Here is a 57,671-nt window from a genome sequence, read left to right as displayed (position 1 = left end):
AAGATCGCCGACACCGTGCCCGAGCGCCTGCGTCCCTTCGTGCTGGAGCCCGCGAGCCGCGCGCGGCCGAGCTGGAACAGGGAACCGGACCGCCTGGACATGGTGCGCACGCGCACCCAGATCCACGAAGGCAAGAAGATCATGCTGCGCTATCGCGACGAGCAGGGTCGCCCGAGCGAGCGCATGATCTGGCCGATCTCGGTCGGCTATCTCGAAGCCGTGCGCCTGCTCGCGGCTTGGTGCGAGCTGCGCAGCGACTTCCGCAGCTTCCGCACCGACCGCGTGGTGGAAGCGACCTATCTCGACGAGAGATATCCAGAGCGGCGCGACGTGCTGCGTGCGAGATGGCGGCAGAGCCTGGTCTGGGGCCCGCCAAAGGATACGTGAGCGTGATGGAAGAGACCTCCCCCATCGATCTGTCGAGCTGTTGCCAGAGCTGCGGCGCCTGCTGTGGCTATTCGGAGAACTGGCCGCGCTTCTCGATCGAGAGCGACGAGGAGCTTGCTGCGATCCCGGAAACGCTCGTCAACGCGCGTCAATCCGGCATGCGCTGCGAGAACGATCGCTGTTCGGCGTTGCAGGGAGAGATCGGCAAGGCGACCGCGTGCGGCATCTATGCGGTGCGGCCGGAGGTGTGCCGCACATGCATGCCGGGCGACGCCGAATGCGCGATGGCACGGCGGAAGTTCGGGCTTCCGGCGATAGAGGCCGTTTAAGCCGGGACGGCTTCGCTGATCTCGTCGTCGACCTCGTCCTCAAGCGGTGCAAGCACCGAGAGCGGCTTGGTCGACAGTGTGATCGGCTTGCGTCCGCCGGACAGCGACGGTGACGACTTGACCGTGCCTTGGCGCGACAGCGCGTAGAGCGTCGAGCCGACGCGGCCACCGTTTTCGATCAGGTCACGCTCGTTGCAACTGGCTGCGATCGCGACCGCCAGCGAATGCAGATGGCTGCGGCGATAGCAGAACAGCGCCAACCTGGCGCGTGCGTCAGGGGAAACACTTTCAACCAGTCTCGGCAGGCCACTCTCGCTGGCGCGATACATCTCGCCAAGGAGTTCGTCGCGGACCGGGCAGAAATCGCTTTCATAGGTGGCGCGGCTTGAAAACATTGCAGTTCTCCCTCGACGCCGAAGATGCAGCGCAATTCTCTAATGAAAGGTTAACCACGCCGCCCGGTAGTCACCCGGGGTCCTTTGCGCCCTGGCCGCGAATCGGAGGGGACGGCAGGAGTCTCCCTGCGGTCATCCTTCGAGACGCCCGCCTTCGGCGGGCCCTCAGGATGAGGATCTGGTTCGCGGTGAAATCGCGGGGGTGACCTCATGGTGAGGAGCGCCGCCCTACGGCGCGTCTCGAACCATGAAGCCAAGCACGCGACCAGGCGCCTCAGTTCGCCGCCATGAAGATGGAAAGACCGAAGCCGGTCAAATGGTGCAGCGCCTGGTCGACGCCGATCAGGGTCCAGAACCAGGGATGCGCCAGGTCGACACCGAAATTGGCGGAGACGAGGCCCTTGGCCCGGTCGACCGTGATGTGGATCACGAAGTCGATGAACGCGACGAACCAGAATCGCGGCGCCACGATCAGGATCAGCGGCAGCGCAACCGCAAGGTGGATCAGGCAATGCACCAGAAGCGGCAAAGCCCAGCCATGCTTCTGGTCCTTGCCTTGCGCCATCCAGGCGGTCTGGAGAACGAAATCGGCGATGATGTGCTTGAAGGTGAGCAGCAGCATCCAGCCAATGAGCGCTTCGACCGGAATCGCCGATGACATGGGTGGAAACGACAAAGCTGACGCCCTCATTGACGTGACAGGAAAAATTGGAGCGTTCAGCGCAGCTTCTTCTTGGACCGGTCAAATCGCCGGAACGTGTGATTTATGACAGCTCCCGCGACGGAATGCAGCCGGGGGGAACTGGAAAATCGTCAACTGTGGCTAACTGGTGATAGGATGACCAATCGCCGCGGGCCGGATCGAGTAAGGTTACCTTCGGCTCGAAATTTGCATCCCGGTATCGGCGCGCTATCATTGAAGGTAGAAAATATCGTTCTTTTTTCAGACGTTTAGGCATTGCAGGACGCCCGCCGCGATCAGCTCGCGAGCCGTCCGCCACCCAAGAACAAGGCCAGCGTGCCGCCATGCGTACTGAAGGCCCGACCTCGTCACCGACCGAGCCACCGCCGCGGCGCCCCAAGGTGATCAAGACCAATCAGCAGCAGGTCTTTCTCTACGTCGTGCTGACCCTGCTCCTGTCGCTCGCCACCGTCTGGGGCGGCCGCACGCTGGTACACAGCTCGGAGACGCTGACCTTTGCCGTCGGCGCCCCCAACAGCGACGAAGCGCTGTTCGCGGCCAAGCTCGCCACTGTCCTGAAGAACAACGTCTCGCGATTCCGGATCAAGGTCGTCAACAACGCAGACAACGCCAAGGCGCTCGCACAGTTCGACCGCAAGCAGGCCGATCTCGCCATCCTGCGCACCGACGCCAAGGTGCCACTGCGGGCGCGTACGGTCGCGATCCTCGAGCACGACCTCGTGCTCCTGCTCGGTCCCGGCAACAAGAAGATCAAATCGCTTGCCGAACTGAAGAAGAAGAAGGTCGCGGTCGTGGCCGAGAACGAATCCGCGCTCGCCTTCGTGCGCAGCATTCTCGATATTCCCGACGGATCAGAAGCCGCAGCAAAGATCCAGATGGCGCCGCAGGGCGCAACGCTCGACAAGCTGTTTGCGCCGGCGAGCGGCTTTGGCGCGGTGATCGCCATCGTCCACGCATCCAGGGCTATCAGGGACAAGGCCTATGAGCAGCTCGCCAAACGCGGTGGCTTCACGCTGAACGCGATCGACGAGGCAAAGGCGCTGGCGCGCAGGATTCCCGGCATTTCCAGCGAGACCCTAACCGCAGGCATGCTGTCGGCATCGCCGGAAATTCCCGACGACGACCTCGACACGATCGGGCTCGAATGGCTGCTGGTTGCGCAATCCAGGATGTCGCCGACCACGGCGGGCGAACTCGCGCGTACAGTCTACGAGAACAAATCCGCGCTCGGGCTCGACAACGGCTTTGCCAGCAGAATCGAGCCCGCCTCCGTCGAGAAGGACGCCTACGTGATGGCGCACCAGGGGGCGGCCGACTACATCAACGACGACACCAAGTCGTTCATGGATAAGTACAGCGACCTGATGTATCTGGGCGCCGCCGCGCTCAGCGTCATCGGCTCGATCTTCGCCGCGATCTACGCCAAGATCACCCGGATCGCGCCGGAGAAGGCCAGCGAGCTCTCCACCGCAATCCTCGACGTCGGCGAGCGCATCGAGCACGCCCACTCGCTGGATCAGCTCGAATGTCTCCAGGACGAGCTCGAGGGCATCTTGCGCGGTGCCGTCATAGGACTCAGGGACGGTACGATCAGCACCGACGGGCTCGACACCTTCAAGCTCGGCTACGAGTTCGTCCGCGACGAGATCGGGATGCGCCGCGACTACCTCAAGCGCCACGCCGGCGAGGCCGAGAAAGCGGCTCGCGACGCCGGCCCTGCCCAGCAGGACGACAGCAATGTCGTGGTGGTGAAGACAGCCCAGAGTGCCTGACCCATCGATTTGATGGTCTTGCAATGTCGCGTTGCCGACATTTCCCGGGAATCCCTGGGCTGAATTCGGGAACCGTCCCGGTCCACAACCGTTGGCTCCCGGATACAACCGGAGAACGCGCCATGCGTACGCTCCTCATCATAGTCCTGCTGGGAATGCTGATTGCGGCCGGATATTTCGCCTATTCCGCAATAGCGGTCGAGGGCGAGCCGATCCCGACGGAAGGCTATGTGGCATTGGGGCTTGGGGCGGGATTTTCCATTCTTGTCGGCGTTGGTTTGATGGTGCTGCTGTTCTTCAGCAGTCGCCGCGGCTACGACGAGCCGCCACATTTCAGGTAGCAGCTCGCCCGTCGGCTGCTGCACCGGGGCTCTTTAGTCCCTCTTCCACGATATTTGCAGGCAGCCGCCCCCGTCGTTGACGACCTTGGCCCGGGCAGGCACTTTGGCACCAAGGTTCCAGCCGGGACCGTAAGCCAAAACCGAGCCGCCTTCCCGCATGTCCAAGCCGCTGATCCCCGCTCTGGCCCAGTTCGTGGCCGCCACGGCCGGCCGCAACATGACCAGGGCAGCTTATGTTGCTGTTGGCGTCGGCGTGCTCAGCATGGTGGTGCTGACGGTCAACCAAGCTTATGAGACGACGCACCGCTGGGTCGACGCCCTGCTGTGGGCCTGCCTCGTCTATTTCGTGTTCGAATGGGTGGTCCGGCTGCGCCACATGGCACGGGATGGGCGTCTTTCGCTCTACATGTCCTCCTCCGCCGGGCTGGTCGATGCGATCGGAGCGGCCGCCGTGCCGGTCGCGCTGATGCTCGGCGTCGAGCCGAAGACGGCATGGCTGCTTAGCGTGCTCTGGGTGTTGAAGGTGGTGCCGGGCATTCCGGGCCTGCGGCAGCTCCGCCGCGTGCTGGTGCTGGAATCGGGGCCGCTGGTGAGCGTGCTCGTGATCTTCCTGATGGTGGTCTTCCTGGCCTCGGTTGCCGAATATTTCCTGGAACGGGACGTGCAGCCCCAGACCTTCGGCAGCGTGCCGGCCGCGCTGTGGTGGGCGGTGGTGACCCTGACGACCACGGGCTATGGCGACGTCGTGCCGGTGACGCCGCTCGGGCGCGTGGTGGCGGCGATGGTGATGATCTCCGGCCTCGGCGTGTTCGGACTCTGGACCGGTATTTTGGCGACCGGCTTTGCCGCCGAGACCCGGCGCGACAATTTCCTCAAGACCTGGGAATCCGTCAGCAAGGTGCCGTTCTTCGCAGCTCTTGGGCCTTCGGCCATCGCCGACGTCACCCACATGCTGCGGACCATGGAGCTGCCGGCGCGCACCATGATCATCCGCAAGGGCGCGCAGGGCGACTGCATGTATTTCATCGCCGCCGGCGAGGTCGAGGTGGACCTGCCCGGCAAGAAGGTGCAGCTCGGCGAGGGCGCCTTCTTCGGCGAGATGGCGCTGCTCGGCAACAACAAGCGCGGCGCCAATGTCTCGACCACGAAGGTGTCGCGGCTGCTGGTGCTCGACCTCGTCGATTTCCGCGTGCTGATGGCGCGCCATCCCGATCTCGCCGAGACCATCGATGCCGAAGCAAAGCGGCGCACGCTCGAAAACAAGTAAATGGAGACAAGAATGTCGGACACAGCCGGCGCAGCCACTGGCCCCCTGCTCGAACTCGACGGCGCACGCGCCACCATCCGGCTCAACCGGCCAAAACATCTCAACCGGCTCCAGGCAGAGGATCTCGGCGAACTGATAAAACTGTTCGACCGGGTCGAGGCCGATCCTGATATCCGCGTGCTAGTGCTGACCGGCACCGGACGCGCCTTCTCCGCGGGCTATGACCTCAACTCGGTTGCCGAGCGCGCGGCGAGCGCGAGCGAGCAGCAAAGCGCCGGCTCGGCGTTCGAAGTGGTCGTCAACCGGTTGGAAGATTTGGGCGTGCCGACGATCTGCCGGCTCAACGGCGGCGTCTATGGCGGCTCGACCGACCTTGCGCTGGCCTGCGATTTCCGCATCGGCGTCGACACCGCCGAGATGTTCATGCCGGCGGCGCGGCTCGGGCTGCATTACTACAGGAGCGGCATCAAACGCTACGCGACACGGCTCGGCGTCGACAATGCGAAGAAGCTGTTTCTCACGGCACAGAAGATCATCGCGCCGGAAATGCTGCGGATCGGCTATCTCACCGCCATGGTGCCGGAGGAAGCTCTCGACGAGGAGGTCGACAAGCTTGCTGGCGTCCTCGCCGGCAACGCGCCGCAGGCAATGCGCGGCATGAAGCGCGCCATCAACGAGTTCGCCCGCGGCGAGCTCGACGAGCAAGCCGCCGACCAGCGCCACCGCGACAGCATGCGCGGCGACGAGATCAAGGAAGGCATCAAGGCATTCGCGGAAAAGCGGCCGCCGAGGTTTTGAGGGGGAGCGGCATCAGCCTCGCTGTCGTCCCGGACAAGCGCGCCTTAAGCGCGCGCAGATCCGGGACCCATAACCACAGGGAGTGGTTATGACAAAAGGCGGTAACCACGAGTCTTCGCAAAACTCTTCCCTGTGGTTATGGGTCCCGGGTCTGCGCTGACGCTTGCCCGGGACGACACGGAGTATGTGGCGACCGCTCACCCGCCAGCAGCCGCAGCATGCCGCGCCGCCATCTCATCATCCGCGGCATTGATGCGCTGGAACGCCGGCCGCGAGGTCATGCGTTCGGCATAACGGACGAAGACATCCTTCTTCGGCACGATGCCGAACATCATCGTCCAGCTGAACGCGACACCCCACAGGACATCCGCCGCCGTCATACGCTCGCCGAGCAGATACGGCCCCTTCGCCAATTGCGCCTCGAGCGCGCCCAGCATGGTGTCGTAATCGGCATAGGGCGACTGCGTGATCGGCGCCGGCTCGCGCTGCATGAACTTGTCAATCAGGGCCGGCTCGAAGGATGACCCGTAATAGGTGATCCAGCGCAAATAGGGGCCGCGCAGTGGATCGTTCAGCGCGGGCGTGAGGCCGGCCTGCGGGAAGAGATCGGCGAGATAGATGGTGATGGCGACCTGCTCGGTCACCAGCGCCTCGCCGTGGCGGATCGCCGGCACCTTGCCCAGCGGATTGATGGCGAGATAGGCCGGCTGGCGCTGCTCGCCGGCTTTCATGTTGAGAACGTGGAGATCGTAGGGCGCGCCAAGCTCCTCCAGCAGCACCCGCGTGCCGGTGGCGCGCGTCTGCGGCGAATAATACAGCGTGATGCGGTTCGGATCGGTCATGGCAGTCTCCATCTGGCGGCTGGCGATGGTGCGTCTAGTAGCAGACCATACCTGACATCTTGTGTCAGATATGGTCTAAGGGATCATGCGCGCGAGCCGGATGCTGTCCATCCTCACCACCCTCCAGGCCAGAGGGCAGGTCACCGCGCCTGAGCTCGCCGAGGCCTGCGAGGTGTCGGTGCGCACGATCTACCGCGACATCGACGCGCTCGCGGCCTCCGGCGTTCCCGTCTACGCCGACCGCGGGGCGGAGGGCGGATATCGCCTGCTCGATGGTTATCGCGTGCGTTTGAACGGCTTGTCGCAGAGCGAGGCGGGGGCGCTGTTCCTGACGGGATTGCCGGGCCCGGCGGCGGCGCTCGGACTCGATGCCGCGATGATCGCCGCGCAGAACAAGCTGATGGCGGCGCTGCCCGTCCACCTGCGCCAGGATGCCAGCCGGATGCAGGAGCGTTTCCACCTGGACGCACCAGGCTGGTTCGGCGAGGCGGAAGAACCAAAACATTTGCGCACAATTGCCGGCGCAGCCTTGCGCGGAACGCTGATCAAAATCCGTTACCGGAGCTGGCGCGCGGAGAAGCAGCGCCGCGTCGCACCGCTCGGACTCGTGCTGAAGGGCGGCAGCTGGTATCTCGCCGGCGAGGTCGACGGCAGTGTGCGCACCTATCGTGTCGCGCGCGTGCTGGATTGCACGGCGCTCGACGACCGCTTCGATCGTCCGTCGGAGTTCGATCTCGCCGCCTATTGGCAGGCTGCGACGCTTCGCCTCGAAGCCGAGATGCATCCCAATGTCGCGATCGTCAGGCTCTCGCCATTCGGCGTCAAGCTGCTCGAGGCACTGAGCCAGCCTTACGTCAGGGCGCGCACACAGCTTGACGAGACCGCCGATGAAGACGGCTGGCGCATCGCCAGAGTGCCGACCGGCAAGACGTCATGGCATGCTGCGGCCGAATTGTTGCGGCTTGGGCCCGAAGCCGAAGTGCTGGAGCCCGCCGACCTCCGCGAGAAGATGGCGGAGCTGACGCAGGCAACGGCTGCGCGCTACCGCACAGCGGCGCGGAAAGCCTGACAGCGGCGCGTCTTGCCGCGCCCCACGAAACAATCCTGAAACACGATTCCCGCCGCGCGCCGTGAACGCATTCGCGCCTCGGCCCGACCGAGAAGCAGGGACACAACAACGGCTTCGCGCCACACTGGAGAATGAAGATGTTTCGTAAGCTTGCACTTGGTCTGATCGCTGCCGGTTCGCTCGGCGCTGCCGCTCTCGCGCCCAGCGCAGCCTCGGCCCACGGCTTCCACCACCACTGGGGCCCGGGCTGGGGCTTTGGCGGCGTCTACGTCAACACCGGCGTCAACAACTGCTACCGAGAGCGCGTCATCCAGACCCGCCGCGGCCTGCGCGTGCGCGTGGTGAATGTCTGCGCCTACGGGATCTACTGATCTATGGGATCCACGACAAAGCCCCGGTCGCGCCGCGACCGGGGCTTTGCGTTCAGCTAGCCACCCTGCCGCTGCCGCCGAAACCAGGCCCAGGTCTCGCGCGTCGTCCTGATGTAGCCGCGGCCGCGATGGACGATCTCGCCGTCGACGATCCCGTTCAGCTTCGGCAGCGCGTGAAAGGGGATCGAGGGATAGGCGTGGTGCTCGACATGGTAGGGCATGTTCCACGCAAACCATTTGACGATCGCGCCGGTATAAGTGGTGCGGGTATTCTGGAAGGCGCTGCGGGTGCGCTCGCAGCCGGTGTGCTCGGCATAGAGATAGGGCCGCAGGAAGAATTGCCCGATCACAAGCGGGACGATCCAGGCCCAGAGCAGCAGTGCCGAGGAAAACCACAGCGAGACCGCGAGCAGCAGCACATAGAGCGCGACATAGGCGCGCGCTTCGGCCACGATGGTGGCGCGCTTGGTCTCGGGGATCCAGGGCACGACCACCTTGCCGGTGACGGCCTGGCCGAGCATCAGCCGGAGACGGCCGGCGACCTGGAGCAGGCCGCTATAGGCGATCGCAAGCTGCGTGTCGGATGTCGGCTTCATGCCGACAATCAGCTCCGGATCCTTTTCGGGATCCTGGGTGTAGCGATGGTGATCCCAGTGAAACAGGCAGTAATATTCGTAAGGCAATGCAATGATGAAGGCCGAGAGATAGCCGACCGCGAGGTTGAGGCCACGGCTTTTGAAAGCAGTCTTGTGCGCGGTCTCGTGCACCGCCATGAACAGGAAGGCGACGAGATAGCCCTGCACCGCCATCAGCGGCAACGCCCAGAGGACGCCATGGCGCGACGTAACCATCCAGATCAGCGCGCCGACCAGCACGATCACGCCGTAATGGCCGAGGCTCTGCGTCGCGCCTCTGATGTTTGAGCGCACCGACAATTCGCGCAGCATGGCCGGTGTCAGCGGCTTCAGGCGATGGTCGGGCTCTGAAACAGTCGCGTCAGTCATCGTCGGGGCCCTGTATTACTTGCTGAGAAGCTCTGCGATCTCGGCCCTGAGGAAGGCCTGGTCGGGCGGATTGTTGAGCGGATTGCCGGCGCGATGGCCGTGCAGCGAGGGGATCGGATGCAGCACGGCCGATTTTGCGTTGACTAGCCGGCCAAGCTCGTCCTCGTTGTCGCGGACATCGAAATAGCGGTCGGTGGCGCCCGGCATCAGCAGCATGTGCGCCTTGACCGCGGCGAGCGCGCGATCGAAATCGCCGCCGAACGCGCCGCACCGGCTGATGTCGCCGTTCTGCCAGATCCCGAGTTGCACCAGGAGATCGTTGGCGTCGCGCCGTGCAAAAGCCGCGTCCCAGGCACGGGCGAGATAATCCTCCAGCGAGCTGAAACCCGCCTCGCGCCAGAGCTCGTCGCGATAAAAGCCGTGCGACATCGCCCAGCCGGCATAGACCCGCCCCATGGCGCGATAGCCGGCAACCGGTTTTTCGGCGAAGCGGCCATCGCGGAAGGCAGGATCCGCGGTCAGCGCGGCCTTCACGCTTTCGAGAAAGACATGGTTATAGGGCGCACAGCGCGCGCTGCCGCAGACGACCGCGGCTCGCTCGACCATATCAGGGTGGAGCGCTGCCCAGTGATATGCCTGCATGCCGCCCATCGACCAGCCATAGACCAGCGCGAGTTTTGTAATGCCAAAACGTTCGGTGAGGAGCCTGTGCTGGATGGCGATGGCATCGTGATAGGTGATCTGCGGGAAAGGCGCGTCGCCGGAGTTCGACGGCGAGGACGACAGGCCATTGCCGAACAGGTTCGGGATGATGATGAAGTAACGCGTGGGATCGAGCACGCCGCCGGGTCCGATCAGCCATTCTGTATCGTGGTGCTGCGCGCTGAACGAGGTCGGGTAGAGGATGGCGTTGTCTTTGGTCGGGCTCAGCGTGCCGTAGGTCTTGTAGGCGAGCTTCAGCAAAGGGAAGACGGCGCCGGACTGAAGCGCAACCTCGCCAGCCTCGAAAATCTCGTAGTCGCGCTGCGCCGTCATGCGTCCAACTCCCGCTCACGCGGCTGCAGAACGCGCCGCTGGAACGACGATGCATCGTTCGTGCCGAACCAGCAACGCATCGTTGCGCCGCGCTAATTAACTGTACTTATAGTACAGTTATTAGATGAAGGCAACGGGGATTCCTGACCATCGCGGCTCAGGCGATGGCGGCGATATATCGCTGCACCGACGCGGAGAACGCGGTCTTGGCCCCGGTGGCGATATTGCGGCCCCACCATGCGCCGTAGATGCGGTCGAAGGCGAGCGGCTCGACCGCAGCCGCGATCCGCCGCACGGCGGCGGTGTTGAGCGGCATGTAATTCGGATAGGAATACATGAAGCTGACAAAACGGCGGTCCATCGTCACCTGCGCGATATCGCCGGTGAGCAGCGCGCCCTTGCCATCCGCACCGCGCGCATGGTGCAGCATGGTGGCGCCGGTGAAGTGACCGCCGGTGCGCAACAGCTGCAAATCATCGGAAATGCGATGATGATCGCCGTGCCAGTGCACGATTGACGGATGTGGACGCGTCACCCATTGGCGATCATCGGCATGCAGATAGACCGGCACACCGCCAAACGCGTCGCTCCAGTCGGCGAGCGCGCCATAATAATGCGGATGCGAGATCGCGATGGCCTTCAGCCCGCCGAGCGAGCGCACATGCGCGATCGCCTCCGGCGTTGCCAGCGGCACGCAGTCCCACATCGCGCAGCCGCCATCCAGCGGCACCAGCAGCGCGCGCTGGCCGATGGCAAAGCTCGGCTCGAGCGCAAGGCCGGTCAGGCCGAGATCGTTGCGCCACACCACGCGACAGCGCTGTGCCAGCGTCTCGGGCGCGAGAAATGTCTGTCCCTTCCAGTTCACGAACTGACGCTCGTCCTCGCAGATGGGACAGGACGCCGGCGGCTTCTCGCTTGCCGGAAATTGCGCGCCGCAGGTTTCGCAAGTCCAGAACGGCATGGCTCTCCTCCGTGACGAGACGCTTTAATAAAGACTGAGCGGCAGGGACTGCAAGGGTCGCCAAGTCGCAAGACGCTGGAACCAACGCGATCGGCGCCGGTTACACTTTCATCCACGCCAGAACGATTGGCTGAAAGGATCACAATAGGCCCGGCCCCCAATCTGATTGAGACCACGGTTGACATATCGATGACATCGCGGTCCCCCTCCTCGCCCCGTCTCTGGCCCCTGTTTGGACTGAACTTCTTCATGGCGGACATGCAGTCGGGCATCGGGCCGTTCGTCGGCGTCTTCCTTCAGGAGCGCGGCTGGGCGAGCGGTCTGATCGGCACCGCGATGACGATCGGAAATGTCTCGGGCATGCTCGTCACCACGCCAATCGGCGGCTTCATCGATGCCAGCCGTAACAAGCGCATGTGGGTCGTGATCCCCGGCGTCTGCGTAGTGCTCGCGTCCGCAATCATCCTGCTGTCGCAGAACTTCTGGGCAGTGACGTTCTCCCAGGTCGCGCAATCGCTGGCGAGCGCCGCGATCGTTCCGGCGGTGACCGGAATTACACTCGGAATCGCCAGGCAAAAGGGCTTCAATGCGCTGAACGGCCGCAACCAGGCGTTCAACCACGCCGGCAACATGGTCGGGGCGGCGCTGTCGGGCTATCTCGGCTATAGATACGGCTACGTCGCCGTGTTCCTGCTGGCGGCCGCATTCGGCGCCATCGCGATCGCCTGCGTGCTGCTGATCCCGGCCAAGGCGATCGACGATCGCGCCGCGCGCGGCAGCAAGGAGGATGATCCCGACAGCCCGCCGGACGCGCTCACAATGCTGCTCAAGCATAAGCCGCTGCTCGTGCTGGCGCTGGCCCTTGCCCTGTTTCATCTCGGCAATGCCGCGATCGTTCCCCTCTATGGTCTCGCTGCCGTCAGCGAAACCCAGGCCAACGGACCAAGCTTCGTCGCGACCACGGTGGTGATTGCGCAGGGCGTGATGGTCGTAACCTCGCTGATCGCGATGCGGGTCGCGAGCAAGCGCAATTACTGGCCGGTGATCCTAGCCTCCTTCCTGTTCTTACCCGTCCGCGGCGTGCTCGCCTTTTTCCTCACGGGGTGGTGGGGCGTCGTGCCCGTGCAAGTGCTCGACGGCATCGGCACGGGACTTCAGACGGTCGCCGTGCCCGGCATGGTCGCCCGCTCACTGAACGGCACCGGCCGCATCAACCTCGGGCAAGGCGCCGTCATCACCGTGCAGGGCGTCGGCGCCTCGCTCAGCCCCGCGCTCGGCGGTTGGATCGCGGAATGGATCGGCTATGGCCCAACCTTCCTGCTGCTTGGCGGTTTCGGGCTAGCGTCGATGGCGCTGTGGTTCGCATTCGGCCCGGCGGTGAAGAAGTATTGAGAGGCTCCGCGCGTCACGTCCCAAAGTTCTTCTGGATCGCCTTGTCGAGCGTCTCGCCGCCGACGAAGCGCTGGCGCAGCTCGCGCTTGAGCAGCTTGCCGCTCGGATTCTTCGGCAGGCTGTCGACGAAGATCACGCGCTTGGGCACCTTGAAATGCGCCATCTGGCCGGCACAATGCTTGATGACGGCATCCTCATCCAGCTTCTCTCCGGACTTGACTACGATGATCGCAGTCACCGCCTCGATCCAGCGCGAATCGGGCAGGCCGACCACGGCAACCTCGGAGACCGCGGGGATGCGGTAGACCATCTCCTCGACCTCGCGGCTCGCGACATTCTCGCCGCCGGTCTTGATCATGTCCTTGACGCGGTCGACCACGGTGATGTGGCCCTCGGCATCGACGACGGCGAGATCGCCGGAGTGAAACCAGCCGCCCGAGAACGCCGCCGCGGTTTTCACCGGATCGTTGTAATAGCCGGAGAGCAGATGCGGCGAGCGGTGCACGATCTCGCCGACCTCGCCCACCTTCACGTCTTCCATCGAAACGTTGACCACGCGCGTCTCGACGTTAAGCACGGGCTTGCCGGCCGAGCCGGCCTTGCGCAGCTGGTCCGCAGGACCCAGCACGGTCGCGAGCGGCGCGATCTCGGTCTGGCCGTAGAAATTCCAGAATTTCACGTTGGGCAGGCGGCGCTGGAGTTCGAGCAGCACCTCCACCGGCATGATCGAGGCGCCGTAATATCCCTTCTGAAGGGTCGACAGCTCGGTCTTGTCGAAATTCGGCGAGCGCAGCATCGCGATCCAGATCGTCGGCGGCGCGAAGAAGGAGGTGATCTTGTGTGCCTGGATCAGCGCCAGAATGTTGTCGGCGGTCGGCTTGCCCGTGATCACGCCGGAGGCGCCGAGATACACTTGCGGCCCCAGGAAGACGTCAAGCTGGGCGCAATGATAGAGCGGCAGCGCGTGCAGGAACTTGTCATCCGCGCTCATGCCGCCGTCGATGATGCAGCTGACATACTGCCACATCACGGCCTCATGGGTCAGCATCGCGCCCTTGGGCAGTGATTCCGTGCCGCTGGTATAGACGATCTGCGCGAGATCGCGGATGTCGACGGACGCCTCCAGGAACGAGCCGTCCGGGCTGAGGAGATCGTCGAAGGTGGTGAGGCCCGCGGGCGCCGTGGCGGGATCCTCACCCGGCAGCCAGATCATCTTTTCGACCGCGCAGTCCTTGGCCGAAGCGGCGCGCGCGGGCTCGACGAAATCGGGACCGGTCGCCAGCAGCTTTGCGCCGGAGCTCTTCAGGATGAAATTGATCTCGTCCGGATTGAGCATGAAGTTGATCGGCACCAGCACCGCGCCGATCCGCGCCACCGCGAACCGAAGCGCGGCAAAGGCATGCGAGTTGCGCGAGAGCACCGCGAGACGGTCGCCCTTGCTGACGCCGAGGTCTAGCAGGCCGCGGCCGAGCCGGTTGCAGATCGCGTCCATCTCGGCGAAGGTCCAGCTGATATTGCCGCAGCTCACTGCCGGCTTGTCCGGCTCGCGACGCGCCGAACGGCGCGGGAGATCGCCGATGGAGTGCTCGCGCGCTTTCGAGATGGTGGCTGCGATGTCGCCGGTCATGTGTCCCTCCGTGTGATGTCTTTATTTGCTAGTTTTATTGTCTGAAATCTTGCGTTATCTTCGCCGGGCCGCCTGCGCGTGCTCCATGTACATGTGCTCGACCGAGCGATCGAGTGACGCGATCTTCTCAAAACCGCGCCGCCAGTCCTGCAGATGCCGGCGAGTCCAGAGCACCCCGGCCTCGCGGTCGCGGCGCTGGATCGCCTCGATGAGATGGCGATGGGCGGCAACAAGACGCGGGCCGCCCTCGGCCACACCGGTCACGGTCATCTCGGTGGTCGGATAGAACAGCTGCGCCGCCGGCTCGCGCGCGAGCTGGAGCACGCGGTTCTGCGAAGCTTTTGCGACCAGCACGTGGAATTCGGCATCGCATTCGGCAAGCATCGCGGGATCGCCGATCACGGCTTCGCTGCGTGCGAGATTGTCGCTGAGTTCGGCGAGATTTTCCTCTGTCGCGCGCTCCACCGCGCCTTCGATGCTCGCCACCTCCAGCGTCATCGAGGCCTCGTAGAGCTCACGGAAGGTGACCTCGTGCAGCACGAGCGCCCGGCTCAGACGGCTTGCAAGCCTGGTGTAGCGCGGCAGGCAGGCGTGCAGGCGGCGCGAGGAATCGCGGCTGATCAGCCCGCCCTCCTCCAGCACGCGAATGCCTTCGCGAATGGTCGAGCGGTTGACACCGAACTGGCGCACCAGATCGTGCTCGGTGCCGATGGGATCGCCAGGCTTGATGCGGCCATTGACGATCTCGCGTTCGATGGCGTCGGCAACCTTCTGATAGGCCGGCGCGACATCGATCGGACGGAACAGCGGCGCGAGGGGCAAATTCGTCTCCAATGGCGATTGTCGGACAAACTATAGGGTCGAACCGGAAAGGTCGTCAAATTGCGCCATTCATGCGGCGCACGCAACAAATTGACTCCTGAGGAACCCCACTCTAACTTTGTCGGACAAAGGGACAGCATAGTCCCGCACAAGAGGAAACGTATCCATGAGACCTATCGCTGCACTCGTGTCTGCGGCCGGCTTGCTATCGGCTGCCCTGGTCGCCCCCGCGTCCGCCCAGCAGGCGCCGCTCAAAATCGGCGTACTCTCCGACTTCTCCTCGGTCTATTCCGACATCGGCGGCCAGGGCAATGTCGAGGCCACCAAGATGGCAATCGAGGACTTTGGCGGACAGATGTTCGGCAAGCCGATCGACATGGTCTCGGCCGACGTGCTCAACAAGCCCGACGTCGCCTCCACCATCGCCCGCAAATGGTGGGAGACCGAAGGCGTCGACATGATCATCGATCTTCCGACCTCGGCCACCGCGCTTGCCGTGATGGAGCTGTCGAAGCAGTACGAAAAGATCATGATCGTGACGGACGCGGCGAGCTCCGACATCACCGGAAAATCTTGCTCTCCCTATACCGCGCACTGGACCTACGACACCTATTCCAACGCCCACACCGTCGGCAGCGCCATCGTCAAGAACGGCGGCGACACCTGGTTCTTCCTCACCGCGGACTACGTGTTCGGTCATTCGATCGAGCGCGACACCGGCGACGTCGTGAGGGCGGCCGGTGGCAAGGTGCTCGGCAGCGTCAAGCATCCACTCAACACCGCGGACTTCTCCTCCTTCCTGCTCCAGGCCCAGGCCTCCAAGGCCAAGATCATCGGGCTTGCGAACGGCGGCGGCGACACCATCAACGCGATCAAGCAGGCCGGCGAGTTCGGCATCGTCGCCGGCGGCCAGAACCTGGCTGCGATCGTGATGTTCATCTCCGACGTGCACAGCCTCGGGCTGAAGCTCGCGCAGGGCCTGATCATCACCGAGGCCTATTACTGGGACCTCAACGACAAGACCCGTGCGTTCGGCATGCGCTTCATGGAGCGCATGAAGCGCATGCCGACGATGAACCAGGCCGCCACCTACAGCGCGACGCTGCATTACCTCAAGGCCGTGCAGACCGCCGGCACCAAGGACACCAAGACCGTGATGGCGAAGATGCGCGAGCTGCCGGTGAAGGATGCCTTCACCGACAACGGCGTGCTGCGCGAGGACGGCCGCATGGTGCACAGCATGTACCTGTTCCAGGTCAAGAAGCCCGAGGAGTCGAAGGGCCCGTGGGACTATTACAAGCTGCTCGCCGAAGTCCCCGCCGACCAGGCCTTCCGTCCGCTGAAGGACGGCGGCTGCCCGCTACTGAAATAACGCTTTCCGACGACGGACCTGCATCGCCTCGCGCGTTGCAGGTCCTCTAGCGGCGTCGCAAGTCGGATGGGCTGTGCCCGAACTTCTTGCGAAACACCGTACTGAAGTATGACGAGCTGCTGAATCCCAACTGATAAGCGACCTCGGTGATCGATAGGGAACGCAGCTCGGGACGCGTCAGGACATCGTAACAGCGCTGAAGCCGGCGATCCAAAATCCATTCGGACACCGAGACATCGGTCAACCGGAAGAGATAATGCAGATGCCTGAGCGAGACGCGATTGTTCTTCGCGATCTTCTCGAGCGACAGGTCCACGTCGGTGAGGTGCGCTTCGATCCACGCCTTGACCGAGCGCAGGCGGACCTGCTGCGCGCTCGCATCTTCCGAGAATTCGTCCCGGTCTCCCATGTCAAGCGCGAGCGCCAGCACGTCCATCAGCTCACCGCCCAGCCGCGCCCTTGCGGTCTCATCCAGGCAAGCGCCTTCCGCCGCCAGCGTCGCGCAGAACCCGGCGGCAATCCGTCCGAGGCCACGGCTCGTCGCCATCGTCGTGACGACGGGCAGGCGTCCGTCGCTGAAGCGCGCCGAGAATTCCTGGCGCGGGATCTCGAGATAGAGCGATCGCACCTTCCCGACGCATTCGAGATCATAGGCCTCGGAGGCCGAAAAGATCGCGGCCATGCCGGGATTCGACAGCAGGGTCCGGCCGGCCTGAAGAACGTTGATCCGGCCCTGCTGAACGAATTCGACGTAGTAGCAATCCTTGTCGAGTTTCGCGATATGCCGCTCGCGTCGCGATATCCGCTGTTCGGACAGCAGCACGTCCGTCATCGTGACTGGGCCGAACCGCGCCTCACGAATGAAGCCGTGATAGTCGGATCGCTCCTCGGCGTTCACGTCGACATGGACGTAGACATCGCAGATAGCGCCTTGCCACGCCGCGTAGCGCTTCGACGGCTCCAGATCGTCTGTCGAAAATACCAGGTTCATCGCCCGCCCATCCGTTGCGAGGCCAGGATGAACGTTTGTGCATCGCACAAGCCGGCCAGGCAACGAGATTCTAGATGGCCGCCGCCTACACGCAAGACCGGTTTGCGCGGAGAAGCAAAAGCTTTGCGCTCCGGAGCAAGCCGCCTCCGGCCATGTGGCCTATGAAGAACAAAAACGGTCAACGAAATAGGCGGGAAACGTTCGCTTGCACCAGGTCAGATCAGCCGCTGCACAATCTGCCGTGCCGCTCGAATGGCGGTGCCCGTGAGCAACGCCCTGTTTTCGCCGATCACGACGCGGTTCACGCAGCCGGTCAAAACCATCGCCGATATCGAGGCCCTGGAGCAGCGGCCTTACGATTCCCTCGTCCCTGCCCGCAATCTCCATCATCTCTTCGAAGCCACGGCGTGCCTGCATCCCGACCGGCCCGCGCTGACGGTTTTGACCAAGGGCTCGCGCGAGCTTGGCGACGTCACGCTGACGCATCGGCGATTGCTCGCGGAGATCAGTCGCGCCGCGAACCTGTTCCGATCGCATGGGATCGGACAGAGTGGCGGCACCGTCGCGTTTCTCTGTCCGATCCTTCCGCAGTTATTTCCGGCATTGCTCGGCGCCCAGGTCGCGGGTGTCGCAAGCTCGATCAATTATCTCTTGAACGAAGATGCAATCGCCGACTTGTTCGAGGCGCAGAACGCAACTGTGCTGGTCATTGCTTCCGAGGCGGCCGATCGCGCGATCTGGACCAAGGCGACCAACATCGCCAAGCGTGTGCCATCGCTCAAGACGATCCTTGTCATCGGCGCTAACGGTCCCCTGCCCGGCGGCTTCCTGAGCTTCGATCAGGCGATCGCAGGCGTGCGCGATACCCTGGACTTCGAGCCGTCGACGGATCGCCAGACGGTGTGCGCCCTCTTCCATACAGGCGGCACGACCGGGCGGCCCAAGCTCGTTCGCCTGACACATGGAAACCAGATCCATGCCGCGTGGAGCTTTGCGCAGGTTCACGGACTGGATGAGCTAGACGTCGCCGTGAACGGTTTCCCGCTGTTTCACGTCGGCGGCACGATGACGCTCGGACTGTCGATTCTCGCGGCCGGCGGCCATGTGATCATTCCCTCGCCCTACAGCCTCCGAAGTCCAGACGCGAGCCGCGATTATTGGCACACGGTCGAGCGGTTTCGCGCGACCATCGTCAGCGGCGTGCCGACCTCGATTGCCGCTCTTGCCGAGGTGCCGATCGGGTCCTCCGATATCAGCTCGGTTCGAATGGCCCTCACCGGCGGGGCCGTGGCTCCAAAGGCCGTCAGCGAGAGATTCCAGGCACGAACCGGGATCACCTTGTTCGAGACCTACGGGATGACGGAAACCGCAGCCGCAATCGCGTTCAATCCGGGCCGCGGAACACCGGTGCAAGGCAGCGTCGGCTTCAGGGCGCCGTTTGCAAAGACGAAAATCGTCGCGCTGGCCGATGCCGATTTGCGCGAGGAATGCCCGCCGCTCGCCAGCGGTCTCGTCCTCGCTCGGGGACCGCAGGTGTTTCCCGGATACCTCGATCCCCAGCACAACAAGGGCGTGCTCACGGACGACCACTGGATCGTCACCGGCGACGTCGGCTATCTCACCCCGGACCAGCGGCTGGTGCTGACGGGGCGCGAGAAGGACCTCATCGTGCGCAGCGGTCACAATATCGACCCTGCCGCGATCGAGGACGTCGCGAATGCCTTCCCCGGCGTTCAGATGAGCTCGGCCGTCGGCATGCCGGACGCCTACGCCGGGGAGGTTCCGATTCTTTTCGTGGTGCCGTCTCCCGGACAGAGCATCGACCTCGCGCAACTGCGCGAGCATCTCGAGCGCAACGTCAATAAACCTCCCGCGAAGCCGAAGCGCGTCGTCTTGCTTGAGGCCCTGCCCGTCACCGCGGTCGGCAAGATCTTCAAGCCCACGCTCCGCGATCTCGCCGTTCAGGAGAAGGTCAGGACCGAGATCGATCGCATCTTCGGCCCGAGCACCACGGCGGACATTCTCGTCGAGAAGGACGAGAGGCTGAACACGCTCGTCCGTGTCACGGTGGACTCCAACGATCAGGATCGAGCCAAGGCGCTCATCGAGAGCCTGACACCACTTCCGCAAACCTATCGCATCGAGACCCGATCGTCCTGACGGGCCCGCAGAGGCCGAGCAAGAGAGGCAAGACAGGGATGAAGCGCATTCGGTTCAATCAGCAGGAAATCGTCTTCGCCGTCTTCGCGCTGCTGTTCCTGCTGTTCTCGATTTTCCTGCGCGGCTTTCTCTCGTCGGACAACATGCTGACGCTGCTGCAGAACGTCTCCGTGCTCGGCATCCTCGGCCTTGCCATGGCGATCGTCGTGATCGGACGCGGCATCGACATCTCGCTGATCGCGGCGCTCGCGGTGCCGCCGGGCCTCGTCCTGCAGATGGTGCAGAACGGCCACTCGCTGCCGGCCTCGCTGCTGACCGCCGTGCTGCTGACGGTCGCCTTCGGCCTCGTCAATGGCTGGCTGATTGCCTATGCCGAGGTCCCTTCGCTGTTTGCGACGCTCGCGACGGGTCTGCTCCTTGCCGGTCTCGGGCAAGCCGCGCTGTTCCAGCTCGACGTGGTGCAATGGAGCCCCGGCATGGACGGCTTCGAGCGGCTCGGACAGGGTACCATTCTGGGCATTCCGACCTCGATCGTGATGTTCGCCATCGCCTGTATCGTTGTGGCCTTCCTGCTGCGCCAGACGCGCTGGGGCGCCTACATCTACGCGATCGGCGATAACCCTTACGCCGCGCGTGTGACCGGCATTCCCTCCCGCCCGATCATCGTCCTGCAATATGTGGTCGCCGCCCTGATCGGCTGCTTTGCCGGTCTCGTCATGGCTGCGTCCGTCAATTCGATGCCGACCCGCATCTTCAACTCGACACTGATCTATGACGTCATCCTGGTCGTGGTGCTCGGCGGCATCGGGCTGTCGGGCGGCCGTGGCGGCGTCCTGAACATCGTGATCGGCACACTCCTGATCGGCACGATGCTCAACGGCATGACCATCATGGACATCTCCTACGCCGGCCAAAATCTCATCAAGGGCGTGGTGCTGCTGCTCGCCGTCATCACGGACTCCTTCCTGAATCCGCGCAACGAAGAAACGGCACAGCAGGGCGACATCTGAACCAACGACAGACAACGACAATCACAACCGAGGAGGAAGCAATGAAACATATCGGCAGCCCGACAAAGGCGATCGTGGCCGCACTGGGTCTCGCGGCGATGACGGCACCCGCTCTCGCCCAGCAAGGCCTGGACGAGCCATTCCAGAAGCCGTTCAAGGAAGCACTGGCCGGCAAGACTGTAGCCTATGTTCCGGTCGCCATGAACTTCGACCTCACCGAGGGCTGGTATGCGGGATTGAAGAAGGAGCTCGAGCCGTTCGGCGTGAAGTTCGTGATCCGCGATGCCAACTGGAACACCAATGCCGGCGCGCAAGCCGTGACGTCGCTGATCTCCGAGAAGCCCGCCGTGATCGTGGTGCATAATCCCGACGTGCAGACCTACGCCAAACTGCTGCAGCGCGCCGAGAACGAAGGCATCTACGTCATCCAGATCAACATGGGCTCGGCCTATCGCAGCTCCGCCTTCGTCGGCGCCAACTGGGTCGAGATCGGCGAACGCCAGACCGAAGGCGTGGTCAAGGCCTGCGAAGGCAAGTCAAACAAGATCGCGATCATCCAGGGGGCGCTGTCGGCGGCCGCGAGCGCCTATACGCTCAAGGGCGTCGAGAACGTTCTGGCCAAGCATCCCGAGATCAAGGTGGTGTCCAGCCAGGCCGCCGATTGGGATGCCGCCAAGGCCAAGGCGATCACGCAGACGGTGCTGAAGCAGAACCCCGATCTCTGCGGCATCGTCGGCTTCTGGGACGGCATGGACATCGGCACGGCAGCGGCCGTCAAGGAAGCCGGCCTGACCGGCAAGGTGTTCGTCGCCACCTCGGGCGGCGGCGAGCGCAAGGGTGCCTGCGAGCTGGTGAAATCAGGCGCGTTCGATCTCAACATGAGTTACGACGTGCCGACCCAGGCCGCGCAGATGGCCGGCACGATCAAGTGGCTGCTGTCCTCGGGCGTCAAGCCGGGCTCCGTCAAGGGCTCGGAATACACGACGCTGATTCCGATCACCAAGGAGAACGCCGACAGCCAGATGGCCTGCTGGAATCTCAGCGACCTCAAGAAATAGCCGTCGCCCCGCAAGACCCAGGCGTTCCGGACGATCTGTCGTCCGGGACGCGGTCCCGAAACTTGCAAGGTCCCGGAATGCCGATGCGCGACACCCTGACAAGCCTGCGTTACCGCTACTGGCCTGATCATCTGCTCGGTGAAATCCTGTCCAAGCGATGGACCGAGACCGCCATTCCGGTGATCCTTCTCCTGATCATCGGCCTCGCGCTCAGCCGATCCATCGACAACTTCCTGTCGCCGGCGAGCCTCGCCGACACCGCGCGCCAGGCTGGAGAGATCGGCTTCATCGCGCTCGGGCTGGCGCTGGTCGTCATCGTCGGCGGCATCGATCTTTCCGTCGGTTCGATCTTCGCGCTGACTGATTTCTGCGCTCTTTATCTGCTCGACGTGCTGGGCTGGCCGGTCCCGGCGGTGGTCGCCGCCACGCTGCTCTGCGGTGCGCTGCTTGGCGCCGTCAACGGCGTGCTGATCGGCTATCTGCGGCTGCGTGCCTTCATCACCACGCTGATCACCCTCATCATCTACCGCTCGGCCTACGATCTCCTGATCCAGCGCTACTCCAACGCCATCGCGTCGGCCTTCCCTGACATCCCATCCTGGGATTTCATCGGCGGCGGCAGTGTCTTCGGCATTCCGACCGTGGCGCTGGTCTATATCGTCATCGCCATCTTCGGCCATATCTTCCTGACCCGGTTACGGCCGGGCTGGCACATCACGGCGATTGGCGGATCGCGCCGTTCGGCTTACAATTCGGGCATTCCCGTCCGCCGCACCATTGCACTCTGCTACGTCGCGAGCGGACTGTTGACCAGCGTCGCCGCGTTGTTCTTCGCGTCCCGGCTCGGAACGGTCGGCGGCGACATCGGCGTCGGACTTGAAGTCATCGTGCTGACGGCAACCGTGCTGGGCGGCATCACGCTCGGCGGCGGCAAGGGCTCGGTCGCCAAATCGGCGGTCGGGGTGCTGATCGTGCTGTTGATCACCAACGGCCTGACCACCATGAACGCGCGCGGCGGCGTCAATCGGATGGCGCTCGCCGGCATCCTGCTCGTCGCCGCAATGGTCGATATCCGCTGGCAGAAGAACCGGACCCGCATCATCAGCAAGGTCTACGTCGCGCCCACCTATCACGCGCTGCCGCCGCCGCCGCCCACCGAGATCGGACAAGGCGGACCGTTCGAGCAGAACGATAAGCTACGGCACGTCGAATCGATCGGCCTCGGCCGCATCGAGGCACCCGAGGACGTCATCCTCGATCGCCACGACAATCTCTATGCGGGATCGCGCCACGGCGACATCATGCGCTTTCTCGCACCCGACTATCAGAAGATGGAGGTGTTCGCCCATATCGGCGGGCAGCCGCTCGGCATGGCCTTCGACCGCGAAGACAATCTCTACGTCTGCATCGGCGGCATGGGGCTCTATCGGATCACACCTGACGGCACGGTGGAAAAGGCCACCGACGAGACCAACCGCAGCATGCGTTCGGTCAACGACGACAGCCGCCTGCGACTGGCGGACGATCTCGACATCACCGACGACGGCCTGATCTTCTTCTCGGAAGCGACCGTGCGCTACGAGATGGACGAGTGGCCGATCGACGGCCTCGAGGCGCGCGGCAACGGCCGCATCATCTCCTACGACACCAAGACCGGCGTTACGCGAACCGAGTTGCGCGGCCTCAAATTTCCCAACGGGATCTGCGTTGCCAGCGACGGCCAATCGATCCTGTTCGCCGAAACATTCGGCTGCTCGATCAAGCGCTATTGGTTCGCAGGGGCAAAGAAGGGCAGGGTCGAGGTCGTCATGGACAATCTGCCCGGCTACCCCGACAACATCAATCTCGCCTCCGACGGCAACTACTGGCTGGCGCTGGTCGGCATGCGCAGTCCCTCGCTCGACCTCGCCTGGAAGATGCCTGGCTTCCGGCGCCGCATGGGCAAGCGTGTGCCGGTGGACGAATGGCTGTTTCCCAACATCAACACCGGCTGCGTGGTGAAGTTCAACGAGCAGGGCAGGATCCTCGAATCGTTCTGGGACCTGCACGGCGAAAACCATCCGATGATCACCTCGATGCGAGAGCATCGCGGCTACCTCTATCTCGGCGGTATCCTCAACAACCGGATCGGCCGCTACAAGCTCGACAACGCCGACCCGAACTTCGTCCAGTATGACAAGCGATGGGGGAAGCTTTCGTGATCGTAGCCGTCAGGGACTTCGCCAACCGCTTTCTCGGGCGCGGCGACGCCACCATCACCGTGCCGTCCTTCGATGGCGCATTGAAACCCAACCAGAAGCTCGAATCCGCCGAGACCTTGCTGACATGCGAGACGCCCGAGGACCTCGCCACCGACGGCCGCAACCTCTTCATCGCGGACGGCCAGCGGCTGATGCGTCTGGATGGTGGCTCGACATCGGAGGTCCAGACCTTCGAGCGGCCGATCTCGGCCCTGTGTGCCCTTCCCGGCGGCGGCCTTGCGGTCGCGCTCGGGGGACGCGAGGTGCACCTCTACGCAAACGCCTCGGCCGAACAGCCAAGCCTGACGTTTGCCGATACGGCATTCAACGCCATCAACGCACTGGCGCTGGCGGACGACAACACGCTCATTGCGACAGACGGCTCAGCGACATGCGGCGTCGACGACTGGGCGCGCGACCTGATGGAGCTCAACCGGACCGGCCGCGTGTTCAGGTTGGATCCCGGCAACAAGGGCGTGACACTGTTGACCCAAGGGCTCGGCCATGCCTTCGGCGCGTGCGCGTACGGCAGTGGTGTGCTGGTCAGCGAAAGCTGGCGTCACCGCCTCGTTGCCATGACGCCGGGCGCGGCGCCGCGGACCGTGCTCGGTCATCTTCCCGTCTATCCGTCGCGGCTCACGAAGGCCGCAGGCGGCGGCTACTGGCTCACCGCATTCACCGCGCGCACCCAGCTCATCGAGTTCGTGTTGCGTGAACCGGCCTATCGGCGCCGCATGATGGCCGAGATCGATCCGGCTTACTGGGTTGCCCCGCGCCTGCGCTCCGGCGTCTCGTTCAAGGAGCCGATGCAGGGCGCGCACATCAAAACCATGGGTGTGATCAAGCCGTGGGCGCCGCCGCGCTCCTATGGCCTCGTCGTCCGGCTCAACGCCGATGGCCAGCCGCTTTATTCGCTGCACAGCCGGGCCGACGGCGCCAACCACGGAATCGTTGCGGCCATCGAGATGGGCGACGATCTCGTCCTGATCGCCAAGGGACCGGGCCGTGTCCTGCGGCTGCCCCTCGCCGGCCTTGCCGAGGAGTTTTGCTCATGAGCGACATCATGCTCTCGCTGCGCCAGGCCACAAAACTCTACGCCGGCGTACCCGCCATCGACGGGGTCGACTTCGACCTGCGCCGCGGCGAGATTCATGCACTGGTCGGCGAGAATGGCGCCGGCAAGTCGACCCTGACCAAGGTGATGGCAGGCGTGGTGACGCTGACCTCGGGCGCCATGATGGTCGATGGCACTGACGTCGCGCCGCGGACGCCGCTGGAAGCACGAAATCTCGGCATTGCCATGGTGTTCCAGGAGAACAGCCTGGTGCCGACCATGACTGTCGCGCAGAACCTGTTTCTCGGGCAGGAGAAGTTTTACAACCGCCTGCGCGGCATCTACATCTCCGCGCAGCAGTTTTTGCAATCGCTCAATTTCGACGTCACGCCGACGGCGACCGTGAGCGGCCTCGGCGCTGCCAAGAAGCAGATGGTGGAGATCGCGCGCGCGGTCCTGCACCGCGCCAAGGTCATCATCTTCGACGAGCCAACCGCGTCGTTGACGCCGGAGGAGAAGAAGTACTTCTTCGACCTCGTCCGCGATCTCAAGAAGCGCGGCGTCTCGATCGTCTTCATCTCGCACGCCCTGGAAGAGGCCCTGCTGCTGGCCGACCGCATCACCGTCCTGCGCGACGGCAAGCATGTCGTCACCGATGATGCCGCCAAATTCGACCGCGCGGCGATCATTCAGGCCATGGTCGGCCGCGATCTCTCCAACACACTCTATGGCACGCGGAAGAGCACCGTGCGGCCGGCCGGCGCCCGCGTGCTCACGGTGCAGAACCTGAAGATGGCGCCGATGGTGAAGAACAATTCGCTGTCGGTCTTCGCGGGGCAGATCACCGGCGTGTTCGGCCTCGTCGGCGCGGGCCGCACCGAAACCTTCAAGATCGTCTCAGGCGTGCTCAAGCGCGACTTCTTCCACGGCGGCGAGATTCTGCTGCACGACAAGCCGGTGCGCTACCGGGTGCCGGCTCCAGCGGTCAAGGCCGGCATCGCCTATGTCACCGAAGATCGCAAGGTCGAGGGCTTCTTCGAGACGTCCTCGATCGCGCGCAACATTTATCTCGGCCTGCTGTCGAAGTTTCCCAAGGGGCGCATGATGCTGTCGCGGCGAGAGACCGAGACGGTGGGCAAGACCTGGATCGAGAAGCTCAGGGTTCGCGCCATCGGCGACCACGGCAAGGTGGTCGAGCTCTCCGGCGGCAACCAGCAGAAGGTCGTGATCGCAAAATCGCTGGTGCAGGAGCCGGACCTGATCATTTTCGACGAGCCGACCCGCGGTGTGGATGTCGGCGCCATCGTCGAAATCCACGAGCTGGTCAACCAGCTCGCCGACGAGGGCAAGGCGGTCGTCGTCATCTCGTCCTATTTGCCCGAGATCATGGCGCTGTCCGACCGGATCCTGGTCTCACGCCAGGGCAAGGTCGTGGAGGAATTCTCCGCGCTGGACGCGACGGAGGAGAGGATCATGTACGCGGCGATCCACTAAGGATGCTGCCTAAAGCTTGTGTCCCTTCTTTTGCATTGCACAATAGTGCGCCATTCAAAATGGTCGAAAACAACCCCATGCACAGTAGCTAAAGCCTTGCGTCGCCTGCGGAATTACTTGAGGCGTCGGGCAGATATCGGCCGTGGCGGCGCCATCGCCGACCCGACAGGAGGCAGAGTCAGGTCAGCTCGTCGTCGCGGGCCAGCAGCTCGTTCAGCATCGCCTCGGCCTTGTGCTGGAGCGGCAGCGCGCCGCTCTCGGAAGCGATCGCGATCGTTCCGCGCAGGGCGGCGAGGACGGCCGTCTTGTTCTCGGCGCCAGAGGCCGGCGTCACCACGGCCTCGCCGAACAGAGCCTCGGCCTCGAGGCCGGCAAATCCCTGCTGGCGGGCGGTGTTGCGCGCCTCGCGCAGCATGTTCTGCGCGGCCCGGACATCGCCGAGGCGCCAGGTGGCGTGCGCAAGGTAGATCGAGCTGCGCAGCACCGCCGAGGTATAGCCGACCGCCTTCGCCTCCTCGCGGGCCTCGCCCAGCACGCCGCGCGCCCGGTCGAACAACCCCTGCTCCAGATAGGCCATGCCGAGATGGCAGCCGAGCACCGGCACGAATAGCCGGATGCCGTGCTTCTGCGCAAGAACGAAACCGTCTTCGAGTGTGGCGGCGGCCGCCGCCGGCTCGTTGCGGCCAAGCATCAGCCAGCCGCCGCTATAGGCGGCGGCGACGCGGTCATAGGGACGGTTCGTCTCTTCGGCGATCGCGGCGGCCTCGCGCTGGAGCTGTTCGGCGGCATCGAGCTCGCCCATCACGGTGCAGTTGATGCTGTTCATCATGCAGCAGAGCAACAACGCGTATTTTGGTGTCGAGCCGAAAGGAGCGCTCGCTTCCGGTCCCGACAGTTGGGCGCAAGCGCTTGCAAACAACTGGTCAGCTTCGCGATAGCGTCCAGCAAGAAAGTACACTTGGCCGAGACCATATTGCGCGGCATTGAGCCAACCCGAATTGCCCCATTCCTTCGCAAGGCGCACGACCTCCTCGCCGACGGTAACTGCTTCGATCGGCGTACCATAGAAATTCTGTGCTGCTGCCATGACCGTCATGGCAGCCACCTTGCGTCCGATGTCGTTGATCGCATCGGCGCGACGCTCGGCTTCCTTGCCGAGGTTCAACCATTCAGAAATCTGTCCGGACGCAATGAACGCAGCGCGTGCCTCGATACGGACATCTACGGCATCTGCTTCTCGTGAGGGATTCGCCGGAGTCATATCCAACGACCTCATCGCAATTTCAAAATAGTCAGCAGCATCGGTAAACGCAGATCGCGCCAGACATCTTCTCGCCGAAGCCCTGCCGTAACTGAACGACTTGTCCCAATCCTTCGCCCGCGTGGCATGATAGCAGAGCTCGTCGGGATCGTCGGCACCGCCTTCGCTATCCTCCAGAGCCGAAAGAACGCGCGCATGGATGTCTTCGCGCACCTTTTCGACCATGGAGTCGTAGGTGACCTGCCGGACCATCTCATGCCGGAATTCCAGTGAATTTTCCAGTTCGCTATCGATCCTGACAAGCAACTCGGCGCGATCAAGCGCGGCGAGGCCCCCCTGCAAAACAACATCAGACATGGCTGCGATCTTCCCCAGCATGGCTTCGTTCGATCTCGGCCCCAAAGTGGCGGCGATCTGCAAAATGGATCGTTCTTGCTTCGACACCCGATCGAGGCGCGCTGCAATCACGCCCTGGATGCTGCTGGGAATGCCGAGTTCGTCAATCGGACGCACGAGCGCAAGATCGCCCCATTGGCCGCGCAGTGTGCCGCTATCCTTCAATCCGCGGCAGACCTCCTCGATGAACAGGGGAACGTTGGCAGTATGAGAAATGATCCGGCTTTTCAAATCGGCGTTGGTCTCAGAGGAGCCAAGCATGTCCGCCAGCATCGCCAACCCCGAATCGTCGTCGAGGGGCCGCATTGCGACGATCTCGGCGTGACAGCGCGCGATCCAGACCGGCATGCCATTCGGCCGCGAGGTGAAGAGCACGAGAAGACCGGCCGCCTGTAGCGACGCAATGGCGGCTACGACGACATCGCTGGCCCGGTCCATCCAGTGCAGATCCTCGAGCAGAAGAACCGTGCGCTGGCGATTGGCCACGCTTTCGACGATCGCACAACTTGCATCGGAGATAGCTCGCCCTCGTGCGTGAGGTTCCAGCTCGTCCCAGTGCGGATTCGATATAGGCAGATCGAGCACTGCGTTGAGCGCGGCTTGCTGGATCGCCGACAGGTCTTTCCGAGGATCACCCGGACTGTCGGGATCCTTCGCCGCCGCATCCATTGCCGACAGCAAGATCCGCTTCAACGTGCTGAACGGCGCGCCTTGGAGGTTCGGGCTGGACTCGGCGTCGATCAATCGCCAGCCATCGGCCTTCAGTTCCTGAGCAAACTCATGCGCAAGCCGCGATTTGCCGATACCCGCATCGCCGAGCAGCAGAACCGTCTGCCGGCTTGCCCTTGCGTTTCCGGCGGTGCGCCCCAGCAGAGCCCGCTCAGCCGTGCGATCGACAAAGCGAGAGACGCTGCGCGCCCGTCGCACCCGCCAACTCGACAGGTCGTTCGCGCCCACGATTCGATAGACCGGCACGGGCTGGCTGAAGCCGCGCAGGGACTTGCCGCCTAACGATTCGAACCGGACATGTCCCTCGGCAAGCTTTTGACAGGCTTCCGAGACGTAGATCTGGTTCGCCTCGGCTGCCGCCTCCAGCCTTGCAGCCAGATGCTGGGCCGCACCACCGATCTCGTAAACCTTGGAGAACTCGCTGGCGACCATGTAGGCCACGACATGGCCGGAGTGGAGGCCGACCCGCACCTGTAGTCCGGGGTCGCCGAGGCTTGCGACGCGCCGGACGAGCTCGATCGCGGCGTGGCAGGCCATGGGGGCATGATTGTCGTCCGCGATCGGGGCGCCGAACACCGCGGCAAGCCCATCGCCCAGCTCCTTGCTGACGATGCCGCCGAACTGCCGAACCGCCCCTCTCATGGCCGCCAGGGCCGGCTCCAGTCGCGAGACCGCCTCCTCCGGATCGAGCTCGGCAACGAGCCCGGTGGAATCGATCACATCGGCCCGGAGAATTGTGACAAACCGTCGTTCGCTGTCGGGATCTGAGTGTCGCACGCCTGCACCGCAATTGGGGCACCGGCTGTCGCCTGGGTCGATCGTCGACTGACATGCCGCGCAGTGCATTCCCGTGCTTTCAAGACTTTGCAGCGGCATCGTCGGTCGGCCTCTGCGAGCGAAGCAATAAGATCGCTTATGGAAACCTGGTTAGCAACGGGGCATGCGGTTCATCTTGGGCAAACATCCTCGAACCGGTTGCTGATCTGGACGATTCGCAGTCCCAGGTGGTAGCTTGCCGAAAGTTGCGCGAAAAACAGGCTACGTATGACGAACCGCCAGGCTCGTGTTCTAGCCGTGAAGCTTCGCGGAGCTGCACATTTCCCGGGAAGCCAAGTACTCATTGAGGGGCAAAATACATGGGCATGAGAGTATATACGGGTAAGCCATTTAAGGATCTGATGAATGGCAATTACTACCCATTGGAGAACATGAAGAAGAGCGTAAAGAAGCTCAAGGCCTCGGAAAATATCCACCTCCCGACATTGGAATACGGCCAATATCACCTGATTTTGACGCCGAAGAGCAAGTGGCCGCAGGGAAGCGCAAAGCACTGGCAGAAGGAGAAGGGCCGCGCTCGCGTCGATCTCACGTCCCAACCGAATACCACGCCGCTGTCGAAGGACGAGCCGGACGTGATTCCCCTGACGCGATGCGCGTTGCTCGATGCCTGCGTCCGGAAGTGCTTCAACTCGGAGCCTCCGATTCCGATGAAGACCCACATCATCACGCATGTGCCGGCCGATCGCGACGCGGACCGGCATGAGATTCGTCTGGAGTGGGAATATCACAACGGCGACGACGAGCCGCCCACGCTGCTCAATCTGACGATGGTCTGTCCGCACAAGCCTCCCAAGTCCTGACCTCGGGTCAGATCTGACAGATCAACGGGGAAGGTCCGATGTCATCACCGCCTCGCCCAGCCGCGAATGCGTTGCTCGACGGACCGATCCTGCGCACGCTGCTCTCCCTCGCTTGGCCGAATGCGCTCGCGTTTTCGGCAGGCACCCTGGTTGCGATCGCGGAAACCTCGTACATCGGCAGTCTCGGGATCGAAGCGCTGGCTGCGATGGCGCTGGTGTTTCCCTGCGTGATGCTGACCATGAGCATGTCCGGCGCCGCGATGGGCGGCGGCGTCTCGTCGGCCATCGCCCCGCGCGCTCGGCGCGGGTGACCGCGATCGTGCCGAAAGCCTGGAGGGCTCGCCAAACAAAAATGGCCCGCTTGATGCGGGCCATTTTCTCATCGGGACCGGTGAAGTCCGAACTTGGTTGCGGGAGGGGCAACCACCGACGATGCCGGGACGACGGCCTTCAGCACCGTCGGCCCGCCAGAGCACGCGCCTCGTCAGCGAAGGCCGCCGGTGACGTGAAGCGTCTCGCCCGTGACGTAGGACGCCTCGTCCGAAGCGAAGAAGGCCACCGCGGCGGCGATCTCCTCAACCTTGCCGATGCGGCCGAGCGGGGTGACGGATTCGATCCAGTTGCGCATGTCGCCCTCATGCAGGCCGGCCGACACGACGCCTTCGGTTGCGACCATGCCGGGATTGACGGCGTTGACGCGGATCTTGCGCGGCGCAAGCTCCTTCGCCAGCACGGCGGAGATTGCATCCACCGATGCTTTCGTCGCGGTGTAGACGGCGGTGTTCGCCGGCGCGATGGTCGATACGCCGGAGCTGATGTTGATGATGCTTCCCCCATTGGGATTGAAGTGCTGCACCACTTCCCCTGAGATCAAGAGAAGACCGAGCACATTGAGATCGAAATGCTTGTGGAAATGCTCAGGCGTGATGGCCTCGAGCGGCGCGAACTCGTAGATGCCCGCATTGTTGACGAGGATGTCGATCGCACCGAACGCCTTCACGGTTTCCGCGACCACGCTTTTCACGTCCTTGGCATCGGCCAGGTTGCCGTGGACGGCGACGGCTTTGCCGCCCTTGGCGATGATAGCGGCGACCACGCGGTCGGCGGCCTGCTTGCTGGCGCTGTAGTTGACGGCGACCGCGGCACCCTCGGCCGCGAGCCGAGCGGAGATTTCAGCACCGATGCCTTTGGATGCGCCGGTCACGAGCGCAACTTTTCCTTCAAGTCTCTTGGTCGTCGCATGTCTCCGTTGTTCGGCGGGATACCGATATTCAATAGTTCAATACTAGTGAACTATTGAATGAGTTCAAGGGAGGTGCTATATTTTGGGTATGGTGCAGTTCGTTCACCCATCGCGGGACGAGATTACACTGGCCGGGGTGCTGGGAGCCCTCGCGGATCCGATGCGGCTGCGTATCGTCAAAGGCCTGGCCGCGCAGAACACTTGCATGTCCTGCACCGAGGCGGCGCCTTGCCCGGACATGGCGAAATCGACCCTGTCGAACCATTTTCGCATCCTGCGCGAGGCCGGCCTGATCCGGACCTCAAAGCAAGGCGTCCAGCACCGCAATGTCGTGCGCGAGGAGGACATCAACGCGCGGTTTCCGAAACTGTTGAAAATGATCCTGAGCTTTCCCGACTGAGAGCATTCGCTCACTGCAGCAGATTTGCGGCGTTGTGCAAGCTATCGCTGATGTTTCCACCCGGAGCGGTGGTCAAACAAAAATGGCCCGCGCGAGGCGGGCCATTTTCGTATTGGGACCGGTAAAGTCCGAACTTGGTTGCGGGGATAGGATCTGAATCTATGACCTTCAGGTTATGAGTATGAATTTCACAGTTTTCTGGAATTTGGCGCGAATGCTTCGTTGAAGGGATGGGCTATTCCTGGAAGTTACTAACCGAGGCCGATCCAGCGCGCTAAGGTCCATTTCATAGTTTCGCTTCGGCTCTTCGAGACTGGGTGTAAGCGCCCGCATTTCATGCTCAATGGTTCGAAACCCCAACTTTTTTCAGCAGATGCAACTTCTGCCCCGCGCCCAGCTCCAGTTCTTTCCAAATCTCAGCCTCGGACTTGATGCTCTCAAGACGACGCCTTTCTGCCATGAGCACTGCGGATCGGTAGGTCGCCTGGACGACCTGTATGCGATCGGTTGCTGGAAGCGCTGCTACGAATTCCATGGTCTCTTCAACGTGCGAGACTTCGCTTCCCAAGCTGCTGTGGCTCCTAAGAAATCGCGTAGCATCAACCCCACGCGGAAGGAGCGACTTCACCGCCTCGATTTCGGCCTTCGGCTTTACGGCTGCGATACGTTCCGAACAGTACGAAAATCCGATGGCGTCCATGGGATAATCTTGAAAGCAATAATCATCAAAGAGTTCGCACAGTGGCTTGACACTGGCCGGCTGACAATTTGCCACAATCTGCTGTGCGGGTAGTCCCAAGGCATAAAGATCCTTGAGCGCCAGCCGTTCGTGACCTGCTTCCTCCTGAGCACGAATTTCGAGATAACAGCTGACCTCCGCTCTCCCGATTTCTTTGAAGCGTTTGGCAGCCCGCAAGAGATTTCGAGGCGTATCTTTCGATGTATAGTATGCGCCTACCAAACTATAGATGTAACGAACTAGGCTAGGATCCGGTTTCGCCGGTTGGTCATCCGTCCTTTCAAACGCGAGCCTGATTGCGCCATCAAGCAATCCAACTGTGCTGTGCAATGTACCCTTGCAGGTCATGGGCTTGGCGAAGGGAAGAGCCGCCTCCTCCAGTCCGTGTGAGCCGTAAAACCAAACCTCTCCCGCGTCGCGGGCGATAATAACCGTATTGCCTGCAACTTCTGCCCATTCCGTTACTAGATGAGTCATGGCGTCCATCCAAAGGAAAGGCGCACCATCGCCACATCCCTACAGCAGGGGTGTGCGTGATGCTCTCAATTTTGCTTATCAGCCAAGTGCCGCCAACTGGTCGAGGTTGCCACGAGCACTTGACCCGACCCGGAGCCTCAAATTCCGCAGCACGTGAAGGCCATCTTCACGCGTGCCGTATCGATCAAATTGCCTTGTATGGCCGACTTGTCAAAATGCTTCTCTGAAGGCGCATCAGGCAGCACAAAGACCTTATCCTTGTCCTTGTCGAATTTCCGACTTTTGAATTCTGCCTCAGTCACCACAATCGGATCTTCCACGAAAATACCCGCCTGTTTAAAGACGTTGGCGGTGTCCTTCAGTAGTCGATCCCTGTACTCCGAACTGCTCCAAGCTTGGGCGATTATCTCGGCCAATTTGTCGTTGGGATGATAGACTATGCAGGTTTCAGTGCCGGCACCATCAAGTAGGGGCATAACGGCCTCCATATTGGTCAAGTGAGTGCGACAACCGGGGCAGCTTAGGGTTGCCCCACGTCAAAATCAAGAGTGAGTTAAGGTTCTCGCAATTGATGTCCTGCTTACTTCCAGAGAGTTGAGTGGCGTTGGGATAAGAGTGCCCAGCGTGGAAATCGGCTGCGCTGTTGCCTCACGCTCAGCATGCAGTCCCGAGCGCAAGCTTCATGCGTGCCATTCGCCCTCGAAACAAGAGACCGGCCTAAGCACAATCCGAGATTGCAGTGAGTTAGCATATACCGGAACGCGAGGTGAGGCGACATGCCTCGCGCTGAGGCGAAAATGACCATTTCAGGGCGTTCAGGGCTGGCAAAATGTGATAACCTAAAGATGCAAATCCCATCTCCCAGATCAGGATAGGGAGTTCGGCGGTGACGAGAACAACCACAGAATTGGCGGAGTGGTTGGGCAAATACGGGCTGGGCAGGTACACCCAAAAGTTCATCGAAAACCACGTCGACTACTCCGTTTTGCCGGATTTGAACGAGAATGATCTCGTAAACCTCGGAGTTTCTGTAGGTCATCGCAAGACGCTGCTGAGGGCGATCGAAGCACTGGCAGCAGCGCGCCAGGAGAGCGGCAGCGTTATCGTCCCCAATCTCCCGACAGAGGCAACTGCTCCCACGAAGCACGGCGCACCGGAACGACAGGACCATGAGACTGAAAGAAAGCATCGCGAGGCTGAACGTCGCCAAATAACGGTGGTGTTCTGTGACTTGGTCGGGTCGACACAGCTATCAGAGAAGCTAGACCCTGAGGATCTTCAGGTACTTATTGACGCCTATCGGGAAGCATGCATCACGGCTATCGAGCACTATCAAGGCCATGTGGCTAGATACTTCGGCGACGGTGTGATGGCCTTCTTCGGTTGGCCCTCCGCACATGAACACGACGCTATCCGCGCCGTGCACGCAGGCCTGGAGATTATTGCTGCAGTCCCGAAGATTACAGGAGAAGTCACTCTGGCTTCGAGGGCGGGCATCAGTTCGGGCCCTGTCGTCGTCGGCGAAATTGCGGGCAGTAGCAGCGCGATGTTAACCGATTGGATGGATGCAGTCGGCGAACCGCCAAATATTGCCGCGCGTTTGCAGACACTCGCAGCGCCCAATACCCTGGTCATCTCGGAATCGACGAAACGGCTTGTGTCGGCAGCGTTCGAACTTCATGACCTTGGGCTCCAAGAACTCAAAGGCGTAACTAAACTTCTTCACGTTTACCGGGTCATCGCTCCGACGCACGCGGGAAGCCGATTCGAAGCTGCGCATGGGGGGGCCCTCACTCCGCTCATCGGACGTTCGACCGAACTGAACCTGCTGCTTGACAGGTGGCAGAAAGCCAAAGAAGGGGACGGGCAGATCGTGTTGCTCTCGGGTATCCCGGGAGTCGGAAAGTCGCGCCTCATCCACGAATTGAAGTCGAACATCGAGCATGAACCGTGCTGTGTTTTGCAGTATCAATGCTCACCTTTTCACAGCCAGAGCGCGTTCTTTCCAATCATCGAACATATTGAGCAGGTAGCCAATCTGACAACTCGGGATTCCGATTCGGATAAATTCGCAAAAATAAAGGAGTACTTGCCTGACTCGACCGATGACTCGATCGAAACAACTCTCCTGATCGCCAACTTGCTGTCAGTTCCTAGCGCGAGTTATCATGACTTGGCGGTACTCACGCCACAACAGATAAAGAATCGGACCATAAGCAAGCTAGTCGACATAATCCTCGCCTTTTCCGCTCAACGCCCAACGCTATGCATCTTCGAAGATGTGCACTGGATAGATCCGTCCACGCTTGAGCTGCTTGAGCTTACCATAAATCGACTCAATCGCGCCGGCGTCCTGCTTATTGTCTCGCACCGACCTGAGTTCCGACCGGCATGGTTTACCGATGCGAACGTGACGGTTCACTCCCTCACTCGATTGTCGCGCAGCGAAGTGGCCGGAATGATCAGAGACCTCGTGATGGGTCAGAGCATTCCTCAAGGCATTCTCGACCAGATTATTGAAAAGGCTGATGGCATACCTCTGTTCATCGAAGAACTAACAAACAGTATCCTGAGAACGCTGACAGAAAATCGAGCTGAGGAGGATAGTCTCAAACAAACCGTACAACCGGTGACGAGTGTCCCGGACACCCTGCACGATGCATTGATGGAACGCCTCGATCGTGTCGACCAAGGTCGCAGATTGGCGCAAATCGCTGCGGTGATCGGCCGTGAGTTCTCTTATGATCTTTTGTCCGTTGCATTGCAAATCGACGAAAGCGACCTGCGTCGGTCGCTCGCGCGTCTCGAGCAGGCTGACATTATCTATCGCGTCGGCGTTTCGCCTTTTATACGTTTCGCGTTCAAACATGCCTTGCTACGAGATGCAATTTACAACTCCTTGCTCAGGAGCACGAGACGGCAGAGTCATGCGAATATCGCTGCGGTTCTGGTGAACCATTTTTGTGAGCTAGTCGAAAATCGACCAGAGATTCTGGCTTATCACTATTCTGAAGCCGGCAACTACGAGCTCGCTATGCGTTGCTGGTACAAGTCGGGACAGCGCGCGCTCGCACACTCCGCAAACGTCGAAGCGATAGCTCATTTTCGAAAGGCCTTGGAGGCCCTTAGCGGTTTGCCGGATACGACCGAGCGTTGCAAGCAAGAGATCGAGATTCAGCTGGCGCTGGGCATCCCGCTCATCGCCGTACGAGGGTATCCGGCCGAAGAAACGCGGGAGGCGTTTGCGCGGGCTCGTGCCCTGTGCCTGAAGCTTGACGGCCAGCCTGAATATTTCCAGGCTCTATTCGGAATGTGGGGACATTCTTGGATGGGAGGCAAACTCGATGATGCGCTAAACATGGCCAATGAGTTCCTAGCGCGAGCACGGACGTCCACCGACGCCGTTCCGTTGATGGTAGCGCATCGGGTCATGGGAAGCACACTGTTGTGCATCGGTGAATTTCAGACGTCGAGGCAACACTTTGAAGAGTCAATTGCGCTCTCAAAGCGCAAAGGGAAGCGATCACTGTACAACCTCTATATGGTGGACCCCCAGGCGGCCTCATTACTCCTCTTGTCTTGGGATTTGTGGTTCCTTGGTTATCAAGACCAGTCCTTATCCCGCGTTCTCGAAGCTCTACAGCTGGGGCAAGAACTCGCACACCCGTACACGATAGCATTCGCCCACTACATGACGTCCGCCGTGCACCTTCTTCGCGGAGAGCCTGACCGATCCCTTGCGCACGCCGACAAAAGCCTCGAGGTATCAAGAGAACAGAGGTTCTCGCTGTATGCCCTTCTGTCCCAGATTTCGCGGGGCTGCGCACTTGGCCGCCTCGGAAAAGTCGAGGAAGCTAAAACCGATATCGGGCTGGGACTCGCCGAAGCCCGCGAACAAGGCGTCGGCTACATGCTCCCAATGATGAATAGCTGGTTGGCCGAGATGCATGCTCGAGCTGGCGAGCATGCCGCGGCGCTGACTATTGTCGAGCAACTATTGGCAGAGTCGAGCGATGCGAGAGGCAGAGCGTGGGATGCCGAATTGCATCGTCAAAAGGCGGACATACTTTTAGCACTTGACGCGTTAAACGTCAGCGGTGCTGAGTCACATTTAAGGCAGGCAGTTGAGGTGGCGCGGCGTCAAAGCGCAAAGTCTCTCGAACTGCGAGCGGCTATTGACCTAGCGGAGCTCTGGCGGGCGCAAGGTCGGCTTGAAGAGGCACGGCACCTGATAGAACCCATCTACCAATGGTTCGATGAAGGCACGAATACGGAAGACATGAGGCGTGCCCACAATATTCAGTTTGGTCTCTCTTGATCTCATATGGCGGAAGTAGAGCTGCGATTCGCGTATGCGTCGTAGCGCCGACTGACTTCTCGCACGCCGTTGAGGGGTTATGGGCAACCCCAAAAGCATGCCTCAGTGTGCGCCGTGACGCTGCTTGTGAGCTCGATGTTCTTCCGGTGGCGACTCTCAGAAGCAAAAAGCCGCTCCTATCGGAGCGGCTTTTCATATTCATGCTGAAAAATCAGCACCTTGTCTTGGTTGCGGGGATAGGATTTGAACCTATGACCTTCAGGTTATGAGCCTGACGAGCTACCGGGCTGCTCCACCCCGCGTTAACCGTTGCTTTGCCTTCGCGAAAATGCCGGGGACGGTGGATGGAGGGCCGACGCTGTTCGCGTGGCTTGCTTCTTCCGTCCCAAAGGCTTCCTTGGAAGGCGACCCCGGGGCCAAAGCCCGTCGGGTGCGAGGCGTATGTATCAAGGCGGGCTGCCTTTGGAAAGGGCTGCGGGAACGTTTTTTTCGATCGTATGACAGGCAGATGGCCCAGTTCCGGCCCGTTTAGTGCGCGCTTGCCAGAAGTTCCACAAAAGGTCAGCTTGCGGGCAACAAACTAAGCGGAAACGTCACTTAAAGGGAGAACGCCATGGACCACGCCTTGGACCGATCCCTGGACCGATCCCTGGACCGCTCCCCGACGAGCCCCCCGCTGCGGGTCCTCGAAGACGCCTTCCATGCCATGGTCGCGCGGTCGCGAGCCGAGCCTGCGCCTGACCTGGCCGAGCGGCTCGACCGGCTGGCGCGGCTGCGCACTGTCGTCGCCGACAACGAGGAACGTTTCAGGCAGGCGATCTCGGCCGATTTCGGCCACCGCTCGGCAGTCGAGACCACCATCGCCGAGACGATGCTGGTGTTCTCCGAGATCCGGCACGCCACAAAACACCTCAAGAGCTGGATGGCGCCGCAGCGCGTCGCCACCGCGCTGCAATTTTTGCCTGCGCGCAACCGGCTGATCCCGCAGCCGCTCGGCGTGGTCGGCATCATCGCGCCCTGGAATTATCCGCTCCAGCTGACGCTCGCACCCGCAATCGGCGCGCTCGCCGCCGGCAACCTTGTCATCATCAAGCCGAGCGAGCTCGCGCCGCACTTCGCAGGCCTGCTGAAGGAGACGATCGCAAAGCGTTTCGATGTGACCGAGGTGCTCGTCACCGGCGTCGAGGACGAGATCGCAAAAGCCTTCGCACACCTGCCGTTCGACCATCTGGTGTTCACCGGCTCGACCCGGGTCGGGCGGTTGATCGCGGAGGCTGCGGGGCGCAACCTCACGCCCGTCACGCTCGAGCTCGGCGGCAAGTCGCCGGCGATCATCGATGCCTCCGCCGATCTCGAAGAGGCGGCCGAGCGCATCGCCTACGGAAAGCTGCTCAATGCCGGGCAGACCTGCATCGCGCCGGATTATGTGCTGGTGCTCGAGCGGTCGGTGCAGGCCTTCGCCGAAAAAGTGCGCGCGCAGATGCGGCGCATGTTCGGCACCGATCCCGCCAACAAGGACTACACCTCTGTCATCTCCGACCGGCACTATGTGCGGCTGGAAAATCTGGTTGCGGACGCCGCACAGCGCGGCGCAAAAATCCTGCAACCGGCGAAGGCGGACGATCCGAACTGGAAGGCGCATCGCAAATTCCCGCCGACGCTGATCCTCAGTGCGACCGAAGCGATGGCGGTGATGCAGGAGGAGATCTTTGGTCCCGTGCTGCCGGTGCTGGGCTATCGCGAGCCGGCGGAGGCGATCGCCTTCGTCAACGCCCGCGACCGGCCGCTGGCGCTGTACTGGTTCGGCAAGGATCGCGCCGCGCGCGACGAGGTGCTGGCGCGCACGATCTCCGGCGGCGTCACCGTCAACGACTGCCTGTTTCATTTCACGCAAATCAACCAGCCGATGGGCGGCGTCGGCGCATCCGGCACCGGCGCCTATCACGGCGAATGGGGTTTTCGCACGTTCAGCAAACTGAAGCCGGTGTTCTACCGCTCGAGGTTCAACCGCCTCGCCGACCTCTATCCGCCCTATGGCGGCAAGATCGCGCGGCTGGAGAAGTTGATGCGGTTCATGTCGTAGACCGGCTCACCATCGTCATTCCGGGGCGCGCGTAGCGCGAGCCCGGAATCCATTCCTCGGCATCAGCCGTGGCGAAATGGATTCCGGGCTCGCGACTTCGTCGCGCCCCGGAATGACGAGAAGAAAATGACGAGAAGAAAAATGCAGGGGGAAATGTCAGTGACGGACACAGTCGATTTCGTCGTCGTGGGCGCGGGCTCGGGCGGCTGCGCGATGGCGGGGCGACTGTCGGAGAATGCGGCGACGTCCGTGGCGCTGCTCGACGCGGGCGGGGCCTGCGACAACTGGGTCGTGACCACGCCGGGCGCGCTGGTGCTGATGGTCGCCGGCAACGTCAACAACTGGGCCTTCAACACCGTGCCGCAGAAGGGGCTCAACGGCCGCATCGGCTATCAGCCACGCGGCAAGGGTCTCGGCGGCTCCTCGGCGATCAACGCCATGGTCTATACCCGCGGTCACCGCGCCGATTACGACCATTGGGCTTCGCTCGGCAACACCGGCTGGGCCTATTCCGACGTGCTGCCCTATTTCAAACGATCGGAGAACAATGCCGATTTCGACGGCGAGTATCACGGCAAGGGCGGGCCGCTCGCCGTGAACAAACTGCGCTCCGGCAATCCGGTGCAACAGATCTTTTTGCAGGCGGCACAGGAAGGGCAATTCCGCATCCGCGAGGATTTCAACGCCGAGGATCATGAAGGCCTCGGCATCTACCAGGTGACGCAGAAGAACGGCGAACGCTGGAGCGCGGCGCGCGCCTATGTCCATCCGCACATCGGCAGGCGGGCAAACTTGCGCGTCGAAACGCAGGCGCATGCGACGCGCATCCTGTTCAAGGGCAAGCGCGCAATCGGCGTCGAATACCGGCAGGGCAAGGCGTTGAAGCAGCTCCGCGCGCGGCGCGAGGTGATCCTCGCGGCCGGTGCGTTTCAATCGCCGCAGCTGCTGATGCTGTCAGGCATCGGCGATGCCGATGCGCTTCGCGCGCACGGGATCGCAAGCGTGCACCATCTGCCGGGTGTCGGACAGAACCTGCAGGACCATCCCGACTTCATCTTCGGCTACATGTCCGACAATCCAAATTTCGCGGGCATCTCGCTCAAGGGCACGCCGCGGCTGATCCGTGCCATCCTGCAATATCGGCGCGAGCGCCGCGGCCCTCTCACCTCCAACTTCGCCGAATGCGGCGGCTTCCTGAAGACGCGGCCGGAGCTCGACATTCCCGACATCCAGCTGCATTTCGGCATGGCGATGGTGGACGACCACGGCCGCAAGAGGCACAAGGGGACCGGCTTCTCCTGCCATGTCTGCCTGCTCAGACCGAAGAGCCGCGGCAGCGTCGCGCTCGCAAGCAGCGATGCGATGCAGGCGCCGCTGATCGACCCGAACTTTCTCGGCGAGGACGACGATCTCGAGACGATGGTCGCGGGCTTCAAGACCACGCGCCGCCTGATGGAGACGCCATCGCTGCGCGCGCTCCAGACCAGGGACATGTTCACCGCCAATGTCCGCACCGACGACGACATCCGCGCGCTGCTGCGCCAGCGCGTCGACACCGTCTATCACCCCGTCGGCACCTGCAGGATGGGCACGGATGCGATGGCCGTGGTGGATCCGGCATTGAAGGTGCACGGCCTGGAAGGCTTGCGCGTCGTCGATGCCTCGATCATGCCGACGCTGATCGGCGGCAACACCAACGCGCCGACCATCATGATCGGGGAGAAGGCGGCCGATATGATCAAGGCGGAGATGCGATGACTCTTTTCCCTCTCCCCGTTCTTACGGGGAGAGGGTTGGGGTGAGGGGCAGCTTCCGCGGAAACGGTGTGAGACGGACTCGCGGAGCGTCCCCCTCACCCGGAATTTGCTACGCAAATTCCGGCCTCTCCCCGCGTGCGGGGAGAGGCGAAGAAAGTCAATTCAGCAAGAACCCGCCATCCACCGTCACCACGCTCCCCGTCATATAGCGCGACGCCTGTGACGCCAGCAGCAGAATCGCGCCGTCGAGATCTGACTCGGCACCGACGCGGCGCTGGGGGATGCGTTTTGCCAATCGCTCCCCCGCCGGCGTCGACCAGAAGGCATGGTTCATCTCGGTGTCGATATAGCCGGGCGCCAGCGCGTTGATGCGGATGTTCTGGCCGGCGAGCTCCAGCGCCATCGCCTTGGTCGCCTGGAGTATGCCGGCTTTGGAGATCGCGTAGGGCGACACCGCTTTCAGCACGCCGGTGCCGAGCACAGAGGCGATGTTGACGATGTTGCCTGACTGCTTGCGTGCGATCATGCGGCGCGCGACTTCGGTCGCGAGAAAATAAGCGCCCTTCAGGTTGGCGCCGATCACGGCGTCCCAATCGGACTCGGTCTGCTCGGTCGCGAGCTTCTCGATGGCGATGCCGGCATTGTTGATCAGCACCGTGATTGGACCGAGCGCGGCTTCCGTGGCATCCACCGCCGCCGCGATCGAAGCGATGTCGGTGACGTCGAGCGCGACCGCGGCAGCGCGGCCGCCTTTGCCGCGGATCTCCTCCTCCAGACCTTTCAGTTTGTCGGTCTGCCGCGCAGCGAGCGCGACGGCCGCGCCATTTGCCGCCAGAACCCGGGCAAATTGCCGCCCCAGCCCCTGACTCGCGCCTGTCACGAGGATGGTTTCTTTACTGACGTCGAATAGGTCTGACATGACGGTTTCCTTGGGCGCAACCCCTGAGCTTTTGGAGACCATCAATACAGACGATTTTAGCGATCTGAAACCGGAATGATCGGTTCGTCGTTCATTCGTTCCATCGACGCAACCGTTCCATCGAGGCAGGGGTCAACGCTCATGAACAGTTTCGATCTTGTGGTCTATGCGGCGTTCGCCATTGCGATCGGCTTCGGTTTCAAGACCGGCCTGCTCGGCAGCGCCATGACGATCCTCGCCTATCTTCTCGCCGCCCCCATCGCCGTCGCGCTGATGCCGCTGATCGTCCCGCAGATCGCCGGCAACCCGAATTCGCCGCTGCTTCAGAACTGGATCTGGTTCTTCGGCATCTTCATCGTTGTCGGCATGCTGTTTGGATATATCGGCCGCCTCGCGCTGAGCGACACGATACGCGAGGCCGGCATCGGCGACCGGCTCGGCGGCGCCGCGCTCGGCGCGATCAGGGTCTACCTCGTCGCCACCACGCTGGTGCTGGTATTCGACCAGATCGTGCCGGCCAACCGCCAGCCGCCGTTCCTGGCCGGCTCGCATCTGCGGCCGCTGTTCTCCGCGGCCGGCCAGATGGGCTTCAAGTCGCTGCCGCCGGAGGCCGCCTCTGCCATCGACCGCCTCAAGCAGGAGCGGCGAATCTAGTCCACATTTGCATCGCCGCGCCGTGCGCCATGCATTTTGGCGCGGGCCCGTCCCTTATCAGCGGCGCCGGGGTTGGCTAGAGTGACGGCCTCTAAAACCTGCCTGACATTACGGGAGTGAAACAGTGGATCTTGGGATCAAAGGTCGCCGCGCCATCGTCTGCGCATCCAGCAAAGGCCTCGGACGCGCCTGCGCCATCTCGCTGGCCGAAGCCGGCGTTCACGTCACGCTGACCGCGCGCGGCGCCGAGGCCCTTAAGAGGACGGCCGACGACATTCGCAAAGCCTATCCTGATGTGACTGTCATCGAGATCGTCGGCGACATCACGACGCCGGCGGGCCGCGAGGCGGTGCTGAAGGCCTGCCCCGAGCCGGACATCCTGATCAACAATGCCGGCGGCCCGCCGCCCGGCGATTTCCGCAACTGGACCCGCGACGACTGGATCAAGGCGATCGACGCCAACATGCTCACCCCGATCGAGCTGATCAAGTCGACCGTCGACGGCATGATGGCGCGCAAGTTCGGCCGCATCGTCAACATCACCTCGGCCGCGGTGAAGGCGCCGATCGACATCCTCGGCCTCTCCAACGGCGCGCGCGCCGGCCTCACCGGCTTCATCGCCGGCCTGTCGCGCAAGACCGTGATCAACAACGTCACCATCAACGGCCTGCTGCCGGGCCCGTTCGAGACCGACCGTCTGACCGGCACCGCCAAGGCCGAAGCCGACAAGCGCGGCGTCACGCCGGACCAGATCCTCGCCGAGCGCGCCAAGCTCAACCCCGCCGGCCGCTTCGGCCAGCCCGACGAGTTCGGCTACGCCTGCGCTTTCCTCTGCGGCGCCAAGGCCGGCTTCATCACCGGCCAGAATATCCTGCTCGACGGCGGCGCTTTCCCGGGGACGCTGTAAGACTTCTTCTCCCTCTCCCCGTTCTTACGGGGAGAGGGCTGGGGTGAGGGGCCGCATCCGCGGACAAGGTGAGAGACGGACTCGCGGAGAGTCCCCCTCACCCGGATCGCATCTGACGATGCGACCCGACCTCTCCCCGCAAGCGGGGCGAGGTAAGGTCACTCACCGCTGCTTCGTGATCTCGTCTTCATCCCGCTGGCTCGGAGCAGATGAATCGGCAGTGAGGCCTCCTTCGGTCCAGTCGATGCCGAAGGCATCGAGTCCGTCCGCAAGCAGATCGCCCAGCATCGGATCGCCGAGCAGATATCGGACCGTTTCGCGCCCGGGAGCGCGATAGGCGGCACGCGCCTCCACCGCCCGCGTGCGCAGGTCATCCCAATCGTCGATGGTGCCTTCGCCGCGCCCGAGCCAGGTCAGCGCGACGAGATCGAGTTGCTCGTCTTCGTTCAAGGCGCCGATGAAGCCGCTCAGCTCGCGACCGGCCGGATCGGAGCCGTTGTCTTCCAGGACGCCGGTCATATCGTCGTCGGCAGCGTTCGAGCCGGAATCCGGATCGGAGGCTGCTTCCTTGACGTCGAATTCGCGGGCCTTCTCGATGATGAAGGCGACCTTCTCGGCGGAAATGGCAAGCTCTGGCATGGGCCCACTCTGTTTGGCTGTCTTTTTACAATCGTCTTGGGTTCCCCCGATAACGCGGCATCGCACCAGATGATCCATTGCGCTTACCGGCGCAAACCCGCATCTTTCGCCGCCAAAGCAAGAAAATGGGGAACACCCGATGCAGTGGAAGGTCGGCAGGGTCAAAATCACCAGGGTGGTGGAATTGGAGACGGTCGGCTCGACCCGCTTCATCCTGCCTTTGGCGGGCAAAGACGAGATCCAGAAGCTGCCCTGGCTGATCCCGCATTTCGCCACCGAAGACGGCCGGCTGAAAATGTCGATCCATTCGCTCGTGGTGGAAACACCCTCGCACCGCATCGTGGTCGACACCGGCCTCGGCAATGACAAGCAGGGCCGCAACGTCCCGACCTGGAATAACCGCAGCACGCCATTCCTGGAGACGATGACGGCCACAGGCTTTGCCCCTGACAGCATCGACACCGTGCTGTGCACGCATCTTCATGTCGACCATGTCGGCTGGAATACGAAGCTCGTGGGCGGCAAATGGGTGCCGACATTTCCGAAGGCGCGCTATGTCTTCGGCAGGACCGAATACGAGCACTGGCTGGAACATTCGACCGAGCCGGACAAGCAGGCGGTGTTTGGCGATTCCGTGAAGCCGATCGTCGATGCCGATCGGGCCGATTTGATCCCGAGCGATCATCGGCTCTGCGAGGAGATCAGCATGATCCCGACCCCGGGTCACAGCCCCGGCCATATGAGCATGTTGATCAAATCGGACGGCGAGCAGGGACTGCTCACCGGCGACGTCGCCCACCACCCCTGCCAGATGGCGCATCTCGGTTGGTCCTCGACCGCGGATTCCGACCAGACACAATCGGCCGCGACGCGGCGCGACTTGTTCGGCCGGTTTGCCGATACGCCGACGCTGGTGATCGGCGGGCATTTTTCCGCCGGTCATATCAAGCGGGACGGGGACGGGTTCAGGTTTGTGGCGCTGCAATCGTAGGGTGGCGTCAGCCGAGCGTTGGTGGGCACGGCGCTCCGCGCCTTTGCCCACCCTTGTACAAAGGAAGGGCTGCAATGCGCGCTCTTTGAGCGGTTGAATTTCCCGCTGGCCTGTTCCATGAAGCTATTTAACCGATCGGTCCATCTCCAGGGAGAAACGAGAATGAAGCTTGTTCGTTATGGCGAAAAGGGTGCGGAAAAGCCCGGCCTGATCGACAAATCCGGCCAATTGCGCGACCTGTCGGCGCATCTGAAGGACCTGACCGGCGAGGCCTATTCGCCTGAGTCCCTCAAGAAGCTGGCGGCGCTCGATCCCGCCTCGCTGCCCGCCGTCTCCGGCAAGCCGCGCTTCGGCGCGCCCGTCACCGGGATCTCGAAATTCGTCGCTATCGGTCTCAACTACAGCGACCACGCCAAGGAAACGGGCGCGGCGATCCCGTCCGAGCCGATCATTTTCATGAAGGCCAACACCTCGCTCTCCGGCCCGAACGACGCGGTCGAGAAGCCGCGCGGCTCGACCAAGCTCGACTGGGAGGTCGAGATCGCCGCCATCATCGGCACCCGCGCCAAGTATGTCTCGGAAGCCGACGCGCTGAACTACGTCGCCGGCTATTGCGTCTGCAACGACGTCTCCGAGCGCGCCTTCCAGATCGAGCGCCTGGGTCAGTGGACCAAAGGCAAGTCGCACGACACCTTCGGTCCGCTCGGACCGTGGCTCGCCACCAAGGACGAGATCAAGGACGTGCAGAACCTGTCGATGTGGCTCGACGTCAACGGCCAGCGCCGCCAGACCGGCTCGACCCAGACCATGATCTTCTCCATGGCCAAGTGCATCTCCTATGTCTCGCAGTTCATGACGCTGCTGCCGGGCGATATCATCACCACGGGCACCCCGCCCGGCGTCGGCCTCGGCATGAAGCCGCCGACCTTCCTCAATGTCGGCGACGTCGTCACGCTCGGCATCGAAGGCCTCGGCGAGCAGCGCCAGGAGATCGTGGCGGCGTAGGCGATCACCACCGCCGCCACACCGTCATTGCGAGCGAAGCGAAGCAATCCAGAATCCCTCCGCGGCGACAGTCTGGGTTGCTTCGTCGCTTCGGCGCAAAATTGCTTCGCAATTTTGTCGCCAGCTCCTCGCAATGACGAGACAAATCGGTTCATTGACGGATACTCGAAATGAAGCTCACCTTCTCCCCCGCCTCGCCCTTTGCCCGCAAGGTGCGTATCGCCGCGATCGAGCTCGAGCTGATCGACAAGATCGAATTCGTCCCCGCAACGGTCGCGCCCGGCCAGGCCAATGAGGACTATTCGCGCATCACGCCGCTGAAGAAGCTGCCGGTGCTGATCACCAATGACGGCGACGTGATTCTCGACTCCTACGTCATCGTCGAATATCTCAATGAGATCGCCGGCGGCAGCCTGATCCCCGATTACGGCCCGCGACGCTGGAAGGCGAAGACCAACCACTCCCTGATCAACGGCATGCTCGATTCCATGCTGCTGTGCCGCTACGAGAAGATGGTGCGGCCGCAGGGTCTGCAATGGCAGGCATGGTCGGACGACCATTGGAACCGGGCCTGGACCGGCATGGCGCGTTTCGAGAACATGCCTGACGTCCTCACCGGCCCGTTCGACATCTCGCAGATCGGCCTGGTTTGCGTGCTCGGCTATGCCGACTTCCGCTTCGCCGATTGCGGCTGGCGCAAGGCCTATCCGAAGCTCGATGCGTTCCACCAAAAGATGCTGGAGCGGCCCTCGGTGAAAATCTCGGTACCGCCGGCAGCGTAAATCGCGGGAGTTCTCATGAGCCTGAAATACTCGGTCGGCGATCTCAGCATCCATCGCGTCATCGAGCAGGAAACCTCGTTCGTCCCGGCGCTGGAGATGCTGCCGGGATTGACGGCCGAGGCGCTGACCGAGAACCGGGCTTGGATGCGCGAGGCCAGGGCGCTGGATGATCAGGATGTGTTGCTGCTGTGCTTCCAGTCCTATGTGGTGAAGACGCCGCATCACACTATCCTGATCGACAGCTGCATCGGCAACGACAAGCCGCGGCCGCGGCCGAAATGGAACATGAAGACCGATGACGCCTACATGCGCGGACTCGCCGCCGCGGGGTTCTCGGTCGGCGACATCGACTTCGTGATGTGCACGCATCTGCACGTCGATCACGTCGGCTGGAACACGCGGCTGGAGAACGGCCGCTGGGTGCCGACTTTCCCCAAGGCGCGCTACGTCTTCGCCAAGCAGGAATTCGATCACTGGTCCGAGCAGAACGCGAAGGCGGAGGTGCCGCCTTTCGCAGATAGCGTGCTGCCGGTGGTCGAGGCCAAACGCCACGAGATCGTCGGCAACGATCATCAGATCGGCGATCACGTCCGCATCCTGCCGACGCCCGGCCACACGCCGGGCCACATCGCCATCACGATGGGCCGCGGCAAGGACGACGCCGTGTTCTCCGGCGACTTGATGCATTCGCCGCTCCAGACGCTCTATCCGGAGCTGTCGGTCAAGTTCGACCTCGATCAGGCGCAGGCGGCAACCACGCGCCGCAGCTTTCTGGAGCGCTATTGCGACACCGACACGCTGTGCTGCACCGCGCATTTTCCGTCACCGTCGGTGGGGAAGATCAGGCGCAAGGGCAGCGGGTTTGTCTGCGCGGCGGTGTGAGCGCCGGGATTTCCCGTCTCTTCACGTCATGCCCGGGCTTGTCCCGGGCATTCACGTTCTTACAATCCGACGGCAACGAAGAACATGGATGGCCGGGACAAGCCCGGCCATGACGAGGAAACACCATGGCCGATCTCCCCGACATCCCCCTGCCCGCCGGAATCCGCTCGCGTTACGTCGAGGGCATCAACGGCTTGCGGATGCATGTGCTCGAAGCCGGCTTCGAGACCAAGGGGCGGCGCTGCATCCTGCTGCTGCACGGTTTTCCGGAGCTCGCCTTCTCCTGGCGCAAGGTGATGCCGGCTCTGGCTGCGGCCGGCTATCACGTGATCGCACCAGACCAGCGCGGCTATGGCCGCACGACGGGCTGGAGCGCCGATTACGACGGCGACCTCGCGCCCTTCTCTCTGCTCAACCTGGTGCGCGATGCGCTCGGACTGGTGTCGGCGTTCGGCTACAGGCAGGTCGATCTGGCCGGGCATGATTTCGGAAGCCCGGTCGCGGCCTGGTGCGCTCTGATCCGGCCCGACGTGTTTTGCTCGGTGACGATGATGAGCACGCCGTTCGGCGGGCCGCCGCCGTTGCCGTTCAACACGGCCGATGCGCCAGCGAAGCCGCCGGTGGAAGATCCCGTTCATCGCGAGTTCGCCGCGCTGCCGCGGCCGCGCAAGCATTATCAGTGGTACTATTCGATACGTGAGGCCAACGCCGACATGCAGCACGCGCCACAAGGCGTGCATGATTTCCTGCGCGCCTATTACCATCACAAGAGCGCGGACTGGACCGACAACAAGCCCACTCCGCTGAAGTCTTGGTCGGCGCATGAGCTGGCCAAGCTGCCGACCTATTATGTGATGGACGCTGGCGAGACCATGGCCGAGACGGTCGCAAAGGAAATGCCCCCGCCCGCCGCGATCGCCGCCAATCGATGGCTGCCGGACAGCGAGCTTGCGTATTACAGCGCCGAATACGGTCGCACCGGATTTCAGGGCGGGCTGCAATGGTACCGCTACGGCACGTCGGGTGCCCTCAATAACGAGTTGCAACTGTTCGCCGGCCGCAGCATCGACGTTCCCTCCTGCTTCATCGCGGGCAAGCAGGATTGGGGCACCTATCAGCGCCCCGGCGTGTTCGAGGCGATGCAGGGGCGCGCCTGCACGAAGATGCTCGGCTGTCACCTCGTCGATGGCGCCGGCCATTGGGTGCAGCAGGAACAGCCGGCCGAGATGAGTCGGCTGCTGCTCGATTTTCTGGAGAAAGCCGGCGCGGCCTGATTTGACCCGGGAACCGCGGCGCCCTATAGTTTAGAATAATTCTAAACTGTCGAGGCAGGGCCGCGCCGTGAAGAACTTTGCCGATCTGACCGAGCGCGAGGTGCTGGCGGTCGCGATCTCTTCCGAGGAGGAGGACAGCCGCATCTACATGAGCTTCGCCGAGGATCTGAAGGACCGCTACCCGGACTCGGCCAAGATCTTCGAGCAGATGGCCGAGGAGGAGCGCGGCCACCGTCACATGCTGCTGAAGATGTACGAGCAGCGCTTCGGTCCGCATTTGCCTCCGATCCGTCGCGAGGACGTCAAGGGCTTCCTGCGCCGCCGCCCGGTCTGGCTCACCAAGAACCTGTCGCTCGACACCATCCGCAGGGAGGTCGAGACCATGGAAATGCAGGCCGAGCGCTTTTACGTGAAGGCGGCAGAGCAGGCGCAGGATGTCGGCGTGCGCCGCCTGCTCGGCGATCTCGCCGAAGCCGAGAAGGGCCACGAAGAGACCGCCGCGAAGCTGACGGACCAGATCCTGAGTTCCGACGTGCGCGCGGAGGAAGACCGCACCAACCGCCGCATGTTCGTACTGCAATATGTGCAGCCGGGCCTCGCCGGCCTGATGGACGGATCGGTCTCGACGCTGGCGCCGCTGTTTGCGGCCGCCTTCGCCACGCACCTGAACTGGCAGGCGTTCCTGGTCGGCCTTGCCGCTTCGATCGGCGCGGGCATCAGCATGGGATTCGCGGAAGCGCTGTCCGATGACGGCTCGCTCACGGGGCGCGGTTCGCCCTGGCTGCGCGGTCTCACCTGCGGCTTGATGACGACGCTCGGCGGGCTCGGGCACACCTTGCCCTATCTCGTGCCCGATAGCTGGGCCAACGCGTTCTGGATCGCAACGGGAATCGCCGGCATCGTCGTGTTCTTCGAATTGTGGGCGATCGCCTTCATCCGCGCGCGCTACATGGACACGCCGTTCCTCCAGGCGGTATTCCAGATCGTGCTCGGCGGCGCGATCGTGCTGGCGGTGGGGATATTGATCGGAGCGGCGTAGGCCATCCATCCCTTCGCATGGCAATCGCGATCAAACGGCGGTTGCAGCATTTGGCCAAACTGCGCATCATCCCTTCAACGAAACGCAGGAGCATGTCGTGGCCAAATCGGAATGGAGTTTCAAGAGCGCGCTCGAGTTGTCGGCGGCGTTGGCCGCGAAGAAGGTCTCCGCGGTCGAGCTTGCGCAGGATGCGATCGATCGCATCGAGCGTCACGACGGCAAGGTCAACGCGATCTGCGTCAGGGACTTTGACCGCGCGCTCGGCGCGGCGCGCGAAGCGGATGCGGCGCTGGCACGCGGAGAGAGGAAGCCGCTGCTCGGCCTGCCGGTGACGATCAAGGAATCCTACAACGTCGCCGGCCTGCCGACGACCTGGGGCTGGACGCCGCAGAAGGATTTCAAGCCGACGGAGGACGCGCTGTCCATCACCCGGGTGAAGAACGCCGGCGGCGTCATCCTCGGCAAGACCAACGTTCCCGTTGGGCTCGGGGATTGGCAGAGCTACAACGAGATCTACGGCACGACGAACAATCCGTTCGATCTCGGCCGCACGCCCGGCGGCTCGTCGGGCGGCTCGTCTGCGGCCCTCGCGGCAGGCTACGGACCGCTCTCGCTCGGATCCGATATTGGCGGCTCGCTGCGCGTGCCCGCCTTCCATTGCGGCGTCTATGCTCACAAGCCAACCTACGGTCTCTGTCCAACGCGTGGCCATACGCCGCCACCATTTCCAGCCATCCCGATGGAGCGCGATATGGCGGTGATCGGTCCGATGGCGCGGAGTGCGGCCGATCTGACCCTGCTGCTGGACGTGATGGCAGGCCCGGATCCGCTGGACCTCGGCGTCGGTTACAAGCTCGCGCTGCCGGATGCGCGACACCAGGAGCTGAGGGATTTCCGCGTGCTGGTGATCGACAGTCACCCGTTGCTGCCTGCGAATGCAGACATTCGCGGCGCGATCGAGAAGCTGGCGGACCGATTGTCGCGCGCAGGTGCGAGCATCGCGCGCGAAAGTCCGCTGTTTCCCGACTTCACGGATGCCTCTCGCCTCTACATGCGCATGCTGATGAGCTTTCTGGGCGCCTTCTTTCCGCCGGACATTCTCGCCGGCGCGCGTGCCGGGGCGGCGCAGCTCTCACCCGAGGACAAGAGCCTTTCTGCCGAGCGGCTGCGCGGCATGACCAGCACACATCAGGCCTGGGTGTTCGACGAGGGCGCTCGCGCCGGCCTGCGCGCGCAATGGCGGCAATTGTTCAGGACGTTCGATGCGGTGATCTGCCCGATCATGCCCACCCCGGCCTATCCCCATGATCATTCGCCGGAGCAGGAGAAGCGCCGGATCGACATCGACGGCAAGGACCATGTTTATCCGGACCAGCTGGCCTGGCCCGGCATCGCCACGCTGACGGGCCTGCCTGCAACGGCTATTCCGCTCGGTCTGTCGAAGGACGGCTTGCCAGTCGGCGTGCAGATCATCGGGCCCTTCCTCGAGGACAGGACACCCCTGAAACTCGCCGAACTGATCGAGCGCGAGTTCGGCGGGTTCGTGCCGCCGAAGCTGTTCGATGATTAGTGTTCTCTCGTCATTGCGAGCGAAACGACGCAATCCAGACCGCCGCCGCGGAAAAAATCTGGATTTGCTTCGTCGCAAGGGCGCCTCGCAATGACGGAGCAAACCAATTCCGGGGGCGCCGCATGTAGCCCGGATGGAGCGCAGCGAAATCCGGGACAGCCTGTCCGCGAAAGATCCCGGATTGCGCTGCGCTCCATCCGGGCTACGAGGAATGCCCTCGATCAGCTATCAAACATGATCACGCTGCGCAGCGTCTTGCCGGCTTTCATGTTGGCAAAGCCCTCGTTGATCTCGGACAGCTTCAGCTTGGCCGAAATCCAGTCCTCCAGATGCAACCGGCCTCGCAGGTAGAAATCAACCAGCCGCGGCATATCCACGCGAAAATGGTTCGAGCCCATCGAGGAGCCCTGGATCCTGCGCTCGCGCAGGAAGTCGAAGCCGTGCAGCTCGATCTTCTGACCGAACGGGATCATGCCGACGATGGTGGCGGTGCCGCCCGAGGCCAGCATGCCAAAAGCCTGCTCCGCGGTCTCCTTGCGGCCGAGCACCTCGAAGGAATGATGCACGCCGCCATTGGTGAGGTCGCGCACTTGCTTCACCACGTCGCCATCGGCGGGATTGATGATGTCGGTGGCGCCGAGCTTGGTCGCAAGCTGAAGCTTGGCCGGATTGGTGTCGATGGCGATGATGCGGCCGGCACCGGCGATCTGCGCGCCATTGATCGCGGCCATGCCGACGCCGCCGCAGCCGATCACCGCCACGGTCTCGCCGGCCGTCACCTTCGCCGTGTTCACCACCGCGCCGTAGCCGGTGATGACGCCGCAGCCGATCAGCGCGGCGAGATCGAGCGGCATCTCCTTCTTGATTTTGACGATCGCATTCTCGTGCACCAGCATCTGTTCGGCAAAGGACGAGAGATTGAGAAACTGGTGCAGCTTCTCGGGTTTCGACCACTGCATGCGGTTGGAGGCACCCGGCAGCAGTTTTACGGTGGTGTCGGTGCAGAGCACGGTGCGGCCCGTGGTGCAGTTGTCGCAGGTGCCGCAAAACACCGACAGGCAAGTCACGACATGATCGCCGGGCTTCACGTAGGTCACGTCGGAGCCAACCTGCTCGACCACGCCGGCGGATTCATGGCCGAGCACCGCGGGCAGCGGATGCGGATAGAGGCCTTCCATGAAGTGCAGATCAGAATGGCAGAGGCCGGCGACCGCCGTGCGGATCAGAACCTCGCGCGGGCCCGGCTTCGGCAGGCTGACATCCTCGATGACCAGCGGCTGGTTGACTTCATAGAGGACGGCGGCCTTCATCGGTGTTTCCTCGTTTGTTGTTGTTTCGTCCGGCGTATCTACACCTCTCCCGAAGGGAGAGGTCGGAAGCGCATCGAAGATGCGATTCCGGGTGAGGGGTTCAGGTATCTCGCTCAAGCGTAACCCCTCACCCGGATCGCTGACGCGATCCGACCTCTCCCTATGGGCTAAGGCATGCACACATCTCAAAAACGGAATCTAATACAGGGACTTAGATGACCCCAGGTTTCGGAACCGCCCAAAGAGCGGTCGGTCAGCTATCATTGAAAAGACTTGCGCTTTCTATTGATGCTGACCAACGGCCGAAAGATGTGTGCACGCCTTAGCCCTATGGGAGAGGTGAAGTGAGCCTACGCTGCCAGAACCAGTTCGCCAACCTCGCTCATGCCGGCCGTGCGCTCGCCGAGCAGCAGCGCGGCGATCGTCGCTTGCGCGGCATTTTTCGTGAGCCGGAACGGATCGCTCGGCAACACCCGATGGTCGATCACGAGCCGCGACAGCAGTAACCGCCGCGCATCGCCGCGCATGTCGTGGATACGGTGCGCTTCCCAGGCGAGCGCCACCGCGCTTGCCACGTGATAAAGCAGGCTGGTGGCGCGGCGCGCATCAGCTTCGTTGTCGGCCTTGCTCGCGACCTCACGCGCAAAGCCGACCGCGCGATCGGTGAGGCCGCGCAGATTGTCGCGCCAGGCCTGCGGCACGGAGGCGCTGTCATCAAGCCGGGCGTGCAGATCGGCGGCGAGCGCGGATTCGGCGCCGTGGCGGCCGACCGCGCGCCTCAGCGCATCGATCGCGACGATGTTTCCGGTACCTTCCCAGACCGATCCGAGATGCGCATCGCGCAGCAGCCGCGCGGTGGCGAATTCCTCGATATAGCCGATGCCGCCGCGCATCTCGAGCGCATCGCCGCAGACTTTTCGCGCGTCGCGCGTGGCGCGGAATTTCAGCGTCGGGGTGAGGATGCGAAGAAGTGCCGCCGCATCCTGGCTGCCGGCCTCGGCGCGGTCGAGCGCGTCCGCGGTGAGAAAACTCATCGACAGCGCCTGCTCGACCGGCAGCATGATCTTCAGCATCTGCCTGCGGCCGAGCGGCAGGTCGATGATGCGGTTGCCGAACACCACGCGGTTCTTGGCCACCGTCATCGCGTCGTGATAGGCCCGGCGCATCAGCGCAGTGGATTTCACACCGTTGGAGAGCCGCGACGAATTCACCATCTCGGCCATCTGCACAAAACCGCGGTCGAGCTTGCCGACTGCGTAGGCGATCGCGCCCTCCAGCTTGATTTCCCCTGACGCCATCGAGCGCGTGCCGAGCTTGTCCTTGAGACGCACGATCCGGTAGTGGTTCTGCGAACCGTCATCGAGGAAGCGCGGCATCAGAAACAGGCCGACGCCGCGCGTGCCGGGGCCGGCCCCTTCGGGGCGTGCGAGCAGCATCACCACCTTGGCGTCCGCATTCGAGCAGAACCATTTCTCGCCATAAAGGCGCCAATGGTCGCCTTCCTGCACCGCCGTCGTCGTGAGCATGCCGACGTCGGAGCCACCTTCCTTCTCGGTCATGAACTGGCCGCCCTGGGTCAGCTTGCTCATGTCGGTCGAGGTCAGGCCGTCCAGATACTTTGCCTTCAGCGCCTCGCTGCCGAAATTCGCCAGCAGTTTTGCGCAGCCGTCGGTGACGTTGATCGGGCAGCCCATGCCGAATTCGGTCTGGTTGAACAGAAAGGTAAAGGCGTGCTTGGCCACGACCGGATATCTGTCCGGCCAGCCCATGATGCCCTTGCGGATCGAGAGCGCGTGAATGCCGAACTCGCCGAACGCGGCCTTCTCCAGTTCGCGATAGGCCGGGTGATATTCGATCCATTGCACGTCGCGGCCGAATTTGTCGCGCTGGTGCAGCACCGGCGTGTGACGGTCGGCCAGCCGCGCACAGTCGTCGAGACGGCCGCCGGCGAGTTCACCGAGGCGATCGAGATGCGGCTCGATGTGGCGGAACAGCATCTCCGGCAGATGGATCCGCAACAGATCGGTGAGCGCCTGATCGGCGCGGTAGAAATTCATGCCTGATGTATCGGGCGCCAGCAGGCCGGACTGCTCGGCCGCGACATTTTTCGGCTGCGCTGTGGCCGGCTTTTGCATGATCGTCCTCTTCGTTTCCGCCCTGCGGTCAGTTGCGCTGCTTTAGCGCTTGCCGCCTTGGATGATGTCGATCATGCTCCAGCCGAGAGAGTGGATAAAGCCGCAAATTGTCAGGGAGGCATGATCGCCGCGCCGGAGCAATTCGCTCTGCGGAATTGTGATCAAGCGCCTCGGTGCCGTCGCTGGCCGTTCTCGCACGCGATGCATAGATCAGCCGCTCCTTATCGTCGAGGGACCACACCATGGAACACCCAAAGTACAAGATCGCGCTCATTGTCGGCGCGGGCGAAGGCTTGAGCGCCTCGCTGGCGCGGCTGCTATCTGCGCAAGGCATCCGCGTCGCACTCGCCGCGCGAAAAATCGAGAAGCTCGGCGCGCTCTGCAGCGAGACCGGCGCCAAGGCCTATGCCTGCAACGCCACCGAGCCTGATGAAGTCGAGCGCCTGTTCGGCCTGGTCGAGCGCGAGATCGGCACGCCAGATGTCGTCGTCTACAACGCCAGCGGCCGGGCGCGCGGGCCGTTCGTCGATCTGGTCCCGGCCGATGTCGCGCAAGCCATCGCGGTCAGCGCCTATGGCGGCTTCCTGGTGGCGCAGCAGGCGGCAAAGCGCATGCTGGCGCACAAGCACGGCGCGATCCTGTTCACCGGCGCCTCCGCCAGCGTCAAGGGCTATGCGCAATCAGCGTCGTTTGCGATGGGCAAGTTCGCGCTGCGCGGGCTCGCACAGAGCATGGCGCGCGAGCTCTCGCCGCAGGGTATCCATGTCGCGCATTTCGTCATCGACGGCGGCATCAAGAGCGCGGCGCGGACGGAAGTCGCGGACAAGCCGGATTCGATGCTCGATCCCGATGCGATCGCGCAGAGCTATTGGAACGTGTTGCAGCAGCCGCGCAGCGCCTGGAGCTGGGAGCTGGAGCTGCGGCCGTGGGTGGAGAAGTTTTGAGGCGAGCTGCTTGTGGTGGGCAAAGGCGCATTGCGCCGTGCCCACCACAAGCGGCGAGGAAACAAATGGTGGGCACGCTTCGCTTTGCCCACTCTACAAGGGCGGGTAAAACAATGACCACCGAAACCACCATCGACACCGGCACCAATGAACTCCTCTGCGTCATCCGCGACCGCGTCGCCGTGATCACGCTGAACCGGCCGGAGGCGCGCAACTCGCTATCGGACACGCTGACGCCGGCGCTGCGCACGATGATCCGGACCTGCGGCGAGAACCCGAGCGTCGGCGCGCTGCTGATCACCGGCGCGGGCGAAGCCTTCTGTGCCGGCGGCAACGTCAAGGGCATGGGCGCGCATCGCGACAAAGCCAAGCTCGAAATGTCCTTTGACGACAAGGTCGCCGATCTCCAGGAGCGACAGCGGCTACTCACCGGCGCGCTGGTGTCGGTGCGCAAGCCGACCATCGCAGCGCTGCCCGGCCCCGCGGTCGGCGCGGGTCTTGCCATCGCCATGGCCTGCGACATCCGCATCGCCGCGCAATCGGCCTTCGTCGCCACCGGCTACGCCCGCATCGCGCTGAGCGGCGATTACGGCATCGCCTGGCTGTTGACCCGGCTCGTCGGCACCGCGCGGGCGCGCGAGCTGCTGTTCACCGGCGATCGCGTTGACGCAGCGCGCTGCGAAGCCATCGGCCTCGTCAACCGCGTCGTGCCCGACGACAGACTGCAAGCCGAGGCCTTTGCGCTGGCAAAGTCGCTCGCCGAAGGCCCGCGTCTGGCGCTGCGCTACATGAAGGACAATCTCGACGAGGCCCTGTTGTTCGATTTCGAGACCGCTCGCGACCACGAAGCCGAACGGCTGATCCGCCTGACCACGACCGCCGATCACAAGGAAGCCGTGCAAGCGTTCATCGAGAAGCGGAAGGCGGTTTTCACGGGGAAGTAGGGCGGCCGCCATCGTGCGCTGGTAGCCCGGATGGAGCGCAGAGACTGGGCAATTATTTGTTTTGTCGCCGGCTTACGCGGTCGTGTCGGAATGTTTGACGGATTTAGGCTCGGAGTGGCGCTGGGGCGGCCCGTAGCCG

Annotated in this window: 49 protein-coding genes, 1 tRNA gene and 1 pseudogene (1 of these 51 running past the window's edge); 33 read left to right on the top strand and 18 right to left on the bottom strand. The window is 62.9% G+C overall.

Annotated features, from left to right (window positions below; all coding sequences use genetic code 11):
- On the top strand, nt 1-387 hold the 3' portion of the coding sequence (locus IVA80_RS37100; protein WP_247440066.1) for a YafY family protein. The gene continues 312 nt to the left of window position 1, outside the view; the window shows 387 of its 699 coding nt (coding positions 313-699); its start codon lies beyond the left edge, outside the window; the stop codon is at nt 385-387.
- 5 nt (nt 388-392) lie between these two features.
- Complete coding sequence (locus IVA80_RS37095) at nt 393-716, top strand: YkgJ family cysteine cluster protein (RefSeq protein ID WP_247440065.1); 324 nt, start codon at nt 393-395, stop codon at nt 714-716.
- Here IVA80_RS37095 and IVA80_RS37090 read toward each other — a convergent pair.
- Both IVA80_RS37090 and IVA80_RS37085 read right to left on the bottom strand, forming a co-directional pair.
- On the bottom strand, nt 713-1,111 hold the full coding sequence (locus IVA80_RS37090; RefSeq protein ID WP_247440064.1) for a hypothetical protein: 399 nt from the start codon (nt 1,109-1,111) through the stop codon (nt 713-715). The genes IVA80_RS37095 and IVA80_RS37090 overlap by 4 nt on opposite strands.
- Before the next feature lie 274 nt (nt 1,112-1,385).
- Nucleotides 1,386-1,733, bottom strand: coding sequence for a DUF3307 domain-containing protein (locus IVA80_RS37085; protein WP_247440166.1), 348 nt, complete (start codon nt 1,731-1,733; stop codon nt 1,386-1,388).
- 404 nt (nt 1,734-2,137) lie between these two features.
- On the opposite strand from IVA80_RS37085, the gene IVA80_RS37080 reads away from it, so the two are divergent.
- The 4 genes from IVA80_RS37080 to IVA80_RS37065 all read left to right on the top strand — a co-directional run bounded on the left by IVA80_RS37080 (nt 2,138) and on the right by IVA80_RS37065 (nt 5,992).
- A complete protein-coding gene (locus IVA80_RS37080; RefSeq protein ID WP_247440063.1) occupies nt 2,138-3,586 on the top strand; it encodes a TAXI family TRAP transporter solute-binding subunit in 1,449 nt (482 codons plus the stop codon).
- A gap of 122 nt (nt 3,587-3,708) precedes the next feature.
- Nucleotides 3,709-3,927 carry a hypothetical protein gene (locus tag IVA80_RS37075; RefSeq protein ID WP_247440062.1) on the top strand — a complete coding sequence of 73 codons (219 nt, stop codon included), beginning with the start codon at nt 3,709-3,711 and terminating at the stop codon, nt 3,925-3,927.
- 157 nt (nt 3,928-4,084) lie between these two features.
- Entirely contained in the window at nt 4,085-5,194 is a 1,110-nt protein-coding gene (locus IVA80_RS37070; RefSeq protein WP_247440061.1) for a cyclic nucleotide-gated ion channel, read from the top strand.
- A 12-nt stretch (nt 5,195-5,206) separates the two neighbouring features.
- Nucleotides 5,207-5,992 (top strand): enoyl-CoA hydratase/isomerase family protein, encoded by a 786-nt coding sequence (locus IVA80_RS37065; RefSeq protein ID WP_247440060.1) that lies wholly within the window; start codon nt 5,207-5,209, stop codon nt 5,990-5,992.
- A gap of 197 nt (nt 5,993-6,189) precedes the next feature.
- Here IVA80_RS37065 and IVA80_RS37060 read toward each other — a convergent pair whose 3' ends face one another.
- Nucleotides 6,190-6,834: a glutathione S-transferase family protein gene (locus tag IVA80_RS37060; protein WP_247440059.1), complete on the bottom strand. Its 645-nt coding sequence runs from the start codon at nt 6,832-6,834 to the stop codon at nt 6,190-6,192.
- 85 nt (nt 6,835-6,919) lie between these two features.
- Between IVA80_RS37060 and IVA80_RS37055 the strand changes: the two genes are divergently transcribed.
- Both IVA80_RS37055 and IVA80_RS37050 read left to right on the top strand, forming a co-directional pair.
- On the top strand, nt 6,920-7,903 hold the full coding sequence (locus IVA80_RS37055) for a YafY family protein (protein WP_247440058.1): 984 nt from the start codon (nt 6,920-6,922) through the stop codon (nt 7,901-7,903).
- A 137-nt stretch (nt 7,904-8,040) separates the two neighbouring features.
- Nucleotides 8,041-8,274, top strand: a complete 234-nt coding sequence (locus IVA80_RS37050) for a hypothetical protein (protein WP_247440057.1) — start codon at nt 8,041-8,043, stop codon at nt 8,272-8,274.
- 56 nt (nt 8,275-8,330) lie between these two features.
- Here the strand turns inward: IVA80_RS37050 and IVA80_RS37045 are convergent, their stop codons facing one another.
- From IVA80_RS37045 to IVA80_RS37035, 3 genes are all read right to left on the bottom strand, one after another.
- Nucleotides 8,331-9,278 (bottom strand): fatty acid desaturase, encoded by a 948-nt coding sequence (locus IVA80_RS37045; protein WP_247440056.1) that lies wholly within the window; start codon nt 9,276-9,278, stop codon nt 8,331-8,333.
- Nucleotides 9,279-9,293: 15 nt separating this feature from the next.
- Nucleotides 9,294-10,313: an alpha/beta fold hydrolase gene (locus IVA80_RS37040; RefSeq protein WP_247440055.1), complete on the bottom strand. Its 1,020-nt coding sequence runs from the start codon at nt 10,311-10,313 to the stop codon at nt 9,294-9,296.
- A 157-nt stretch (nt 10,314-10,470) separates the two neighbouring features.
- Complete coding sequence (locus tag IVA80_RS37035) at nt 10,471-11,274, bottom strand: MBL fold metallo-hydrolase (protein WP_247440054.1); 804 nt, start codon at nt 11,272-11,274, stop codon at nt 10,471-10,473.
- 189 nt (nt 11,275-11,463) lie between these two features.
- On the opposite strand from IVA80_RS37035, the gene IVA80_RS37030 reads away from it, so the two are divergent.
- Nucleotides 11,464-12,666 carry an MFS transporter gene (locus IVA80_RS37030; protein ID WP_247440053.1) on the top strand — a complete coding sequence of 401 codons (1,203 nt, stop codon included), beginning with the start codon at nt 11,464-11,466 and terminating at the stop codon, nt 12,664-12,666.
- A 13-nt stretch (nt 12,667-12,679) separates the two neighbouring features.
- Here IVA80_RS37030 and IVA80_RS37025 read toward each other — a convergent pair whose 3' ends face one another.
- Nucleotides 12,680-14,293 (bottom strand): acyl-CoA synthetase, encoded by a 1,614-nt coding sequence (locus IVA80_RS37025; RefSeq protein ID WP_247440052.1) that lies wholly within the window; start codon nt 14,291-14,293, stop codon nt 12,680-12,682.
- Between the two features lie 54 nt (nt 14,294-14,347).
- Nucleotides 14,348-15,115 (bottom strand): FCD domain-containing protein, encoded by a 768-nt coding sequence (locus tag IVA80_RS37020; protein ID WP_247440051.1) that lies wholly within the window; start codon nt 15,113-15,115, stop codon nt 14,348-14,350.
- 166 nt (nt 15,116-15,281) lie between these two features.
- On the opposite strand from IVA80_RS37020, the gene IVA80_RS37015 reads away from it, so the two are divergent.
- Nucleotides 15,282-16,487 (top strand): ABC transporter substrate-binding protein, encoded by a 1,206-nt coding sequence (locus tag IVA80_RS37015; RefSeq protein WP_247440050.1) that lies wholly within the window; start codon nt 15,282-15,284, stop codon nt 16,485-16,487.
- Nucleotides 16,488-16,533: 46 nt separating this feature from the next.
- Here the strand turns inward: IVA80_RS37015 and IVA80_RS37010 are convergent, their stop codons facing one another.
- Nucleotides 16,534-17,478, bottom strand: coding sequence for a helix-turn-helix domain-containing protein (locus IVA80_RS37010; protein ID WP_247440049.1), 945 nt, complete (start codon nt 17,476-17,478; stop codon nt 16,534-16,536).
- A gap of 264 nt (nt 17,479-17,742) precedes the next feature.
- Between IVA80_RS37010 and IVA80_RS37005 the strand changes: the two genes are divergently transcribed.
- From IVA80_RS37005 to IVA80_RS36980, 6 genes are all read left to right on the top strand, one after another.
- Nucleotides 17,743-19,638: an AMP-binding protein gene (locus IVA80_RS37005; protein ID WP_247440048.1), complete on the top strand. Its 1,896-nt coding sequence runs from the start codon at nt 17,743-17,745 to the stop codon at nt 19,636-19,638.
- Between the two features lie 38 nt (nt 19,639-19,676).
- A complete protein-coding gene (locus tag IVA80_RS37000; RefSeq protein WP_247440047.1) occupies nt 19,677-20,648 on the top strand; it encodes an ABC transporter permease in 972 nt (323 codons plus the stop codon).
- 41 nt (nt 20,649-20,689) lie between these two features.
- Nucleotides 20,690-21,706: a sugar ABC transporter substrate-binding protein gene (locus IVA80_RS36995; RefSeq protein ID WP_247440046.1), complete on the top strand. Its 1,017-nt coding sequence runs from the start codon at nt 20,690-20,692 to the stop codon at nt 21,704-21,706.
- Nucleotides 21,707-21,783: 77 nt separating this feature from the next.
- On the top strand, nt 21,784-23,907 hold the full coding sequence (locus tag IVA80_RS36990) for an SMP-30/gluconolactonase/LRE family protein (protein WP_247440045.1): 2,124 nt from the start codon (nt 21,784-21,786) through the stop codon (nt 23,905-23,907).
- Complete coding sequence (locus IVA80_RS36985; protein WP_247440044.1) at nt 23,904-25,001, top strand: hypothetical protein; 1,098 nt, start codon at nt 23,904-23,906, stop codon at nt 24,999-25,001. The genes IVA80_RS36990 and IVA80_RS36985 overlap by 4 nt, the downstream gene beginning before the upstream one ends.
- The gene (locus IVA80_RS36980; RefSeq protein ID WP_247440043.1) at nt 24,998-26,494 is read left to right on the top strand and encodes a sugar ABC transporter ATP-binding protein; all 1,497 of its coding nucleotides are present in this window, start codon (nt 24,998-25,000) and stop codon (nt 26,492-26,494) included. Before IVA80_RS36985 ends, IVA80_RS36980 begins: the two co-directional genes overlap by 4 nt.
- A 178-nt stretch (nt 26,495-26,672) precedes the next feature.
- On the opposite strand, the gene IVA80_RS36975 is transcribed toward IVA80_RS36980, so the two are convergent.
- Complete coding sequence (locus IVA80_RS36975; protein ID WP_247440042.1) at nt 26,673-29,726, bottom strand: adenylate/guanylate cyclase domain-containing protein; 3,054 nt, start codon at nt 29,724-29,726, stop codon at nt 26,673-26,675.
- Between the two features lie 290 nt (nt 29,727-30,016).
- Between IVA80_RS36975 and IVA80_RS36970 the strand changes: the two genes are divergently transcribed.
- A complete protein-coding gene (locus tag IVA80_RS36970) occupies nt 30,017-30,520 on the top strand; it encodes a hypothetical protein (RefSeq protein ID WP_247440041.1) in 504 nt (167 codons plus the stop codon).
- A gap of 38 nt (nt 30,521-30,558) precedes the next feature.
- Nucleotides 30,559-30,853, top strand: a pseudogene (locus tag IVA80_RS36965) (MATE family efflux transporter); the annotation flags it as partial.
- A 151-nt stretch (nt 30,854-31,004) separates the two neighbouring features.
- On the opposite strand, the gene IVA80_RS36960 reads toward IVA80_RS36965, so the two are convergent.
- Nucleotides 31,005-31,796: a glucose 1-dehydrogenase gene (locus IVA80_RS36960; protein ID WP_346348062.1), complete on the bottom strand. Its 792-nt coding sequence runs from the start codon at nt 31,794-31,796 to the stop codon at nt 31,005-31,007.
- Nucleotides 31,797-31,851: 55 nt separating this feature from the next.
- Between IVA80_RS36960 and IVA80_RS36955 the strand changes: the two genes are divergently transcribed.
- Nucleotides 31,852-32,163 (top strand): metalloregulator ArsR/SmtB family transcription factor, encoded by a 312-nt coding sequence (locus IVA80_RS36955; RefSeq protein ID WP_247440039.1) that lies wholly within the window; start codon nt 31,852-31,854, stop codon nt 32,161-32,163.
- A 340-nt stretch (nt 32,164-32,503) separates the two neighbouring features.
- Here the strand turns inward: IVA80_RS36955 and IVA80_RS36950 are convergent, their stop codons facing one another.
- Both IVA80_RS36950 and IVA80_RS36945 read right to left on the bottom strand, forming a co-directional pair.
- Nucleotides 32,504-33,379, bottom strand: a complete 876-nt coding sequence (locus tag IVA80_RS36950) for a hypothetical protein (RefSeq protein ID WP_247440038.1) — start codon at nt 33,377-33,379, stop codon at nt 32,504-32,506.
- Nucleotides 33,380-33,516: 137 nt separating this feature from the next.
- Entirely contained in the window at nt 33,517-33,855 is a 339-nt protein-coding gene (locus tag IVA80_RS36945; protein ID WP_247440037.1) for a hypothetical protein, read from the bottom strand.
- A gap of 410 nt (nt 33,856-34,265) precedes the next feature.
- Here IVA80_RS36945 and IVA80_RS36940 point away from each other — a divergent pair, with 410 nt between their 5' ends.
- The gene (locus IVA80_RS36940; RefSeq protein WP_247440036.1) at nt 34,266-37,697 is read left to right on the top strand and encodes an adenylate/guanylate cyclase domain-containing protein; all 3,432 of its coding nucleotides are present in this window, start codon (nt 34,266-34,268) and stop codon (nt 37,695-37,697) included.
- A gap of 225 nt (nt 37,698-37,922) precedes the next feature.
- On the opposite strand, the gene IVA80_RS36935 is transcribed toward IVA80_RS36940, so the two are convergent.
- Nucleotides 37,923-37,999 (bottom strand) — tRNA-Met (locus IVA80_RS36935).
- Nucleotides 38,000-38,310: 311 nt separating this feature from the next.
- Here IVA80_RS36935 and IVA80_RS36930 point away from each other — a divergent pair.
- Together IVA80_RS36930 and IVA80_RS36925 are read left to right on the top strand one after the other, a co-directional pair.
- Nucleotides 38,311-39,780 (top strand): coniferyl aldehyde dehydrogenase, encoded by a 1,470-nt coding sequence (locus IVA80_RS36930; RefSeq protein WP_247440035.1) that lies wholly within the window; start codon nt 38,311-38,313, stop codon nt 39,778-39,780.
- 159 nt (nt 39,781-39,939) lie between these two features.
- Entirely contained in the window at nt 39,940-41,538 is a 1,599-nt protein-coding gene (locus tag IVA80_RS36925; protein WP_247440034.1) for a GMC family oxidoreductase N-terminal domain-containing protein, read from the top strand.
- 156 nt (nt 41,539-41,694) lie between these two features.
- On the opposite strand, the gene IVA80_RS36920 is transcribed toward IVA80_RS36925, so the two are convergent.
- Nucleotides 41,695-42,456 carry an SDR family oxidoreductase gene (locus tag IVA80_RS36920; protein ID WP_247440033.1) on the bottom strand — a complete coding sequence of 254 codons (762 nt, stop codon included), beginning with the start codon at nt 42,454-42,456 and terminating at the stop codon, nt 41,695-41,697.
- A 141-nt stretch (nt 42,457-42,597) separates the two neighbouring features.
- Between IVA80_RS36920 and IVA80_RS36915 the strand changes: the two genes are divergently transcribed.
- Both IVA80_RS36915 and IVA80_RS36910 read left to right on the top strand, forming a co-directional pair.
- Nucleotides 42,598-43,110: a CvpA family protein gene (locus IVA80_RS36915; protein ID WP_247440032.1), complete on the top strand. Its 513-nt coding sequence runs from the start codon at nt 42,598-42,600 to the stop codon at nt 43,108-43,110.
- Nucleotides 43,111-43,234: 124 nt separating this feature from the next.
- Nucleotides 43,235-44,017: an SDR family oxidoreductase gene (locus tag IVA80_RS36910; RefSeq protein ID WP_247440031.1), complete on the top strand. Its 783-nt coding sequence runs from the start codon at nt 43,235-43,237 to the stop codon at nt 44,015-44,017.
- Between the two features lie 162 nt (nt 44,018-44,179).
- Here IVA80_RS36910 and IVA80_RS36905 read toward each other — a convergent pair whose 3' ends face one another.
- Nucleotides 44,180-44,656 carry a DUF3775 domain-containing protein gene (locus tag IVA80_RS36905; protein ID WP_247440030.1) on the bottom strand — a complete coding sequence of 159 codons (477 nt, stop codon included), beginning with the start codon at nt 44,654-44,656 and terminating at the stop codon, nt 44,180-44,182.
- 139 nt (nt 44,657-44,795) lie between these two features.
- Between IVA80_RS36905 and IVA80_RS36900 the strand changes: the two genes are divergently transcribed.
- From IVA80_RS36900 to IVA80_RS36870, 7 genes are all read left to right on the top strand, one after another.
- Entirely contained in the window at nt 44,796-45,647 is an 852-nt protein-coding gene (locus tag IVA80_RS36900) for an MBL fold metallo-hydrolase (RefSeq protein WP_247440029.1), read from the top strand.
- A gap of 162 nt (nt 45,648-45,809) precedes the next feature.
- Nucleotides 45,810-46,652 carry a fumarylacetoacetate hydrolase family protein gene (locus IVA80_RS36895; protein WP_247440028.1) on the top strand — a complete coding sequence of 281 codons (843 nt, stop codon included), beginning with the start codon at nt 45,810-45,812 and terminating at the stop codon, nt 46,650-46,652.
- A 170-nt stretch (nt 46,653-46,822) separates the two neighbouring features.
- Complete coding sequence (locus IVA80_RS36890) at nt 46,823-47,434, top strand: glutathione S-transferase family protein (protein WP_247440027.1); 612 nt, start codon at nt 46,823-46,825, stop codon at nt 47,432-47,434.
- Between the two features lie 15 nt (nt 47,435-47,449).
- The gene (locus tag IVA80_RS36885; RefSeq protein ID WP_247440026.1) at nt 47,450-48,316 is read left to right on the top strand and encodes an MBL fold metallo-hydrolase; all 867 of its coding nucleotides are present in this window, start codon (nt 47,450-47,452) and stop codon (nt 48,314-48,316) included.
- 125 nt (nt 48,317-48,441) lie between these two features.
- Nucleotides 48,442-49,590, top strand: coding sequence for an alpha/beta hydrolase (locus IVA80_RS36880; RefSeq protein ID WP_276008101.1), 1,149 nt, complete (start codon nt 48,442-48,444; stop codon nt 49,588-49,590).
- 67 nt (nt 49,591-49,657) lie between these two features.
- Complete coding sequence (gene mbfA, locus IVA80_RS36875) at nt 49,658-50,629, top strand: iron exporter MbfA (RefSeq protein ID WP_247440025.1); 972 nt, start codon at nt 49,658-49,660, stop codon at nt 50,627-50,629.
- Nucleotides 50,630-50,726: 97 nt separating this feature from the next.
- The gene (locus IVA80_RS36870) at nt 50,727-52,199 is read left to right on the top strand and encodes an amidase (protein ID WP_247440024.1); all 1,473 of its coding nucleotides are present in this window, start codon (nt 50,727-50,729) and stop codon (nt 52,197-52,199) included.
- A 221-nt stretch (nt 52,200-52,420) separates the two neighbouring features.
- Here the strand turns inward: IVA80_RS36870 and IVA80_RS36865 are convergent, their stop codons facing one another.
- Together IVA80_RS36865 and IVA80_RS36860 are read right to left on the bottom strand one after the other, a co-directional pair.
- On the bottom strand, nt 52,421-53,509 hold the full coding sequence (locus tag IVA80_RS36865) for a Zn-dependent alcohol dehydrogenase (RefSeq protein ID WP_247440023.1): 1,089 nt from the start codon (nt 53,507-53,509) through the stop codon (nt 52,421-52,423).
- A gap of 350 nt (nt 53,510-53,859) precedes the next feature.
- Nucleotides 53,860-55,644, bottom strand: a complete 1,785-nt coding sequence (locus IVA80_RS36860; RefSeq protein WP_247440022.1) for an acyl-CoA dehydrogenase family protein — start codon at nt 55,642-55,644, stop codon at nt 53,860-53,862.
- A 242-nt stretch (nt 55,645-55,886) separates the two neighbouring features.
- Between IVA80_RS36860 and IVA80_RS36855 the strand changes: the two genes are divergently transcribed.
- Together IVA80_RS36855 and IVA80_RS36850 are read left to right on the top strand one after the other, a co-directional pair.
- Nucleotides 55,887-56,588 carry an SDR family NAD(P)-dependent oxidoreductase gene (locus tag IVA80_RS36855; protein ID WP_247440021.1) on the top strand — a complete coding sequence of 234 codons (702 nt, stop codon included), beginning with the start codon at nt 55,887-55,889 and terminating at the stop codon, nt 56,586-56,588.
- Between the two features lie 113 nt (nt 56,589-56,701).
- The gene (locus tag IVA80_RS36850; protein ID WP_247440020.1) at nt 56,702-57,532 is read left to right on the top strand and encodes an enoyl-CoA hydratase; all 831 of its coding nucleotides are present in this window, start codon (nt 56,702-56,704) and stop codon (nt 57,530-57,532) included.
- Nucleotides 57,533-57,671 lie beyond the last annotated feature (139 nt).

The organism is Bradyrhizobium sp. 139 (assembly GCF_023074175.1).
GTDB lineage: Bacteria > Pseudomonadota > Alphaproteobacteria > Rhizobiales > Xanthobacteraceae > Bradyrhizobium.
Note: the sequence above shows the minus strand (reverse complement) of the source record. Positions and strands in the feature narration are given on the sequence as shown.

Bases quoted from the DNA above. Each gene is read 5' to 3' on its own strand.
- IVA80_RS37095 (WP_247440065.1), top strand. From the start codon at position 393: ATGGAAGAGACCTCCCCCATCGATCTGTCGAGCTGTTGCCAGAGCTGC.
- IVA80_RS37090 (WP_247440064.1), bottom strand. From the start codon at position 1,111: ATGTTTTCAAGCCGCGCCACCTATGAAAGCGATTTCTGCCCGGTCCGC.
- IVA80_RS37085 (WP_247440166.1), bottom strand. From the start codon at position 1,733: ATGCTGCTGCTCACCTTCAAGCACATCATCGCCGATTTCGTTCTCCAG.
- IVA80_RS37080 (WP_247440063.1), top strand. From the start codon at position 2,138: ATGCGTACTGAAGGCCCGACCTCGTCACCGACCGAGCCACCGCCGCGG.
- IVA80_RS37075 (WP_247440062.1), top strand. From the start codon at position 3,709: ATGCGTACGCTCCTCATCATAGTCCTGCTGGGAATGCTGATTGCGGCC.
- IVA80_RS37070 (WP_247440061.1), top strand. From the start codon at position 4,085: ATGTCCAAGCCGCTGATCCCCGCTCTGGCCCAGTTCGTGGCCGCCACG.
- IVA80_RS37065 (WP_247440060.1), top strand. From the start codon at position 5,207: ATGTCGGACACAGCCGGCGCAGCCACTGGCCCCCTGCTCGAACTCGAC.
- IVA80_RS37060 (WP_247440059.1), bottom strand. From the start codon at position 6,834: ATGACCGATCCGAACCGCATCACGCTGTATTATTCGCCGCAGACGCGC.
- IVA80_RS37055 (WP_247440058.1), top strand. From the start codon at position 6,920: ATGCGCGCGAGCCGGATGCTGTCCATCCTCACCACCCTCCAGGCCAGA.
- IVA80_RS37050 (WP_247440057.1), top strand. From the start codon at position 8,041: ATGTTTCGTAAGCTTGCACTTGGTCTGATCGCTGCCGGTTCGCTCGGC.
- IVA80_RS37045 (WP_247440056.1), bottom strand. From the start codon at position 9,278: ATGACTGACGCGACTGTTTCAGAGCCCGACCATCGCCTGAAGCCGCTG.
- IVA80_RS37040 (WP_247440055.1), bottom strand. From the start codon at position 10,313: ATGACGGCGCAGCGCGACTACGAGATTTTCGAGGCTGGCGAGGTTGCG.
- IVA80_RS37035 (WP_247440054.1), bottom strand. From the start codon at position 11,274: ATGCCGTTCTGGACTTGCGAAACCTGCGGCGCGCAATTTCCGGCAAGC.
- IVA80_RS37030 (WP_247440053.1), top strand. From the start codon at position 11,464: ATGACATCGCGGTCCCCCTCCTCGCCCCGTCTCTGGCCCCTGTTTGGA.
- IVA80_RS37025 (WP_247440052.1), bottom strand. From the start codon at position 14,293: ATGACCGGCGACATCGCAGCCACCATCTCGAAAGCGCGCGAGCACTCC.
- IVA80_RS37015 (WP_247440050.1), top strand. From the start codon at position 15,282: ATGAGACCTATCGCTGCACTCGTGTCTGCGGCCGGCTTGCTATCGGCT.
- IVA80_RS37010 (WP_247440049.1), bottom strand. From the start codon at position 17,478: ATGAACCTGGTATTTTCGACAGACGATCTGGAGCCGTCGAAGCGCTAC.
- IVA80_RS37000 (WP_247440047.1), top strand. From the start codon at position 19,677: ATGAAGCGCATTCGGTTCAATCAGCAGGAAATCGTCTTCGCCGTCTTC.
- IVA80_RS36995 (WP_247440046.1), top strand. From the start codon at position 20,690: ATGAAACATATCGGCAGCCCGACAAAGGCGATCGTGGCCGCACTGGGT.
- IVA80_RS36990 (WP_247440045.1), top strand. From the start codon at position 21,784: ATGCCGATGCGCGACACCCTGACAAGCCTGCGTTACCGCTACTGGCCT.
- IVA80_RS36980 (WP_247440043.1), top strand. From the start codon at position 24,998: ATGAGCGACATCATGCTCTCGCTGCGCCAGGCCACAAAACTCTACGCC.
- IVA80_RS36975 (WP_247440042.1), bottom strand. From the start codon at position 29,726: ATGCACTGCGCGGCATGTCAGTCGACGATCGACCCAGGCGACAGCCGG.
- IVA80_RS36970 (WP_247440041.1), top strand. From the start codon at position 30,017: ATGGGCATGAGAGTATATACGGGTAAGCCATTTAAGGATCTGATGAAT.
- IVA80_RS36955 (WP_247440039.1), top strand. From the start codon at position 31,852: ATGGTGCAGTTCGTTCACCCATCGCGGGACGAGATTACACTGGCCGGG.
- IVA80_RS36950 (WP_247440038.1), bottom strand. From the start codon at position 33,379: ATGACTCATCTAGTAACGGAATGGGCAGAAGTTGCAGGCAATACGGTT.
- IVA80_RS36945 (WP_247440037.1), bottom strand. From the start codon at position 33,855: ATGCCCCTACTTGATGGTGCCGGCACTGAAACCTGCATAGTCTATCAT.
- IVA80_RS36930 (WP_247440035.1), top strand. From the start codon at position 38,311: ATGGACCACGCCTTGGACCGATCCCTGGACCGATCCCTGGACCGCTCC.
- IVA80_RS36920 (WP_247440033.1), bottom strand. From the start codon at position 42,456: ATGTCAGACCTATTCGACGTCAGTAAAGAAACCATCCTCGTGACAGGC.
- IVA80_RS36915 (WP_247440032.1), top strand. From the start codon at position 42,598: ATGAACAGTTTCGATCTTGTGGTCTATGCGGCGTTCGCCATTGCGATC.
- IVA80_RS36905 (WP_247440030.1), bottom strand. From the start codon at position 44,656: ATGCCAGAGCTTGCCATTTCCGCCGAGAAGGTCGCCTTCATCATCGAG.
- IVA80_RS36900 (WP_247440029.1), top strand. From the start codon at position 44,796: ATGCAGTGGAAGGTCGGCAGGGTCAAAATCACCAGGGTGGTGGAATTG.
- IVA80_RS36895 (WP_247440028.1), top strand. From the start codon at position 45,810: ATGAAGCTTGTTCGTTATGGCGAAAAGGGTGCGGAAAAGCCCGGCCTG.
- IVA80_RS36890 (WP_247440027.1), top strand. From the start codon at position 46,823: ATGAAGCTCACCTTCTCCCCCGCCTCGCCCTTTGCCCGCAAGGTGCGT.
- IVA80_RS36885 (WP_247440026.1), top strand. From the start codon at position 47,450: ATGAGCCTGAAATACTCGGTCGGCGATCTCAGCATCCATCGCGTCATC.
- IVA80_RS36880 (WP_276008101.1), top strand. From the start codon at position 48,442: ATGGCCGATCTCCCCGACATCCCCCTGCCCGCCGGAATCCGCTCGCGT.
- IVA80_RS36865 (WP_247440023.1), bottom strand. From the start codon at position 53,509: ATGAAGGCCGCCGTCCTCTATGAAGTCAACCAGCCGCTGGTCATCGAG.
- IVA80_RS36860 (WP_247440022.1), bottom strand. From the start codon at position 55,644: ATGCAAAAGCCGGCCACAGCGCAGCCGAAAAATGTCGCGGCCGAGCAG.
- IVA80_RS36855 (WP_247440021.1), top strand. From the start codon at position 55,887: ATGGAACACCCAAAGTACAAGATCGCGCTCATTGTCGGCGCGGGCGAA.
- IVA80_RS36850 (WP_247440020.1), top strand. From the start codon at position 56,702: ATGACCACCGAAACCACCATCGACACCGGCACCAATGAACTCCTCTGC.